This is a genomic window from Paenibacillus whitsoniae, from assembly GCF_003955665.1.
GTDB lineage: Bacteria > Bacillota > Bacilli > Paenibacillales > NBRC-103111 > Paenibacillus_E > Paenibacillus_E whitsoniae.
Genome location: NZ_RXHU01000018.1, coordinates 1 through 57,671, shown reverse-complemented (window position 1 = coordinate 57,671; position 57,671 = coordinate 1). Strand labels below are relative to the sequence as shown.

Sequence of the window (57,671 nt, the reverse complement as noted above, 5' to 3'; positions counted from 1 at the left end):
TTCGGTCTCAGAAAGTGCATAATAGAAGGACGGCTCCCTTTTGCGGGGGGACCCGTCCTTTTTCTATTTATTTCGCGGTTTGAAGGAGTAGTCGGCATGGTATTTAAAAAAATCGGTGTCGTCGGCGGCGGCACCATGGGACAGGGCATTTCGGAAATGCTTGCCGCACAAGGGCTGGACGTTCTTCTTGCAGAGAAGACGCCTGAGAAACTGGATCAAGCGGTTGCGAATATTACGATCTCCCTTGACAAGCAAATTGAGCGCTGGGCACTTACGGAGAGCGAGAAGAAGACCATTTTGTCGAAAATCAAACGCGCCTCCAATCTGAATGAAATGGCGGAGTGCGACCTCGTGATCGAGTCGATCTCGGAAGATTTGAACGCCAAGAAACATATGTTTTTTCAGCTTAATCAATATTGTCCGCCGCACGTGCTGCTGGCAACGAATACATCGACGCTGAGCGTGACGGAAATTGCCGCGGTGACAACGCACCCGGAACGGGTCATCGGGCTGCACTTTCTGCATCCGGTAGCGAAAGTCGGCTTGGTCGAAATTGTCCGCGCGATGCGAACTTCCGACGAAACGTATCGGCTTACGCAGCAGTTTGTGGACGATCATTTGCATAAAAAAGGGATCGCCGTCAATGAGTCGCCGGGGTATATTACGACGCGGCTGATCTGTACGCTGATTAATGAAGCGATGCATACGCTTTCTGAGGGCATCGCAACGGCGGAAGACATCGATCAAGCGATGAAAATCGGCTACGATTTCAAATACGGCCCGCTCGAAATGTGCGATCGCTTCGGGCTGGATGCGGTGCTCGCCGCACTCGAAGGCATGTTCCGCGAGTACGGAGACATTAAATACCGACCTTCCTTCCTGCTCAAGCAGATGGTGCGGGCGGGGCATTTGGGCACGAAGGCCGGCATCGGCTTTTTCCGCTACGATAAGGACGGTGATCGGCTGTGAACGTACTCGTCATTAACGCCGGCAGTTCCTCGCTTAAATATCAGCTGTTTCGCATGGAAGATGCCTCTGTGCTAGCCAAAGGCAAAGTCGAACGCATCGGCATGGACACAGCGATCGTAACACACGAGCCTGCCGGCGGCGCCGAATTTCACGAAGTGAAGGAAATTCTGGAGCATACGAGCGCCATTCGGCGTGTAGTCGAGCTGCTCACGCATCCGCAGCAAGGCGTTGTGTCCGCCATGTCCGACATCGATGCGGTCGGCCACCGGGTCGTACACGGCGGCGAAGCGTTCAAACACTCCGTCCTCGTGAACGACGAAGTGAAGAAAGAGATTCGCCGCCTGTTCGATTTGGCGCCGCTCCATAACCCGGCCGCGATGCTTGGCATTATGGCGGCGGAAGCGGCAATGCCCGGCGTGCCGCAGGCCGTCGTGTTCGACACAGCCTTCCATCAGACGATGCTGGCGCAGGCGTATTTGTATCCGGTGCCAATGGCGCTCTACCGGAGACATAAAGTACGCCGTTACGGGTTTCACGGCACGTCGCACAAATATGTGAGCGAGCGTGCGGCCTTGCTGCTTGGACGCCCGCTGGCAGAGCTGAAGCTCATCACGTGCCATATCGGCAACGGAGCTTCCTGCGCCGCCATTGTCGGCGGCCAGAGCGTGGATACGAGCATGGGGATGACCCCTCTCGAAGGGTTGATGATGGGCACGCGCAGCGGCGATCTGGACCCGGCCATCGTGCCCTACGTGATGGGCAAAGAAGAATTGACCTTAGGTGAGGTCAATTCCATGCTCAACAAGCACAGCGGGCTCGGGGCGGTCTCCGGCATCTCCAGCGATATGCGGGAGATTGTCGAGGCGATGGAAGCGGGCGATAAGAACGCTGCGCTTGCTTTTGACATGTATGCGTACCGGCTGCGCAAATATATCGGGGCTTATGCCGCAGGTATGAACGGCGTGGATGCGATCGTGTTCACCGCGGGCATCGGCGAGAACTCGGCACAGCTGCGGCGAGCAGTGTGCGAGCAGCTTACCTATTTGGGTGTGGCGTTTGATGCGGACGCGAATGCAGTACGCAGTTCGGCGGAGCGCCGGATTTCGACGGCGGCGTCCATGGTAGCTGTGCTTGTGATTCCGACGAATGAGGAATGGGTCATCGCACAGGATACGTATAATCTTGTTCAAGGATTGTCTTAACCGATTGGAAATCGTGTACAATAGAGAGAGGTTAAGTTTGAAGGAGGTAGCACGCGCATGAAATCTACAATCAACGAGGTCAAACATCATGTCGGCGAATCGGTGACAATCGGCTGCTGGCTCAATAAGAAACGGTCGAGCGGTAAAATCCAGTTTTTACAGCTTAGAGACGGTTCCGGATACATACAAGGTGTCGTCGTGAAGAGTGATGTCAGCGAGGAGGCTTGGGAAGCCGCTTCCAAATTGACACAGGAAAGCTCTTTGTACGTGACGGGGACAGTGAAAGAGGACACGCGAAGTAAAGGCGGTTTTGAACTGGATGTCACCGGTGTTGAGATTATTCAGCTTACGGAGGAGTACCCGATTACACCGAAGGAGCATGGGGTTGACTTCCTGATGGATAACCGTCACCTATGGATTCGTTCCCCGCGCCAGCGCGCGGTGCTTGTGATCCGGGCGCAAATTATCCAGGCGGTGCAGCAGTTTTTTAATGAGCGCGGTTTTCAGCTGGTGGATCCGCCAATTCTAACGCCGTCTTCGTGTGAGGGGACGACAAATTTGTTCCACACGAAGTATTTTGATGAGGATGCGTTCCTGACGCAGAGCGGGCAGCTGTACATGGAAGCGGCGGCGATGGCTTTAGGCCGGGTGTATTCCTTCGGTCCGACGTTCCGTGCAGAGAAATCGAAAACGCGCCGCCATTTGATCGAATTCTGGATGATTGAGCCGGAAATGGCGTTCGTGAACCATGAAGAGAACCTGGAGGTTCAGGAGCAGTTTGTCTCGCACATCGTGCAGACGGTGCTGGCGAACTGCAAGGCGGAGTTGGAGACGCTGGAGCGGGATACCTCGAAGCTGGAGAAGATCCAGGGACGCTTTCCTCGGATTACGTATGATGAAGCGGTTGATTTTCTGCAAAAGAACGGGCATGAGTTCGCATGGGGCGAAGATTTCGGCGCTCCGCATGAGACGGCGATTGCCGCCCAATATGAGACGCCGGTGTTCATTACGCATTGGCCGACGGAGATTAAAGCCTTTTACATGAAGCCCGATCCTTCCCGTCCGGAAGTCGTGCTGTGTGCGGATATGATCGCACCGGAGGGGTATGGCGAGATTATCGGCGGCAGCCAGCGGATCGACGATCCGGAGCTGATGGAGCAGCGGTTCCAGGAGCATTCCTTGTCGAAGGAAGCGTATCAGTGGTACCTGGATTTGAGGAAATACGGCACGGTGCCGCATTCCGGCTTCGGGCTTGGCCTGGAGCGCACAGTCGCGTGGATTTGCGGGTTGGATCACGTGCGGGAGACGATCCCGTTCCCTCGCTTGCTGTATCGTTTGTACCCTTAATTGGGCGGGCTCTCTGGATGTTGGCAGGGAGTCCTTGTCTTCTGTGGCGGGTGCCGTGGCGTGATAAGGTGACTGTGAGAGAAGAAAGGGGGAGCAGCGGTTGAGCGGTACTTTAAATTTGCAGCAAAAAGCCGAAGCGATTCTGCTAAGCAGCCTGGAGGAGGGGACGGTGTCCGTTCCCTCGCTGCTGCTCAAACACTATCGCGGGATGCAGCTGAGCGAGATCGACGTGATGACGCTCATCCATTTGATCGGGTTCGTGGATAAAGAGAAGAAGAGCTTCCCGACGATTGAGGAAATTCAAGCGCGCATGTCGGCGGCGCCCGAATTGGTAATCGCCAGCTTGCAAAAGCTGATCCACGAACGCTTCATCGCCATCGACGAAAAGACGGACGAGGCCACGCGGCTGATCAGTGAAGAGTATAACCTGAAGCCGCTCTACCTCAAGCTGGCGAAGCGGGTGGCCGAGCAGCAGCTCAAAGAGCTGGCCGCGATTCGGCCGTCTGCGCCGTTTGAGGACAAGACGGCGCGGAACATTTTTACCGCGTTCGAGAGCGAATTTGCGCGGCCGTTGACACCGATGGAGCTGGAGACCATCTCCAATTGGCTGGACAGGGATCAGTACAAGGAAGAACTTATTCTCTCGGCGCTGAAAGAGGCCGTATTTGCCGGCAAAGTGCATTTCCGGTACATTGACCGGATCTTGCTTGATTGGAGCCGCAATCGCGTTTCTACGCCGGATCAGGCGAAGGAGTATGCGCAGCGGTTCCGGCAGTCGCGGTAGGGGCGTGGAGGACGGCGAGAAGCAGGAGAATAGAGAAGATACCGAGGACGTCGAGGACGCCACCTCCCCGCATGGAGCGGGGGAGTGGCGTTTTTTTGTGGGCTGGGAGCCAAGTGCGAGTCAAGGACAAGCGCAGACCCAGATTCAGACCCCGCAGACCCAGACCCAAATTCAGACGCAGGCCTAGACCCTAGACCGAGACTCAGACTGAGACCCAGGCTCAGGCCGTATACAGATCAGCCGCAGCACCCTCTCCCCCGAATTTCGAGAGTTGGATGGGAAGGGGGAGACTGCTTCAGACCAGTTAAGATGTTGTGCGTGTCCATGAACTGGAAAACCTCCAGCTTATTTCTTTGGGAAACTGCTCACGTGCCAGCTGAACTGGAAAAGCTCCAGTTTATTTCAGTGGTTTTAGAGAGAATCGCTGCCAAGAGGGCTAATATACTGTAGGAATTCCATTTCAACACCCCGATTTGGGTGAAAACATAAAAATATACTGGAGAAATTCCAGTTCGCTTGAGGAGCAGTGTAGGTGTGGGCAGCTAGCACGGCGGCGACTAAGTGGTGATTTCTTTATGCGGTTTGGGCCTAAACTAACGACATCTCGGGGAAGGAGCGGCTAGGGAGGTGAGTAGAAAAGAGTAGCATGTTAGTGGAGAAAGGCAAGCGGAGAAACGGTTAGTCGTGACGGATGGTGAGGTGAGTGGAGTAAAGTAGCATGTTTGTGGAGAAAGGCAAGCGGGGAACGGTTAATCGTGACGGCTGGTGGTTGAGGTGAATTGGAGTAGAGTAGCATGTTTGTGGAGAAAGGCAAGTGGAGAAACGGTTAATCGTGACGACTGGTGGATGAGGTTATCGTGAGGTGAGACGTAAGCTCGATCTGAGCGAAAGGGATACTTCCCAAAAAGCAAAACTTGCCCGACCCGATCAACCGGGTCGAGCGCCTTACACAACCGCTACTTCTTCAACAAATGCAGCCGATACACATACTCAAACAAGAACTCGAACGCCTCCAGGTGGCGTTTCGCTTCGAACGCGTTCGCGCCCCAGGCGTAGATGCCGTGCTTGCGCAGCACGATGCCGGGAATGCGAGGCACAAGCGCGCCCTCGACGAGCTCGGCGATACGCGGGATTTCCGCGTAGTTCGGCAGGATCGGAATCTCGATCTGTGCTTCCTCTTCCCAAATGTTGAAGCCTTTGATAAGCTCCACACCGTCAACCGGGATGGAGCCGCGCTCCGCGTACAGTTCGGACGCCAGGTTGTTGAACACCGTATGTACGTGGAAAATGGCGCCTGCGCCGGTTAAGCGATAGATTTCGCTGTGAATCAGCGTTTCGGCAGACGGCTTGAGGCTTGTCGCTTCGACCGCAACACCTTTTTCGTTCACAAGCAGAAAGTCTTCCGGTGTAGACACGGATTTGTCTTTGCCGCTGGACGTAATTGCAAACGTGAACGCCCCCGGTTCAAAATCACCCACCCGCACGGACAAGTTGCCGCTTGTCGCCGGGAACCAACCTCGTGCCGCGAGGTTCGCTTTAATGTCGCGCAGTTCCGCATACGCACGCTGTTTATCTTCCAATCGAATCGTCATAGGACCGGTTCAGCCTCCAATTGCTTCATAATGTCGAAGAAGGTATCAAAAGCATAGTACGGATACCCCAGTTGTTCACATCGGTCGATTAAATGCGATCGGGCAAAAATCGTATCAACAAGCTTGGCACCTTCAAAATCCGTTATGCTGTCTCCAATAATAATGCGTTCGTAGCGTTCAGCGTCGTACGAGCGGATGATGCTGGTTTTGCACATGCCGCAATCGTTCGTGCATTGGTCGTCGCACGCGTTCGGCCACAAAATTTCAATCGTGTTCCCCTCGAAGGAGGAGGCGTTACAGTAAATATGCTCGCGAGGGATGTCAAACGCCGCCAGCAGCGGATAAATAAAGAAATCGATGCCGCCGGAGGTGATCAGCAGCTTGATGCCCTGTTCGCGGCAGTAGGCCACAAATTCTTTGAAGCCGTCGCGAATGACCGCGTTCCCAATGGCATAATCGACGACTTCCTTCTTCCTGGCTGTAGGCAGCAGAGCGAACATCGCGCCGACACCTTCGCGAATCGAGACGCGCTGCGCGATGACGTCATCTACAATTTTATCCCAGCCTTCAGGCTTAAAATGTTTCATAATCGCCACGATATTATCGTTCACCGTAATGGTGCCGTCAAAATCGCAAAAAATGATGCGTTCCTTGCTCATTCTTTAATCCCCCAAGTATCGATAGCTGCTTTTAATTCTGGATGTGTTTGGGCATAGTCTCGCAAATGAACGCCTTGCAGCGTTGCGTCAATCGCTTGACGGAACGCATGACCGCCGGCGATTGTCCCCATCGGATGACCGTGGATGCCGCCGCCTGCGTTGACGATCACGTCAGTTCCGAAATCGCGCAAAATTAACGGAACAATCCCCGGATGAATGCCTGCGGACGGTACCGGGAAGCTCGTTGCCAGCTTCAAAGAAGCGTCAGCCTCCGCTTGATAACTGTAATCATTACGCAAATCTTGTGTCAAAAGCACCTGCTTAATGGCGAGATTCTCTTCCTTCGGCATGACGACCGACCCGTAAGGGGAAGGGAAGAGCACAAGATCCGCGCCGGCGATACGCATCAATTTGCCCAAAAGCACGGATGCGGCAATGCCGTAATGCGGCGACGGATAGGTGGCGCCAGCCATGGCCGGGTGCGCCATGATCGGCACGTTAATGGCCGGATCGGTGCTGAGCTCGTGCAGCACATCGAAGCCGTAGGCCAGCACGTTAAACAGCAGAGCGTTCGCGCCTTCGCTGATCGCACGTTTCGCACGGGCAGCGAGCTGCGAAGTCGGTCCCGTCAAATTAACTGCGTAGAGCAGCTTCTGGCCGGTTTCTTTCGATGCTTGCTCGGCGGCCTCGAGGCAGACGGCAATGCGTTTTTCCATCGGTGTCAGCGGGTTCTCGAACAAGATCTCGTCATCCTTGATGAGATCAACGCCGCCAGCGGCTTGCAGATAAAACTGCTCACGCAGAGCCGGAAGCTCGTAACCCACGACGGATTTGAAAATGCTCATGAGCAGCGGACGATCATGCACGCCAAGCAGGTCGCGCACGCCCTGAAGGCCAAATTTCGGACCCGGGAAGCCCGCGAGGAAGTCGGTAGAGAATTTGAGATCGATGAGCTTGATTTTGCCGTCCATGGACAGCTTGCCGAACACAGTCACGAGCAGTGCTGGTATGTCACGGCTAAAATTGACGTCAGGATACGCGATCGTAATGTCCGCATACCGACCCGACAGCGATTCGCCCGCAGCGGGCTCGTGTACGTCAACGGAGACCACTTTGCCCAGGTGCTTCTCCATACTTGCTTTTTGCGCTTCCGGAAGCTCTGTCCAGGAACCGACCGTCAGTCCGACGGCGATGCCCTGCGCTTTTTTATGAAAATCGGCCTTCTCGTCGAAGCTCCGATACGTTGCCAAACAATAGGCGCTCATGGTCTATCTTCACCTGCTTTATACGGATTTGCCGGCCGTACTGGCCGCGGCGATTTGCTCGCCCATTTCTTTGGAGCGTTCGGCGGAACGGTTGACCGCCTGGATGATGCCTTCGCGGAACTGGAAACGGTCGAGCGCTTCAATCGCAGCTGCCGTCGCACCGTTCGGCGAAGTGACCTTGCGGCGCAGCTCAGCCGGTTCCTCGTTCGTATGCTGCACCATATGGGCAGCGCCGAGCACCGTTTGCAGTGTGAGCTGCTTCGCATCCTCGAGGGAAAGGCCGCCGTCGATGCCGGCTTGGGTCATCGCTTCCATAAAATAGTACACATAAGCCGGGCCGCTGCCGGAAACGCCGGTAACGATCTCCAGTTTGTCTTCGTCTACGACGCTCACGATGCCGACCGCTTCAAACATTTGAATAGCCAGTCCCCGATACGTCTCATTTACATTGGACGAAAAGCTCATGCCCGTTGCGCCTAAGCCGATTGTGGAAGACGTATTCGGCATCGTACGGACGATACCCATATGGGTATCCAGCAAAGCTTCTGTTTTTGCAATGGACAGGCCAGCGATCACGGAGACGAGAAGCTGATTCTCGCGCAGCTGCGAACGAAGCTCGGCAAAAGAGGATTCCACGTCTTTCGGCTTCATGCACAGCACGACGATGTCGGCGCCGGCGAGGTAGTTTTCTTTCGTTTGCGGATCGGAGGAGGCGTTCAGCCCATATTCCGAACGCAGGTAAGCCAAGCGGTCTTGGTTGGACCGGTTCATCATGTAGATGTTGCCTGGCTGCGCAACTTCGGTCTGAATCAGGCCGCGCACGATCGCTTCGGCCATGGAGCCTGCGCCGACGAAGGCGATTTTGGCTTGAGAGAGTTGTAAAGACATAGGGCTACCTCCTTTAAGTTGTGATTATTATTCGCGAATTTGGCCGCTGCCATAAACGCGGTATTTGGTTGAGGTGAGAGCCGGCAGCCCCATTGGACCGCGAGCGTGCAGTTTCTGAGTGGAAATGCCGATTTCCGCGCCGAAGCCGAATTCAAAACCGTCCGTGAAACGAGTGGAGGCGTTGTGATACACGGCAGCCGCATCGACTTCCTGCAGGAATCTTTCGGCGTTCGCCGCATTTTCGGTGACGATGCATTCGGAATGCATGGTGCCGTACATGCGGATGTGATCTAGCGCTTCATCCAAGCCAGACACGACTTTGACCGCTAAAATGTAGTCGCCGTACTCCGTGCCCCAATCACTATCGACGGCTTCGTTCATGCTTGGCACGAGGGCCAGAGCACCGCTATCGCCTCGCAATTCAACATGGGCCGCCCGGAAAGCCTCGGCAATGGCAGGCAGATGCTTCTCTGCAAAAGCTTCATGCACGAGCAATGTTTCCATGCTGTTGCAGACGGAAGGCCGCTGCGCTTTTGCATTGATCGCAATACGGATGGCCATTTCCAGATCAGCACTTTCATCTATAAAAGTATGACATACCCCTGCGCCCGTTTCAATGACCGGGACGGAAGCGTTATTGACAACATTTTGAATAAGCGAGTGTCCGCCGCGTGGGATCAGCACGTCGATCAGCCCGTTCAGCTTGAGCATTTCATCGACGGAGCTGCGGTCGGCATTCAAAATCAATTGCAGCGCATCCGCAGGAATCGCGGAACGCTCCAGGGCGCCATGCAGCACTTCCACGATTTTCTCGTTGGAGTGCAGGGCAGCGGACCCGCCGCGCAATACGACGGCGTTGCCGGTTTTGAGGCAGAGGCCAGCCGCATCAACCGTTACGTTCGGACGCGCTTCATAAATAATGCCGATGACGCCGAGCGGCACGCGAATTTTGTGGATACGCAGCCCATTTGGACGATCGAACGTTTCGAGGGTGTCACCAACAGGGTCTGGGAGCTCCACGATCTGGCGCAGCCCTTCGGCAATCGCCGCAATGCGGGATTCGTTCAGCATGAGGCGGTCGAGCAGGGAAGCGCTCGTGCCGAGCTCGCGGCCGCGCTGCAAATCTTTGGCGTTCGCGGCAATGATTGCCGCAGATTCTGTGACAAGGGCATCTGCCATTAGCAGCAGCGCCTCGTTTTTTTGCTCGGTTGTCAAGTTGCCCATCGACCCGGCGGCCACTTTGGCGAGTTTGGATTTTTGTACGACTTCACTCATAGGGAGTCCTCCTGATTGAGATGTGATTGGCAATATGCCACGATTTGTTCAAAAGAAAGCTCGATTTGCTCACCGCTGCGCCGGTTTTTGCATTCGACGATGCGGTCTACGGCTTTTTTACCGACGGTTAAGCGAAGCGGCATGCCGAGCAGGTCGGCATCTTTGAATTTGACGCCGGGACGTTCGTCGCGATCGTCCCAAAGGACGGAAATGCCGGCTTGCCTCAGCCGGTTGTACAGCTCTTCCGAGAGCGCCATCGCTTCGGCATTTTGCGTTTGCACCGTGAGCAAATGCACGCCGTATGGCGCGATCGAGGCCGGCCAGACGATGCCGTGCTCGTCGTGGTTTTGCTCGACGACTGCGGCCAGCACGCGGGAGACGCCGATGCCGTAGCAGCCCATGATGAACGGCTGCACATCGCTTTTTTCGTCCGTGAAGGTTGCGCCGAGCTGCGCGCTATATTTGGTGCCGAGCTTGAAAACGTGGCCAAGCTCGATGCCTCTCGCGAAGGCGAGCGTCTCGCCGCAGCGGTGGCAGTTCTCGCCTTCGCTGACGTTGCGAAGGTCGTGGTAAGCGACGTCTGCAAGATCGCGTAAAGCGTCAACCCCGGTGTAATGATAATCGGCGACGTTTGCGCCAATGACCGCGCCGGTCAGGCCTTGAATCGAAGCATCGGCGATGATGCGCACTTGCGCTTGCGCTAGGCCGAGCGGTCCGATAAAGCCGGGTACAGAGCCGATGCGACGAATTTCTTCGTCGGAGAGCATCGCAACGTCAGAAGCGCCTAACGCGTTCTTAACTTTAATTTCATTGAGCTCGAGATCGCCTCGGAGCAGCGCGATGACTGGAGCGCCATCGACGCTGAGCGCGATCGATTTGATGATGCGGCTCGCCGGCATGTTCAAAAATTGGCTGAGCTGCTTGATGGTCGTGATTTGCGGCGTGTTGACGGATATCGGTGCCAACGAATCAGCGCCGTTGTCCGTCACCGTTTCCGCCTGCGGCAGCACACCAACCGCTTTCTCCAAGTTTGCGGCATAGTGGCACGCCGGACAATGGACGATTGTGTCCTCGCCGATGTCGGCGAGCGCCATAAATTCATGCGTATCCGTACCGCCGATGGCGCCGGAATCCGCTTCAACCGCCCGGAACGTCAGTCCGCAGCGGGCAAAAATCCGCGTATACGCGTCATACATCGCCTGATAGCTGCTGTCCAGCCCTTCCGCCGAGCGGTCGAACGAGTACGCGTCTTTCATGAGAAACTCGCGTCCCCGCAAGAGGCCGAAGCGAGGTCTGCGTTCGTCCCGGTACTTCGTCTGGATTTGGTAGAGCGTGACGGGCAGCTTTTTATAGGAAGAAATTTCATCCCGGACAATGGTTGTAATGACTTCTTCATGCGTAGCGCCGAGGGCAAAATCCCGCCCATGTCGGTCGGAGAGCCGCATCAGCTCGGGGCCGTACACGTCCCAACGGCCGGATGCCTGCCAAAGCTCGGCAGGGTGCAGCGCGGGCATCAGCATCTCTTGCGCGCCGGCCCGATCCATTTCTTCGCGGATGATGCGCTCGATATTGTGCAGGGCTTGCAAGCCGAGCGGCAGATAAGAATAGATGCCGCTCGATAGCTGGCGGATCAAACCTGCGCGCAGCATCAGGCGATGGCTCGCCACTTCCGCGTCGCTTGGCACATCCCGCAGTGTTGGATTCAGTAATCGCTGTTGTCTCATGTTAATGGCACCCACTCATCCCGGTGGATCACTTCAATGCGCGTGACCTCGACCCGTTTTTGCACTTCGTCGGTCGAGAGACCGGCTGCCGCTTGCACTTGCCAAGCGGCGTAATTCACAACACCCCGGCCCAGGAGCGACCCTTCGCTCGAGACCACTTCGACGACGTCGCCGGGGTGGAAGTCGCCTGTAGCGCCCGTGATGCCGGCCGGGAGCAGGCTCTTGCCGCCGTGGACCAGCGCCGATTCGGCGCCGGCATCCACGAGGATTTGCCCTTGGGGCAGCGAGTGGAAGCCGACCCATTGCTTCTTGACCGGCAGATTGTTCAGCGCCGTGTCAAAATACGTTCCCTTGCCGGTACCGTCAACGGCATGGGCCAGGTCATCGGGCTCGACAACGCGCCCGATGAAGACCGGCACGCCCCCGCGCATCGCGATGCGGGCGGCCTCGACCTTGGAGCGCATGCCGCCGGTGCCGACCGCGCTCCCGGAGCCCCCAGCGAACGCGAAAAGCTCGTCGCTGATGGCGTCGACGCGCTCGATGCGCTGCGCGTTCGCGTTTTTGCGTGGATCGTCCGTGTACAGGCCGTCCATATCGGTAATGATGATCAATTTGCTCGCTTTGACCAAATTGCCGACCAGCGCCGACAACGTGTCGTTGTCGCCGAATTTGAGCTCATCCACCGAGACCGTGTCGTTCTCGTTGATGATCGGCACGACGCCGCGCTGCAGCAGCTCGTCGATCGTCATCAGCGCGTTCTGCACGCGCTTGCGGTTGGAGAAGTCGTACCGTGTGAGCAGAATTTGCGCCACGGACATGCCGTGGGACGCAAACGCTTCATGGTACGCCTGCATCAGGAGCGCCTGGCCGACCGCTGCTGCGGCCTGCTTCTCGTGCAGCACCTTGGGCCGCGTGCGGTAGCCCAGGGAGGTGAAGCCTGCGGCGACGGCGCCGGAGGTGACGAGCAGCACTTGGTTGCCCGCTTTCTGGAGCTGCGCCAGCTCCGACGCGAAAAACCGTATTTTATCGGGATTCAGGCCACCCGTATCTGAAGTTAAAGAGGAAGAGCCGATTTTGACGACGATTCTGTAGGACACTGTTTCCCATTCCTTTCGTTTGACTATGTAAGTGAATAAAAAAAGACTCCCGTCCTCACACATAAGGACGAAAGTCTGTTGCTTCCGCGGTACCACCTTAATTTGGCACAAAACAAGTCTGTAGACATGGCTGTACCCAACTCAAGCTCCCTTGGTAACAGTAGGGCACTGTTCAACTCTTCGTTGACGGTTCAGGGGCGGGTTCGGAACGGTTCACGGCAAGCTCTCTCAGTCGGTGGAGCTTACTCCCTGGCTACGTGCGGCGCGGTCCTACTATTCCCATCATAACAATGGCGATATGGAAGAATTCGCATTCTTCATTTGGATTCTTATAAGAATAGCACGCGGTTCAAGCCTTTGTAAAGCAGCAAGGGCCTGTATGACGCGCGATCAGCCAAATAAATTCAGCCTGCCGATGCGCTGAACCGCTTCTTCCAGGCGGGCTTCCGGCGATAGCAGGCCGAGGCGCACATAACCTTCGCCGTGTTCCCCGAACCCGACGCCCGGCGCTACGACAACCTTGGCTTCCTGCAGCAGCAGGTCGGCAAGGCTTTGCGAGGTGTGGCCTTTCGGCACCGGCAGCCAAGAGAAGAAGGAGCCTTGGGAGGGCTTCGCCTCCCAGCCGATCGTTTTCAGTGCAGCGTAAAGCGCGTTGCGGCGGCTCTCGTAGACGTCGCGCAGCTCGGTGACGCAGTCCTGCGACGCGGTCAGTGCCGTCGCTGCGGCGACTTGAATGCCGCCGAACAACGAGCAGTAGTAGTGATCCTGAATCAAATTGATCAGGCGGACGACTTCTTTGTTGCCTAGCGCAAAGCCGACGCGCCAGCCGGCCATGTTATACGTTTTGGACAACGTATAGAATTCGACGCAGACTTCCTTCGCGCCAGGGATGGAGAGGAAGGAGATTGGCTTTTGCCCGTCAAAACCAATCGCGCCGTAGGCGAAATCGCTTGCGACCACGACGCCGTTCTTTTGCGCAAACGATACCGTCTCTTCATAAAAAGATGCCGGAGCCGTCGCTCCCGTTGGGTTGTTCGGATAGTTGATAAACATGAGCTTCGCCCGGTCGAGGTCAGACTGCTTGAGCTGGCTGTAGTCCGGCAGGAAGCCGTTCTCTTCGCGAAGCGGCATAAACGCCATCTCGGCACCGCTCAGCGCGACGCCGGACCAGTAATCGGGATAACCGGGATCGGGCACGAGGCACACATCGCCGGGATTGAGCAGGCACTGCGCGATTTCGATGAGCCCTGTTTTGCCCCCGAACAAAATCGCCACTTCCGTATCTGGATCCAGATCGACGTTATGATCTTCCTTATAGCGCTGCGCGACGGCTTGCTTCAGGAATGGAAATCCGGTAAACGGCGGATATTTGTGGTAAAGCGGGTTCGCCGAAGCTTCCTGCATGGCGGATACGATATGGGGAGGCGTCGGACGGTCGGGATTTCCTTGGCCCAGATTGATGACGTCATGGCCTGCGGCAATTTGCTCGTTGGCTTTTTTGACGAGGGTTGCAAAAAATTGAGTCGGCAGCCCCTTCATCCGCTGGGCAGGCTCGATCGCAAAAGCGCTGGGTACGTTGGTTAAGTTAGACACAGTTTAATTCACACTCCGAAGGTCGGGATTTTTTCGATAGTCTAAATGTAACATGATTAAAGTTTTTTTCATAGTAGATGAAAAGATTCGATTTCACATCTTTTTCTTCCAGCGCTACAATAAGGACAATAAGGGAAAAGGGAGAGATGACGGTGCCGAATCAGACGAGCGTTGCCGAAGTGTTTTTGCAGGAATCGATACGTGCTTTTCAGAGTATGAAAAAGCTGGGGGATAAGTCCTTTGCGCAGACGGACGAGGCGTTTTTCGGCCAACCGCTCGACCCGGAGTCGAATTCGCTGGTGGTGCTGATCAAGCATATGCACGGCAATATGCGCTCGCGCTGGACGGACTTCCTGACCTCGGACGGAGAAAAGCCTGACCGGGAGCGGGACGGCGAGTTTGAAGGCGACCAGGCAAGCAAGGCGGCATTGCTGGCGCTGTGGGAGGAAGGATGGAAGATTCTATTCGACACGCTCCATTCCCTAACGGAAGAGGATGTGCTGCGCGAGGTGACGATTCGCGGGGAAAAGCATACCGTCATCCAGGCGATTCAGCGCCAGGTATCGCATTACGGCTACCACGTCGGGCAAATTGTGTTCCTCTGTAAGCATTGGTCGTCTCAAGACTGGCAGACGTTGAGTATTGCGAGAGGGCAGTCGAAGGCGTTCAAGCCGTAAGGCGTAGAGGCGGCTTTGAAGAACGATGCAGCTTTTCAAGTTTGGAATGAGCCCTACCCTTTATTTCAGGTGGGCTCTTTTTTTCGTTCTTGAAGTCCAATTTTCAATATTGGAGGAGCTTTGCCAACACCGGCCGGAGCCTATCAGCCATATGTTTATAGCCCAGATCGGAAGGATGAATCCCGTCCGCGGTACATTCCTGATAGTCTTCACCGAGAAGTTCAGCGCCGTCACAGAAGTGAAGATGGGCATCGCCTTCTTGCCGAAGACACTCCACGATGCCGCGCTGAAGTTCTTTGCGGGCTTCGCGGCGTAAACGGAGCTCCTCGTCAAACGCTTCCCTTGCAAAACGAATTTGCGAAATGACAAGAATGGGCACCTGCGGGTGCACATTACGATAAATGCGGATGAAGGTCGGCAGCGACTCAGCCAAATGCTCAGTACTCGGCGTATTTCCTTCGTAATCGAGCACGAGCAGGGCAGGGTCGCTAATTTGACTGATGAGGTGAGCCAGTTCGGGCTCCCCCTGCGCGTTCCCTGAGAAACCGAGACTGACGAACTCGAGTGGAAACGCCCGGCTTAATTGATTCGGATAGGCCATGCCCGGTCGGGAGGCACAAGCGCCGTGCGTAATGGAGGTGCCATAGAGCAGCACCTTTTTATTCGAGGCGAAGCCGTCGAATGCTGTCACCGCGGCTTCAGGCGCAATTCCGATCCACAGCTCCTTGACACCTTGGTAGAGAGGGAGGTTCAATGTAACTTCCCGCATTTCCTGCGAAAAAGCTTCGAAGAGGACACTCTCATATTCCGTTTGCGTTAGTTCGAAACGCGTGGTGTTCACGTATTTCTGTTTTCCCATGGGGCCGATATAACAATCTACGCCGCATTGAACGGTCGCAGGCATCTGATACATAGTCGCTTTGTCGGCAAGTATGATGCGAACAGCCAGCTTCGTAGAGTCGGTTTTAAATCGAACCTGAACACCCGTTGGAAAGTTGGCAAGACGATCGACTTCCGAACGAATAGGGTGACTGGGACGTAGAGGCAGCCTCCGATAGAGACCATCCTGCGCAAGCCAGGGAAGGCCGGTTATAAGAAAAGGAGAGGTAAGCGGGGAGTACCACTCCCACTGATCATACCGGGGGACTTCGGGTTGCAAATTCTTGTCAATCGGGAGAGTGGCCTTGTCGTTTTTTTCCACAATCGATTCCTCCAGGTCCATGAATAGGTTGCACGCTAATTCCTCTTCATTGTAGGAAATGCGCGCAGGGGAAACAATGAACGCTGGGATGGTTTTTGGAGCTCTGCTACGATTCATGGTGGTTTATTGCCACACCTTCAGCCGCTCCTTGACATAGGCGGAGGGCATAGTGCCGGTTACTTTTTTGAATACTTTATTAAAATAGGACTGCTCGCAAAATCCGAGATAATCCGAAATTTCTCCTACGCTCATCTGAGAGCCGGTTAAGAGATCGCATGCGGCGGCGATTCGAATATGTTGAATATATGTCGTGATCGTCTGACCTGTCGTTTCACGGAAAACGGTGCTGATATAGTTGGGCGTTCGTCCCACATAATCAGCCAGTTGATTCATATCAATCGATTCACGATAGTGATACAAAATGTAATCTTTAATCTGCATAGTAATTCCGTGAGCTTTGGGATGTGTGATGGATCCGGCATGATTGGCTTCCTCACTTAGGATCGCGATAATTTCCAGCAATACACTGTGGCACAAGGTGTGGGTGAATGTGGACTTTTGAAGCCAGTACTGCGTAAGAGAAGAGAAGCGCTGCCGGATGTAATCAAAGTTGTGAGGTCTAGTGAGCAGGCACGCTGGCCGAACAAGAACGGGCAGCCCTTCACCGGTTCCCGCATATTTAAAGTGCGCGACATACATATCGTGTGCTTGCTTCGTGTGGTTGAGTGCGCTGCGAATTTCCCCCTCCGGCACGAATAGAAGATCCCCTTTTTTCAGAATAAAAGATTGATCCCCGACCGCGTAAGTGATTTCGCCACTCGTTATGAGCAGCAGGATATGATTATTGGCTGCCGCACGAGGGACATGCCAGTCCGGCTCGCAGTGTTCAAAATAAATCGCGATTGGCGCTATCATGATGGCGTCCTCCTTCTAGTTACCGTTACAGGAAGTCTAGCTGATTATATCAAAATCGTAGCCTGCCTCCAATAATCGTTGTTGAAATCATAGCCCCGGTTTTCCCGCATTCCTTTATAATAAAAAGAAAAGAAAGATGCGGGTGAATCTGTGCGAAACGGATGGGTCAATCGACGATTCTCGATTCTAAGCAAATTGATTGTAACATTCCTCATCGTCATCTCGCCGATGTATGTTGTCGGTACGCGTATCAACGATTGGGGATCCACGCTAGTACGTAAAGAAATTTTCAAATCGCTCCAGTTCCAGCTCCTCTTCTACCGAACGTCGCTTGAAAACGAAATTGATCGCTTGCAACGCCTACAGCGCGAGTATGTGAACGATGAGGATTTAGAATCGCTCAGCATTACGAGCCAAAGCTTGACCGAGTATCAGAAGCTAACTGCCATCAAGCGGTTTCAAGCCAGGTTGAACGTCATGATGCAATCTAGCCTCTACGTGGCGAAAGCAAGTGCGTATATTCCACCGATTGGCAAAACGATTTCGACGGACGAATTGTCCGGCAATCTGCTTCCGGACAAACTGCAGCAGTTGAAGCAAGACGCAGCGATTCCGCATCGCGGGCTCTTTTATCACGAGGGGGAGAAAGTGCTGCTTCGCGAATATTACCCGAGAACGCAAGTAACCGAGGGACGAGATCCGATGTTTGTGCTGGAGCTTGAGTTGTCTATTCCGAAAATGAAGGAATACTTATCCCAAATGTCCGATAGCAAGCAGGCAGGTGCGGCGATTATTCATCCGGATTGGGCAATCGTGAGCACAAGCAACGAGGAAGCCTATGCTTCCATCAGCGGCCCCTTGCGCGAGCAATCGCTGCGACTGGAGGAAGCGGGAACGATCAGTGCTCCAGCTGAGATGAAAACCGTCTCGATCGACAAGCAGCCCTATTTAACGGTTTCAGCGTATTCGCCTGTGCTTGGGGTTACGCTGCTGGCGTTTGTTCCCGAACATGCGGTAATGGGCGCCCTGGATCGGTATCGGTTATATATGTGGCTGATTACCCTTGTCGCGATCGTAGTCGTCGTCCTCTTCTCGCTCTATATGTACCGCTTAATTCACAGACCGCTTCAAAAACTGATCCGCGCTTTCCGTAAGGTGGAGTCCGGAGATCTGCAAGTGGCACTCGTCTCGAAGAGCAGCGATGAATTCCACGACTTGTATGACCAGTTCAATTATATGGTGACCCATCTCAATAAGCTCGTATTTGAAGTCTATGAACAAAAAATTCGCGTGCAGCAATCGGAGCTGAAGCAGCTTCAATCGCAGATTAATCCGCACTTTTTGTATAACAGCTTCTATCTGATCTATCGAATGACAAAGGCGCATGATTTCGACAATTCCACGCGGTTCTCCAAATACTTAGGCGATTATTTCCAATATGTGACACGAAACGGAGAAAGTGAGGTTCCTTTAGAGGCGGAGGTGAGGCATGTTCGGGCGCTTTGCGAAATTCAAACGATTCGGTTCGCTGGCCATATTACGTTTGCGATCGAAGAGATGGAGGAAGCGCTGAAGACGATCAGCGTGCCTCGGCTCATTCTGCAGCCGCTGGTTGAGAACGCCTACCAACACGGCTTCGAGCGAGGGCATGAGAACCGGCATATGGCTATTCGGTTCACAACCATTGTACAAGATTACGGAAGCCCACTGCTGCTCATTAACGTCGAAGATAATGGCAAGGGAATGACAGCTGAAGACATGGCACGTTGGCAGGACTGGCTGAATGATAAAGGGCAACCGACGGAAATAACGGGGGTACTGAATGTGCACAGAAGGCTCCGGCTTAAATACGGGGATTTGGCGGGCGTTCGCATCGAAGCGAGGCCTGGCGGCGGTCTTATTGTGTCGATCGTGCTTCCGTTACCCGCAGCCGCCGATGAAGAAACAGGGAGGGAACAGAGATGATTCGACTCATGCTGGTGGATGATGAACCGCTTGCCGTCAATTATTTGGCGGATGCTCTGTTGGAGCTGGAAGTCTTTGAAGTTGAAATTGTAAAGGCCTACTCGGCGCTGGAAGCACTTCAAAAACTGGGGGAGGGGAAAGTCGATATCCTCCTCACGGATATTCGGATGCCGGGGATGAGCGGCATGGAGCTTGCGGATCATGTCCGTGGACAATGGCCTCGCTGCCGCATCATCTTCTTGACGGGCTATGATGATTTCGGTTACGCCCAATCGGCCATCCGTAAGGGTGGAATTGACTATATCCTCAAAACAGAAGGCGATGAAGCTATCATCCGTGCGATTCACCTCGCGCTTGACGACATTGCCAAAGAGCTTGACCGTGAAGACATCCTAAAGAAGTCTCGCGAACAGCTTCATGTGGCCGTGCCATCGCTGCAGCGTGATTATTTACTACAGCTCGCACAAGGGGAGGTTGACGCATTCGATGTGCGCATTCGGCGATTTGCGGAGCTAAATATTGGCCTCGACGCGGGACTTCCGGTGCAGATCGCACTGGGGCGTATCGACGAGTGGGGCTCCTTTGTCCTGCCGGGTGACAAGGCACTGCTCTACTATTCCGTTCAAAATATTGCCGAAGAATACTTGCAGATGACGTTGAATTTTACGGCGTTTCCCTATGATCGCGGCAGGTTCGTTTGGTTGGTGCAAAGCCGGGTTGCTGGAGAGGGGGGCCCCGAGGAAGAGCAACTGGGCAAACGGCTTGTGGGTCACTTTGAGTTGATTCAGAACGCGACAAAAAGCTTGCTCAAGGTCCCCATCTCCCTGATCCTCGCCGCTGCGCCATGCAGGTGGGAAGATGTGCCCGCACGCGTGGAAAGTCTCAAGATTCAGCTGGCTGGCGGAGCTAGTAACGGTCAGGAAATATTAATGAGCGAGCTTCCCGAGGCCGGCGGTGAGGAACGAAGATCGAGCCGAGACTTTTTTGCCGAGAACGATCTGAGAGCATATCTTCGCAACCTCGATTTGCTGGAAACGTATCTCGACAACGGCGAGAGGGAAGCGTGTCGCAGCTTGTTTGCCGAACTGGACGCCAAAGCGTCTGCGCTGTCGACCGGTCAGGAAGGAGACTTCCTGCGGCTGGAGCTTGTGTCCAATCTGACCACTTTTTTAATTACCTACGTAAATAAACGGCGATTAGCCTCTCTGGTGAGCACGGCGTTTCGTTTGGAGGCGTTAATTGGGTTGCCGGTTCATGCCGATCTAAGCTCGACGGTACGTCAGCTAGCCGCGCTTGCCGAGTCGCTTGCCGAGTATAACGGACAGAAGCGGGCGGAACGGACGACGGATATGATCGGACGAATCCAACATTATGTAAACAAATTCCTGAACGAGGAGCTGTCCTTGACGAAGTTATCCGAGCTTGTCCACCTCAGTCCTCCGTATTTGTCACGCATGTATAAGCAGGAAACGGGCCAAGGGCTGCTGGAGTACATAACCGAAGTGAGAATGATTAGGAGCAAGCAGCTGCTCAGGACAACCGATCATAAAGTTCAAGAGATTGCTGCACTTGTCGGTATTGATTCCGCTGCCTATTTTACGAGGCTCTTCAAGAAGGAAACGGGGGCGACTCCCCAGGAATACCGGGAGTCTGCTGCAAAGTAGTCGTTCACCTTAAAGTAGTTAAAAAAAGTCAATCGTCGCAAGAATGTCCCGTTTCGAACGCCGCCAGCATGACTCTATAATAAAGACGTACCACACAAGGTTTATTCGCCAAATAGGGGGAAACGGAAATGAATAAGGGAAGTAAAAAAGTTGGGGCGGCATCCGTAGGGGCACTTCTCGCTTTATCGCTCCTCGCAAGCGCCTGTGGGAAATCAGAAGATCAGCCTGCTGCATCAAGCAGTGCACCGTCAAGCCCATCTTCTTCGCCGGCGGCAAGTGTTAAGCCGCTGAGCAAATACAGCCCGCCGATCGAGGTGTCCACCGTCCGAGCTGTCGATGCCACCTTTAAATACGCAGAGGGCGATTCGATTGACAGCAACATTTGGACGAAGATTTTTGAGAACGATTACGGCATCAAAGTTAAAAATGTGTGGTCAGTCGACGCTTCCCAGTATCATCAGAAGCTCAACGTTTCGGTCGCATCCGGAGATATTCCAGATTTTCTTGAAGTCAATAAAGAAGAGATGAAACGGCTTGCAGATGCTGACATGCTGGAAGATCTCACGAAAGTATGGGATCAAACGGCTTCACCTTACTTGAAAAACGTCCTCAACCAGGACGGCAGTGTAGGGTTCAAAGCGGCAACGATCGGCGGCAAGCTGCTCGGCATTCCTAGAACCTATTCGAACGGCGGCATCAGCACAGCACCGATGCTCTATGTGCGAACCGACTGGTTGCAAAAGCTGAACCTGCCAGAGCCGAAAACGATGGACGACGTGTTCAAAATAGCAACGGCATTTGCCAAACAGGATCCGGATGGCAACGGGAAGGCAGACACGATCGGTCTTGCGCTGAACAAGGATTTTATGGATGGGGGGCACGGCTCACTCAACGGATTTTTTAACGGCTATCATGCTTACGTCGATCAGTTCATCAAGGATGCAGGAGGCAAACTCGTCTACAGCTCCGTTCAGAAAGAGATGAAAGAGCCGCTCAAAAAGCTGCAGGAGCTGTATAAGGATGGCGTGCTTGACAAGGAGTTCGGTGTGAAGCCGCAGGCGAAAATTCAGGAAGATGTGGCAGCCGGACGTGTAGGGCTGGCCTTCGGAACCGTTGCTGACGGAGGATATATTCAGAAAGAAAACCATACCAAGGATCCGAAGGCGCAGTGGAAAGCGTATCCACTTCTCTCGATTGATGCGAAGGCAGCCAATCCCCAGCTTGCGGATACAGCCAGCACGTTCTATGTGGTGAAAAAAGGCTCGAAGCATCCCGAAGCCGTCGTCCAGTTGGCTAACATTTATGTAAATCGCTTTTACGAAACATCGTATGCCCCGAATCCGAATCCGTTTATTACGGATAGCAAAACGGGCATTTTCCCGGGCAAATATGCGCCGGTCGTGATCGATCCGCTGAATACCAACCTCGAAGCGTTCCGTAAAGTACAGGAGGCGTTCAAGAAAGGCGATGGAAGCAAGCTAGATTTTCCAGCCAGCATTCATTTTGATCGGATGACGAAATTTAAAGCAGGTGATGATACGATGTGGTTCGCCAATATGGTCATGGGCGCTGATGGTACCTACAGTGTTATTGATAAATACGATCAGGCGAAAACCGGTCAATATAATCTGTTCCTTGGTTCCGCTACCCCGGCGATGTCGGAAAAATTGCCTACCCTTAAGAAGAAAGTATACGAGACGTATACGAAAATTATTATGGGAGATGCTTCCATCGACGAGTTTGACAAATTCGCTGACGAGTTTAAGAAGCTGGGCGGCGATGCAATTGAGAAAGAAGTGAACGACTGGTACAGCAAGAACAAATAGGAAACATTTAAGGGCGGAGCTTAAGCTCTGCCCTTTGTGTCTTAATCATGAAATACGGAGTGGAGGGAAGACAGAATGAAGGGCAGAAACTGGAGAATCCAGCTCCCACTACATATCATGTTGATTCCAGGATTGGCTGCGATCTTGATATTTAGTTACTATCCGATGGCAGGAGCGGTCATCGCATTTCAGAAGTTTATTCCAACGAAAGGCTTGTTTCATTCGAAATGGATTGGCTTGGACAATTTTCGTTATGTTCTTGAGCTTCCAGATTTTTACCAGGTGCTGTGGAATACGATTTATATTGCCGTGATGAAAATTATCGCAGGGCTCCTTGTACCGATTGTTATTGCGCTATTGTTGAACGAGGTTCGCAAGGAAGCGATGAAACGGTTCATACAGACACTCGTGTATTTGCCGCACTTTCTATCCTGGGTCATTTTGAGCGGGATTCTGATCGATGTACTCTCACCGAAAACGGGGATCGTGAACGCCGGACTTCGGGGACTTGGCCTTGAGCCGATTTTTTTCCTGGGCGACAACCGCTGGTTTCCGTTCACGCTGGTCATCTCGAATGAGTGGAAAGAATTTGGGTTCAGCACGATTGTTTATTTAGCGGCCATCCTTGGGATTAATCCAGCTCTGTACGAAGCTGCGAAAGTGGATGGAGCAGGCCGCTGGAAGCAGACGCTTCACATTACGCTGCCTGGCATGGCGCCGATTATTGTGCTGCTAGCTACGCTCAGCATTGGGAACGTACTGAATGCCGGCTTCGAACAGGTATTTAATCTATATAGTCCCGTCGTTTACCAGAGCGGGGACATCATCGATACATTCGTATATCGAATCGGCATGATCGATGCGCAGTATGGGGTTGCCACAGCGGTGGGGCTGTTTAAATCACTGGTGTCGCTCATCCTCATCTCGACTTCGTATTTTCTAGCCTACCGATTTGCCAACTACCGCATCTTTTAAAAGGAGGACGCGTGATGCTCGAATCTGCATCCTGGCCGAGAAAACTATTCGTCATTTCGAACTACACGGTTCTTTTAGGTGTATCCATCCTGTGCATTTTGCCGCTTATCCACCTGTTGTCGCTATCGCTGAGCTCAAACAACGCTGTGGCCGCAGGTGAGGTGAGATTTTGGCCGGTTGAATTCACCTGGAAATCGTATGATTTTATTTTGAGCAGACCGGAATTTATGAAATCTTTCTACGTCACCCTTCAGCGGGTTGCGCTCGGCGTGACGCTGAATATGGTCTTGACAATCATGATTGCGTACCCGCTCTCCAAAGAAGGGCGCTCGCTGAAAGGGCGAACGGTCTATGTGTGGCTATTCGTGTTCACGATGCTGTTTAGCGGTGGCATTATTCCGCTTTACATGACGATCCGCTCACTCGGACTGCTTGATTCGGTCTGGGCACTCGTGCTGCACAATGCAGTGCCGGTATTCAACGTCGTGATCCTGCTTAATTTCTTCCGCGGTTTGCCGAAAGAGCTGGAGGAAGCCGCCCTGATGGACGGCGCCGGCCATTGGCGCATTCTGTGGGGCATTTATGTGCCGTTGTCGACCCCTTCTTTAGCGACACTTACGCTATTTGCGATTGTCTCGCATTGGAACGCCTGGTTTGACGGCATTCTGTTCATGAATTCGCCGGTGCATTATCCGCTGCAAAGTTATTTGTACACGGTCGTGGTCGGTCTCGACACGCTGGTCAAGAGCAATATTGATCTGGAGGTGATTGCGCTTGTGTCGGATAGAACCGCACGCGCAGCGCAAATCTTTCTAGGGGCGTTGCCGATCTTGATTGTGTATCCATTTTTGCAGCGGTATTTTACGAAAGGGATTGTGCTGGGCAGTGTGAAGGAGTAGAAATGACACGGTCAAGAAGGAGGTGATTGTGTTCTCATTTGAGTAGTTGACCTAGCGAGTGCTAGGGGCATCTAACGTCTCACAAACTTATAAAGGAGGAAGAGTGAATGAAGAAAACGGTAATCTGGTTGATAATGTTCTCCTTGATAATCGCGTTATTTCCTACTCTATCAACGCGTGCACAAGCAACAACCATGATTAACATCCCCAATCCTGGTTTTGAAGAAACAACGACAAGTCAATCGAAGCTGCTGCCCGTGAACTGGACTTCTGCGTTATGGTCGAGGACGGTTGCTGTCGATACCAGCGTGACGACTGAGGTATACAATAGCGGGAGCAAATCGCTGTCGATCAGTGCAGCTGATTCCGGTGCTGCCGGTTGGGTTTCAAAGCCCATTGCCATTAACGGCAGTATGGCGACGATCAAGAGCACGGTGAAGGTGAGAAAGTCGAGCGATTATAGCGGAAATACGCCTTGGGTATTCATTAGTTATGGAAATAACGGGACGTTTCTGGGAACAACCAGTGCGCAGGCTGTTAGCATCAGCAGCAGCGCATGGACTGAGATTACATTGACGATCAGTAGTAACCAATTTCCATCCGGCACGAATATGATCTGGTTGAATCTAGCTACGTTAGCAGGCAACTCGCCTTACCAAGGGAAACTTTATTATGACGATGTAACAATGGAAGTGCTGCCGGATATTCAATCGCCGACGGCGCCAAGCAATCTTCACGCTACAGGTCAAACGGCGGAAAGTGTAGATTTGGCCTGGAATGCCGCTACGGATAATATTGGTGTGGCCGGTTACCATATCTACAAAGGATCAACGCTAGCTGGCACTGTGACGGGGCTAGCCTATACGGCGAACGGGTTGGTTCCAGGCAGCAGTGATACGTTTACGGTGAAAGCATTTGATGCTGCGGGGAACGAATCTGCAGCGAGCAATGCCTTTGTCACAAATGATGTGGAAGCGCCTACAACCCCTGCAAACCTATCCGCATCAGCCGTGAAGATGACCAGTGTCACGCTATCTTGGGAAGCGTCCACAGACAATGGGGGCGTGACGGGTTATGATATTTTTCAAGATGAGACCTGGCTCGCAACGGTTACCGGGGTCACATATACCGTGAACGGTCTTGAATCCTACAGCGGATATACGTTTACAGTCAAAGCCAGAGATGGCTCAGGGAATCGTTCCACGGCAAGCAATGAAGTGAATGTGCTTACTTCGCGGTATTACGATGTAGCCAATCCCGGATTTGAAGAAACCAAGCTGAGCGAGTCGAAGCTAGTGCCCCTCAGCTGGAGTTCATCTCTATGGAGCGGCGCCCAGAACGTCGATATGGGGATCACGACCACAACCAAGTTCAGCGGCAACAATGCCCTTTATATTAACGCCACGGGTATGGGGGGAGCAGGTTGGTCTTCCAAGATGATTCCAATAGGCAGCGGGATGCAAACCATCAAAGCGTCCGTGAAAGCGAAAAAATCGGGGGATTACGCTGGCAACGGTCCGTGGGTTTTCATCAGTTATTTCAAAGACGGATCATTTCTGGGAACGGCTGCGGCGAATCCGCCTAATTTGAGTAGCAGTAGTTGGACAGATATTGCATTCACCATCAATAATAGTCAGTTTCCGGCAGGCACGAATCAAATACAGTTTAATTTGGCCACCTCCAAAGTGAGCGGTGTCGCCAATCAAGGAACGATCTACTATGACGACGCTCAACTGGAAGCGGTTGAAACCTTCCCCCTTCAAGCGAATACATTCGCGAACTGGTGGAAGCTCGGGCAATCTGTAGGCTTTAAAGGAGTGAACGGACAGCTCCCGTCTGCCGTACAAACGGTAACCGGAACGGTCTATGATTCCGACAATCAAGTGGTTGCGCAAGCAACGGTGGACCGCCAAACGCTGCTCACATCTGGTTGGGCTTGGACACCGGATCGCGAAGGCTATTACGAAGTCGCTTTCGACTACACCAAGAAAGGCGTTTCAGGCTCGTTGCCGCTTCGGCAATCGTATCGCATCTTGTCTAACCCGAAAAGAACGCCGGCTGAATTTGTGCGTGATCGATACGCGGTAGCTGTCGTGGAAAGTCAGTCCAAAAGCAAGGAGGATCGCAATCCGCTGTTCGGTTTTAGTTACGGTCTGGATGGCGAGCAATCCATACAGCTCGCGGATATGATAGGATTTGATTTTGCGAGAATTCATACCGTTCCTTGGGGGGGACAGTTTGCGGATGCCAGTTCTGCGCTGGAGCCGAGTCGCGGTGTCTTCAACTGGACGGCTTTTGATGCACATATCAATAAACTGCAAAGCTATGGCATGGAGATGATCGGCAACATTGTGTTCACGCCGCAATGGGCTTCTCCGTATCCCGAGGATACGACCATCTATATTGCTGTTCCGGGATATGCTTCTTACGCTCCTGTAGATATGAACGATTGGGCTGATTTTCTGGAAGCCCTCGTGACTCGCTATGGGGATCGCATTAAGAAGTGGGAAATATGGAACGAGCCGCATCTCAAAGGGGGAAGCATTTTCTGGAATGACACCCCGGAGAAATTTGTGGAGTTGTTGCAGTCGGGCTACGAGACGATTAAAAGTATTCAGCCTGACGCGGAAATTTGGATTGGCGGCATGGGCGGCTACCGCTACTTGCCATTTTATAATGAGCTGCTGCGTCTCGGCGGAGACCAATACTTTGATAAGCTGTCGCTGCACGGCAAGTATCCAGACCCAAGGGATTATGCAAAGTATGATCAAAGATATAACGTAGCGTCGAAACCGTGGGTGACTTCAGAAAGCCATGCCGGACTCTTGAATGCTTCCGACCTGAAGGTGCTTCCTTCCGAGCCTGAGATTGCCAGAACGATGCTGCAGGATTATATGTTCCAAATGAAGCATGGCGTGGAGCAGATCGCTTACTTCGATATGATGGATCTAACAGAGCCTGAAGCCATTCCGTTTGCACATGCGGAGGGATGGTTTACGGAATCGGCCGGATTGTTTAGAAAAATGCCGCAAATCGAGCCTCGTCTGGGATCCGTCGTTATGCATCGTTTTATCGAGACGTTAGGGAAGCATGTCGTTTACAAAGGAGAATACACGTTTAGCCCAAACCAGAAAGCCGTCTATTTTGAAAGTGACGGAGCCCCGCTTCTCGTTGTATGGTCGGAGGATACGAATTCAGCGCCGATTGCTGCTGCATTGTCAGGGGCTTTCACCAATGAAACCGTCATTCGCGATTGGACCGGGGGAACGGAGGCTTCCTTAACCAATGTGCAGTTAAAACCTCAGAAAATGTACTTTATTAGCAACGTAAACGCAACTTACCTGGCCGGTTTGACCCCTACAATGGATGTGTTGTTGTCGGATTACGAGAAAGCCAGACAGAACGTGACGGCTGCTGACACAGGCAAAGTCGGGATGCTGTTTGATCGCACGACAGGTGCAATAAGTACAGATATCCATTGGATCGATCAGAATTGGAATTTCAATGCCTTGACGGCTCCGCAACCTTCCGGTTTTTCGGCTCGCGCTGCGGTCGGTGCGGCAAGTGACGGACTCGATCTGGTTATTGATGTGTCGGACCCAACGTTTGTGCAAAATGAGTCGGCAGGGAACTATTGGATGGGGGATAGTGTCCAATTTGCCGTCGATACGTCAGGGATCGGCTTAGCTGGAGCGCAAGTAGAGTTTCAGGCGGCGCTCACGGCGAGCGGTCCTAAGTTATATAAGGGGTCAGCCCCGTATATTGGCGGGGATCTGCCTTCAAACTGGACGCCAGCAGGTCAAATCGTACAAAACGGCAGCCTGGTTGTCGATAGCATGCAGAGCGGGAAGAAAATCTATAAGATTCATGTCGCATGGTCCGAACTATATCCTTATGTTGTCGATGTGACCCAGCCGATGTATCTCTCGCTCCTCGTGAATGATAACGATGGCGGGGGTCGACTCGGTTGGCTGGAGTGGGCTAGCGGGATTGGTAATGCGAAGGATACAAGTCTCTTTGGCAAAATAGAGTGGGAACAGCAAGCGCCCTAGATCACAGTGAGAAGTGAGAAGTGAGAAGCGACCAGTCCAGGAATTGGGCTGGTTGTTTTTTGTCTAAGTAATCGTAGAATTTTACTAATAATAATTGCACCCTTCATTGTTTGATTAGGCGAGATTTACTACTCTAAAGATGTAGTTAATTTCAATTAAAGGGGAATAAAAAATGAGTGTAAATTTCAAACGTGCTGCGGCGCGTGTAGGTGTTATAACGGTAGGGCACGAGCCATATTGGGAGCAATTCCCCGGCCTTCGGGAAGAGCTTGTCGGTTACGGAAAGGAGTTTGAAACGATGTTATCCGCCAATGAGGTGGAGGTCGTTTCGGCTGGTTTCGTGGACAGCGTCGATAAATCCTTTGCGGCGGCTTCATATCTGAAACGTCAGGATGTCGATTTTCTCTTTTGCTTCCTGAGCACATATGTCACGTCGTCATCCGCAGCCACCGCCATCCTGAATGTCGGTGTGCCGACCGTTCTGGTCGCGCTTCAACCGAGAAAACGGCTTGACTACCGCAATACGACCACCTATATGCAGCTCGCGAATGATAATATTTGTTCGCTTCCGGAAATCGGTGGTGTCCTGATCCGCGCCGGCAAGCCCGCCGCAGGCATGATTGTAGGCACCCTCCATGACGACCCCCGCGCTGTGAACGAGCTGAGGTCATGGTGTCAGGTTGCGAATGCGCGCCGCGCTTTCAAGCATGCGCGAATCGGTTATTTGGGTCACACGTATGAGGGGATGTATGACATGAACACGGATCCGACGGCGTTTACCGCTGCCTTCGGCTCCCATGTGCAGATGCTGGAAATGTGCGATTTGGCCAAGCTGGTGAACGGCGTAACCGCCGCTGAAATCGCGAACAAGATCGATGAGATCAAGAGCATATTTACGATCGCCGATCCGTTCATCGATCCCGTGACGCGGCCGATCAAGCCGGAAGACTTGGACTGGTCGGCGAAGGTGGCCGTCGGGCTCGACAAGCTTGTGGAGGAGAACGGCTTAACCGGTCTTGCTTATTATTACCGGGGACTCGATGGTAACGAATACGAGCGCATCGGCTCGAATATGGTGCTCGGCAACTCCCTGCTTACCGGCAAGGGGATTCCGCTTGCAGGCGAAGCGGATCTCAAAACATGCGCAGCGATGCTGATCATGGACAGGCTCGACGCAGGCGGTTCATTCGCGGAGCTGCATCCGTGCGATTTTGTGGACGACATCGTACTTGTAGGCCACGACGGACCGCATAACATTAAAATTAGCGACGGCCGTCCGATAATACGCGGGCTGGACTTGTTCCACGGCAAGCGCGGCTCAGGTATTGGCGTCGAGTTCAGCATTAAATCCGGTCCGGTCACGTTGTTGGGGATTTCACAGACGGCGGACGGCAAGTTTAAGATGATCGCCACGGAAGGCGAATCGATCAAAGGAGAGATTCCGCAAACCGGCAACACAAATACACGCTGCAGTTTCAACTGTTCTGTTGCTGAATTTGTAGAGAAATGGTGTTCTGCCGGGCCGACTCACCATTTCGCGCTGGGTGTTGGACATGTCGCACCGAAAATCCGCAACGTTGCCAAGGTGCTTGGGATAGAGCTGCAAATCGTCTAGGGAGGCGTAAAGCGAATGAATGAATGGAAGCAAACGGGAAGTGGCGGAAGTGGCAGCACAAGGCCGCTGAAGCGAGCGACGCTGGAAATGAGTCTTAAACCGTTCAAGAGTCTGGAGCAAGCTGCCATTGAAGAGGTGTGTACGGAAGCACTGCGGCAGTGGCAGCCGCTCATCGGCATGGCAGAATCGGCATCAATGCTGTTGTGGGTTTCGGATGGCAGTGAGATATTAACTTGGAACGGCCAGCAGGAAGACGAATTCGAGTGGGCGCGGTATATCGGCTTTGCCAACGAAGAAATGTTCAGCCATGTCAAGGATAAGAGCGATCCGCATATCGCTCGCCTGTATGTGGATCAGCCCGTTCGTTTCACATACGGTGATTTACGCAGGGTCGTAGAAACCTTCAAGCGCATTGCGGCGGAGAAGTTCCATATCCGTCTCGAGGTCGGGGTTCCTTTTGACGCGGGGCCGGAGTTTGCTTACTCGGATTTTAAATACAAGGATCATCCGGAAATCAATCGTGCGGAGCTCGGCGGGTCATTTGTCTCGTTGAAGGCTGATTATACTGTCGTCTGCTCCTGGTCCAAACTGAAGGGGGACGGAATAGCGTATGCGGCCTATCCAGAGGGCATTCCGGAGGGAACGCCGTTCGGGGAGTTTCTCGGACGCCAATGCGCCAGCTTCTTGCCGGCACTCGGCTTCGACTATATTTGGTTTTCCAATGGGTTTGCCTTGTCTTATTTCCCATGGACGTATCTGGGAGCGAACTATAACGGAGAGGATCTTCCGCTGGCTGACTACAAGGAGCTCTCTTCCAAAGTCATGTCGTTCTGGGACTTGTTTAAGCAGGCGTGTCCTGGTGTGCGGACGGAAGTGCGGGGGACGAACTATGGAACCGGTATGGATTTGGCGAAAGATTACATTCCACTGCTTGACCTGTATGACAAGAAATACCTGGAGTTCCCGCCGCCAAATTCGCCTTGGGGCGCGCTGAACTACGATTTTGGACTGGAACTGACCGGTTATATGTCCAGGATTGCGGAGCTGCCTGGGGACACGTATCCATACCGATTTTATGTGAACGATCCTTGGTTCTGGCAAAATCCGTGGTGGGATTATTACGACCACGAGCCGCACGACATTTATGGGCCGTTAGCGGTCGGACGCATCAATGTCGATGGCGCGATCGACATGCCAGGGATCGTAGAAATTTTGACGATTGACACAGAGAAAGGCGAGTTGTGGGGAGACGGCCCGGCAGAGGTTATTCCTCACATCCAAAAAGCGTTCCGCGAAGCGCCCGATGAACCGGGGCTCGTCACTTGGCTGTACCCGTTCCGCGAGCTGCATGAAGCGGTCCGTGGGGACAACGAAGCATCAGGTCGTGTGTTTTTTCACGACTGGTTCATACGCTGCGCCATCAATCATGGTTTTCCGCTCAACACGGTGCTCGGCACCGATACGTTCCGCGCGATGTCAGCCGAAGCTCGGCGCAAGCTCAGCGATACGATCCTCTGTGTATCGACGCTGTGGTTGGACGACGAAAGCATCGCGGAACTGACAGAGTTGGTCCGCGGTGGCGGCAAGGTGCTGCTCTACGGCGACGTGCGTCAGCCGGCACTGCTCGAGCTGTTGAATTTGCAAACAGCCGCTGGCGCAGGGCTTGAAGGGGATTTTGCCCTGCAGCTTACGTTCGCGGAGGACGACGTTTACGGCGATCCCGGCGAACGTAAGCTGCGGCATCGCGCGGACATCGGCGACGGTTCGCTGGGAGTTGCGCTGCGTCGCCAAGACGATGCCGCGACGCGGGTTGGCGCCGTCGCCGTGCAGAACGGCGATGAGCGGGTCTTCGCCCTTTCGCGTTCGCTGCCGGAATGGCAGGGCGGCCGCATCGGCTGGGTGCGAGGCTCCTTGCCATTCGTTAAGGCAGGCGTCACGCATTTGCCGGTTCGCCAAGACCACGAATGGATGGACACGTCGCTGTTGCTTCGGTATATGCTGCAGGACTTTGGCATCCTGCTGGGGCAAGCGAAGCAAGATCCCGATGCCCAATCCGCACTTACTTTCGTTTCCCGGCATCGGAACGGCTTCGTGCTGACAGGCTGCAAGCAGGATTCCTCGGTGCAATTGAAGCTCCGATTCCCGGAAGGCGTGCCGTTATTTCCGGGTCAAACGATTGTGCTTGGCGAGGGCCAAGCGGAGATTTATGCACTAGATCGTACGTTCAGGGAGGAGTGCCGGATTTTCGTAAACCAGCGGGAGCGGAGCCGGGTATCGTGCCGCGAGAATCAACCGACGCCATCGAAAATGAAGTCCATGGTTCGCACGCTGAGCATCAGCAATCTGCTGAATGCTGAGGTGACCGTGTATCCGCCGCTTGAGATGCTGGCGTCGGGAGCCGTTGAAATCAAACAGGGTGATGGTCGTTTGCTGGAGTGGCGATGTGCACAGGAGGGCAACCGGCTGCAACTTACCGGAATAACAGGAACGATTCACGTTTCATGGTAGGACGTCGATGAAATCGAAGAGAGGGCCGACACTTCTGCAGCTAGGGGGTCGGCTTTTTCATGTTTTGAAATTAAATTTCATAGAGACGTTTACATCATGAAATTAAATTTAATATAATAGGTATTCTAAGTACAAACCAGACTCATAGGACAATTCACACAACGAAAAAGGAGGTTGCTCATGCTTCAACGTGAAGAAATGAACAGCCGAGTGGATCGCTTGGTGCAGGGGTGGGTGGAACAGGGATTGCTTCCGGGCGCCGTGCTGGACATTACCTTGCCTGGCGGCGTACGCTTCCAAAAAGCGTACGGTTCTTATTCGGATGAAACGAAGAAGTGTTCAATTCACTTGGATACCTTATTCGATCTTGCATCCTTAACGAAGGTGACCGCGACACTTCCGGCGATTCTCCTCTTGGCGGCTCAAGGAAGCATCTCGTTGGATGATCCCGTGCACAATTATTTACCTGCATTCCGCCACGCGCAAGTGAAGGTGCGCCACTTATTGCAGCACGCATCTGGGTTGCCGCCCGATCTGCCTTACCGAACCAGATTTGAAAAGCGTCCGACGATTCTCACCGAAATTTTTGAAAAAGAGCTGATATTTCAGCCAGGGGAAGAGATGCGATACAGCGATCTTGGCATGATTCTGCTCGGGACTATGGTTGAACGAACGGCAGGAAAGCCGTTGGATGAATTCGTGAAGAAGCATATTTTCAATCCGCTTGGCATGCAGGATACGGTCTTCAATCCCGGCCCCGAACTCACAGCGCGCGTGGCGGCTACGGAGGCGGTCAACGACACATTTATTCGCGGGGAAGTTCATGATGAGAAAAGCTTCCAGCTGGGCGGCGTATCCGGAAGCGCGGGCTTGTTCGCGACAGCCGATGATTTGACGCGCTATGCCAGATGGTGGTTATCGCCTGAAAGTCCAGCGATCATTCCTTCGTGGCTGATGCAAGAAGCGAAAGCGTATCCGGTTCGCGGACGCGGGCTTGGTTGGGAAGTCATTCATGATCCTAAGTTTGTACCCAGCTGCGGGATGAGTTGGCCGGCGGGCAGCTTCGGTCATACAGGCTTCACCGGAACGAGTCTATGGATCGAGCCTCAACGCGGATTAAGCGTCGTGTTTCTGACGAATGCCATTCATTACGGCAGAAATACGAAGATTCGTGAGCTGCGGTCTATTTTGCATGAAACGGTTCTGTCCACTGTCGGGCCAGCGTAAGGATTGTGTTCTTCTTCTTTTTCGAATAAAATACAACATATATTTCTCGTCATAGAAGGAGCTCATCTTTATGCCTGAAAATCAACTTTTACACCTCGCACTCCTCCAAATGAACATTGCCATCGGCGAGCCTGACGCGAATTTCGCGCACCTCGAAAAGCTGCTGAACGATGCAGTGGCGGGATCGCCGAAGCCGGACGTCATAATTTTTCCGGAAATGTGGAACACCGGCTACGCGCTGGATCGCATCCAAGAGCTGTCAGATCCGGACGGGGAGCGCACGAAGGCGCTGCTCAGCGGGTTTGCCCGCACGCACGGCGTGAATATCATCGGCGGCTCGATTGCAGCGAAGCGAGGGGATCGCGTGCTGAACACGATTTTTGCTTGGGATCGCGAGGGTAATGAGATTGCTGAATACTCCAAAATCCACTTATTCCGCTTGATGGATGAAGAAAAATTCCTGCACAGCGGCGATCAGCTTGGACGTTTTGAACTAGAAGGCGTGCCTGCTGGCGCCATGATCTGCTACGATATTCGGTTCCCGGAGCTGTCGCGGAAATTGGCGCTGGACGGTGCCCGAATTTTGTTCGTACCGGCTGAATGGCCGCATCCAAGATTGCATCATTGGCGAACGCTGTTAATGGCGAGAGCGATCGAAAACCAGATGTACGTGGTGTCCTGCAATCGTGTAGGCACAAGCGGGACGACGAATTTCTTCGGCCATTCCATGGTGATCGACCCTTGGGGCGAGATCGTGGTGGAAGGTGACGAAAGCGAAGCGATTTTGCGTGCGACGATTGATTTGGAAGAAGTGGTCCGTGTTCGGGGCAAAATTCCAGTATTCGAAGACCGGCGCCCGCATTTGTACTAGGATTGATTTTTCACTCGGATTTTGGTAAATTAAGACCAATGCGCGATCAATCGCGCCCAATTGCATGAAGGTTATGGCTGTGAAGGATAAAAAGTACTTGAATCTCTTCATATTCAGCGATCCGGGGACGGTGAGAGCCCGGAATGATGATCAAGGAAAAGGCGATCCGGAGCCAATTCGATAAAGGGGATATGCGCTTACTCAGGTGTATCAACTAGGGTGGAACCGCGGGTGCGCAAGCTCTCGTCCCTAGGCATGTTTCTGTGCCTTTGGATGCGGAGCTTTTTTTGTTGCTTGCATCGCTTAGGCGGCGGGACACCAACCTATTTTTGAAGGAGAGAATGAAGCAATGAGCGTTACTATGGATCAAGTCGTGGCATTAGCGAAACACAGAGGATTCGTATTTCCAGGTTCTGAAATTTATGGCGGTCTGGCGAATACATGGGACTACGGCCCATTAGGGGTCGAGCTGAAAAACAACATTAAACGCGCTTGGTGGAAAAAATTTATCCAGGAGTCCCCGTACAACGTTGGGTTGGACGCGGCGATTCTGATGAACCCGCAAGCATGGGTCGCATCCGGTCACGTGGGCAACTTCAACGATCCGATGATCGATTGCAAAAGCTGTAAAGCCCGCCACCGCGCTGATAAGCTGATCGAGAATAAGCTGGCTGAAAAGGATATCGAGATCGTCGTAGACGGCATGAGCTTTGACGACATGATGAAGCTGATCGTAGAGCATAACATCGTGTGCCCGGATTGCGGAAGCAAGGATTTTACGGACATTCGTCAGTTCAACCTGATGTTCAAAACGTTCCAAGGCGTTACAGAAGCAAGCTCCAACGTCGTGTATCTGCGTCCTGAAACAGCGCAGGGGATTTTCGTCAACTTTAAAAATGCACAGCGCACGATGCGCAAAAAGCTGCCATTCGGTATCGGCCAAATCGGTAAAAGCTTCCGCAACGAAATCACGCCGGGGAACTTCACGTTCCGTACACGCGAGTTCGAGCAAATGGAGCTTGAGTTTTTCTGCAAGCCGGGCGAAGACTTGAAATGGTTCGAGTACTGGCGGAACTTCTGCCACAACTGGCTACTGACCTTGGGCGCGAAGCCGGATAACCTCCGTCTGCGCGACCACAATGAGGATGAGTTATCTCACTACAGCAACGCGACGACAGATATTGAATATAAATTCCCGTTCGGTTGGGGCGAGCTTTGGGGCATTGCAGACCGTACGGATTACGATCTGAAGCAGCACATGGAGCACTCCGGCGAGGACTTTAACTACATCGATCAAGAGACGAACGAGCGCTATGTGCCTTACTGCATCGAGCCTTCGCTTGGCGCAGACCGCGTAACGTTGGCGCTGCTGATCGATGCGTTCGAAGAACAGCAGTTGGAAGGCGACGACAGCCGTACAGTGCTGCATTTCCACCCGGCGCTGGCGCCATTCAAAGCCGCAATCTTCCCGTTGTCCAAGAAGTTGAACGATGGTGCGCAAGCGGTATTCACGGATCTCGCGAAACACTTTATGGTCGATTACGATGATACCGGCTCCATTGGCAAACGCTACCGCCGTCACGATGAAATCGGTACGCCGTTCTGCATCACGTACGACTTTGAATCTGAAACAGACGGTCAAGTAACGGTTCGTAACCGCGATACGATGGAGCAAACGCGTATGCCGATCTCCGAATTGAAAGCTTATATCGAGGCTGCTCTGCAATTTTAAGCAGCAAGAAACCCTCTGTTCGTTCCCCGTTCTTACGGCGGGAGCGGGCAGAGGGTATTCTTTTTAGATCACATAGTCGAGGACTTCGGTGTAAGGGAGATAGCGCGTGACGCTCGACAGCGGCGGACTGTAGACATGCAGCGACACCGCGGAGGTGTGGAACGGGTTGGTCATCTGATGAATTTGACCCCGAGGTGCGATAAAATAGTCGCCTTCTTGGAGCACATCGTCACTCTCCAGCGTTGGGTAGCCATAGGCATCAAGCTGGAACTTGGAGTTGATGATCGTGCCAGCGGCAACGTAGGCGGCGCCTACAGATGTGCCGTGGTTATGGATCGCCGTTGCACTTGCTGATGGGATATGGATGACGATCACTTCCAGTTCCGGTGTCTGGTAAATGACATTACGGCCGTAAGGAAACTGGGTCGGTTCGGTTTTGTAGTCGGATGCAGCAGACAATTGGTGCTCGATGGCTTGCAGGGCTTGCTTCAACTCTTCTTGTGTCGGGCTTTTCAGGGAGCAGAAGGTCTGCTCTATCGCGCGAAGTAGCGTCATGGATTCCGCCTCCTGGGCTAGTATACTTGGTTTATCAAAAATTATTTGAAAACCAATAAGTTTATCTTATACAGTATGCAGGAGGTGGAATTTGGTTAGGGTGAATTGGTAAAAATTTAGAAATGGCGGTGTAAGCATGCTGACTAGCCGATCGTGCGCATGACATCTTTCATTGTGGAAACGAAAGCCTCCGCTGCTTTGGAGATATATCGGCCTTTCCGGTAGGCGATGACCAGTTCGCGGATCGGGTGGCCTTCGAGCGGAATGTGAACCGGCGACAGTTCGCTGAACGTCCGTTTGGAAATGAGATACGGGACGAAGGCAATGCCCATGCCTGCGGCGACGAGGGACTGCACCGTCTCCATGTTGCTGGACTCGAACACGATGTTCGGCGTGAACCCGGCTTTCTGGCACAGGTCGAGCGTCAGCTTGCGGAAGCCCTGGCCTTTCTTTAGCGCGATAAAAGATTCCTTCTCCAACTGTTCGATGGCAATCGGCGTTTGAGCGGAAGCCAACGCATGCTTGGGCGGCACGGCTAGAACGATTTCCTCCTCTAACAACGTTTCATAGATGAGCGCCTCTTCGCGAAGGGGCAAGGAGAGCAGGGAGATGTCTGTCTGGCCGTTCACGGTCAGCGTTTCCAGGTTGGTGGACGTTTCCTCAACAAGCGAAATTTCAATTTCCGGGTAAGCGGCTTGAAAAGCGGGCACGACAAATGGAAGAATGGTGGAGCCGGTAATTGGCATGGAACCGATGACGAGCCTTCCTTTTTTCATTTGGGAGATGTCTTCCATCTCTTTTTTGAGCTGCTCGAGCATGTCCAATATTTTCTGTGATTTTTCCACGAAAAGGGCGCCTGCATGCGTAAGCTCCACGGAATTCGTACTGCGCTGAAAAAGCAGCACACCGATTTCTTTCTCCAGCTTGGACAGCTGTTGGCTGAGCGAAGGCTGTGCGATGTGCAGCTTTTCCGCTGCGCGGGAGAAGTTGCGTTCATTCGCAATTTGAATGGCATACTGCAGTTGGCGTAATTCCATAGACGATGCGGCTCCTTTGCGGCGGAAAACAATTCCTTCTTATGTCCGTATCATATCAAGGTTTTGGGGTTGAGACAAGGTGAAGGGCTTGATGTGCGGGAGACTAGCAGATTCAACCCTATTGACAGCTCAGGAAGCCTTAGGGCATAGAATAAGCCGGAGCCTCCCCCGCTGTCCAAGGACAAAGGAGGAGGCTCCGGCTATCTTGTGTTGACAACCCTGTTATCTCCTGACGGTGCTGCGATACATCAGGAACAATAGATATGGCGCACCGATCATCGCCACGACGATCCCAGAAGGGATTTCCTTCGGGATGGCGATCAGCTTGCCGATAATGTCGGCCGCGATCAGCAGAATCGCGCCCAGCATCGCCGCCAGCACGACGGATTTGCGATGGTGCTGGCCAAGGAAAAGTCGGACGGCGTGCGGCGCGAGCAAGCCGATAAAGCTCACCGTGCCGACGGCGGCAACGGCCATCGCGGCAATGCCGACCCCGATCGCGGCGGTGACGAGCCGCGTCCGCTGCAGGCGCAGGCCAAGTCCCAGGGAGACTTGGTCGCCGAAGGCGAGCAGATCGACGCGGCGGCCTAACAGCCACGCAGTTGGCATCAGCAAGGCCAGCGTGATCGCGAGCTGGATGCACTCTTTCCAGCCTCGGGCGTACGTTGAACCCGCAAGCCAAGTCAGCGCCGGAGCGGCGGCCAGCTTCGACTGAATGACCAGGAACTGGATGCCGGCGGAGCCCAGTGCGGAAACGGCGATCCCGACGAGGATCAGGACGACGGGGCTTAGCCCTTTGCGCCAGGCGAGCGCGTACACGCTGCCGGCGGAGACGAGTGCGCCGATGATCGCCCCGATCGGCGCCCAGCCGCTAGGCGCGGTCGGCCAGATCGCGAGCACGAGCAAGGCGCCGACGCCGGCGCCGGACGTGACCCCGACCACGGAGGGGTCGGCGAGCGGGTTGCGCACCGCGCCCTGCATCATCGAGCCGGCGATGGCCAGGGACGCGCCGGCCAGCGCGGCGACGAGCAGCCGCGGCATGCGCAGTTGGAAGATGACATTGCTCGCCATGTCATCTCCGCGCCCTGACAGCGCGCTCAGCACGTCACGCAGCGGGATGTGCAGCGCTCCGGCGGTGAGGCCGAAGACGAAGAGGCCGAAGAGCAAGGCGGCGGAAGCGATGACGAGAACCGGGTAGGGGACTTTGGTCCCCGTGTACCCGACGCTCATCGAGCTTCCTTCGGCGCCCGTGCGGAGCTTCGAACTGCGCACCGCGAGCCAGATCAGCCACGGCGCGCCGAGCAGCGCTGTTACGGAGCCGGCCGGCAGCTCACCGAGGGAGCTGCGGAACATTTTGGCGATCGTGTCCGCGCTGACGAGGACGACGGCGCCCCAGAGCGCGCTGCCCGGCAGGAGCAGCCGGTGGCGGTGCAGCCCGATAAGCCGGATCAGATGCGGCGCGATGAGGCCGACGAAGCCGATCGGGCCGACAACGCTGACGGTGACGCCCGCCAGCAGGATGGCTGCACCGAGGGCGAACAAGCGGACGAGGTTAATGTTCTCGCCGAGGGAGACGGCGGTTTCTTCACTCAGCGCGAGCATATCCAGCTTTTGGCTGAATAGAAACGCAGCGACAATGCCGAGGATCACCCAAGGAAGCGAGAAGCGGACGCCCAGCCAGTCGTTTTGCGTGAGCGCGCCGGATCCCCACATGAAGAGGCCGTTCGTTTCGGTTTCAAAGAGCAGTTGCAGACCGCTTGTAAAAGCGGAAAGTACCAGCGTGATAATCATCCCTGACAAGGCCATGCGCAGCGGCGTGCTTTTGCGGCCGCCCGCCATGAAATACGCCATCAGTGCGGCGCCGCAGGCGCCCAACAGCGCTAGCACGAGCGGATTGCTCGATTTTAGTGCCGGGAAGAAGACGGCGGCCAGCACGATAATGAAATACGCGCCTGCGTTCAGCCCTAGCGTCGAGGCCGAGGCGAGCGGATTGCGCGTCACGGTTTGCAGCAGGGCGCCTGCAACGGCGAGCGCTGCGCCGGCCAGCATGCCCATGACGGCGCGCGGCATGCGAAGCCCACGAACCATCTGATGTTCGGGGGTGTCCTGCGGCGAAAAGAGAGCCTGCACGACAGAATGTATCGTAATGTGTGCCTCGCCTTGGGTGAGATTAATGAACAGCATCGCCAACAGGGCGGCGAATCCCCCTCCAAACACAAGCAGCGGTTTCCATGGGAGAGCGGCAGGAGACTTGGTTTGCATCCTTATCACCGTATCCGTCATTTCGCAAAGGCATTAGCTGTTAACTCGGCAAATACTTTGGCGGATAAAGGTCCGCCGAACGGCCATGTATTCCCTGGAAGCTTGATCATGTTATTGGTTTTCACAAACTGGAGGCCTTTCCAGACAGCATTGTCCTTGAGCTGCTTCTCAAAAACGTTGTCGGTGTCCTGCACGATGTAGATAAACGTTGCATCCTGTACAGCAGGCAGCGCCTCGACAGACGCAGTCGAATACCCATATAGCTCAAACTTGTTGGATTTAAACGCGTTCTTGAGTCCGATGCGCTCCAAAATTTGCACAGCCATCGAGTTATCGACGAACATGCGCAGATCAGCGTTATTTTGGTTGCTGAATGCTTGTGTCAAAGCGAAGGCAGCGCCTTCCTTCTTCACGGCGGCAAGCTTCGCTTTGGAATCGCTGTACGATTTGTTAAGATCCGCCAGCACCTTCTCAGCTTCCGCTTGCTTGCCTACAATGTCAGCGATTGTCTTGAACGTCGTTTCCATTTCCTCATACTGGTTGCCCTTGCCTTCCGCCGGGTAGGAATTGAACACAATGGTAGGGGCGATCTTGGAAAGCGCATCGTAGTTTTTGCTCGAACGAAGCGTGCTGGTAATGATGAGATCCGGTTTGAGGCCTGTAATCGTCTCGAGATTCGGCTCCTGGCGCGTTCCGACGTCGACGACGGAAGCATCAAGCGCGGGTTTCACATTGACCCAGCTCTGGTAGCCTTTATTATCCGCTGAGCCGACCGGCTGAAGGCCAAGGGCCAAAACATCCTCGGTATACGTCCATTCTAATGTAACGATGCGTTTGGGCGTGCCTTTAATTTGGGTCGTGCCGAGGGCGTGGGTAATCGTTTTGAGGGCATCGGCAGACGGTATGGCGGATGCTGCGGACGCTGTGGTCGCTGCACTTGGCGAAGCGGATGAAGTCGATGGCGTGGAAGCGGAGCCGCAGGCGGCGGTTATCGTAAGCAGCCCCAGAGAGAGCAGGAAAGTCAGTGGTTTGGTGAACCGTTTCAAAGCATATTCCCCCTATGAAATATAATGATAATCGTCTAGCAAAAAGTAGAAGAAGAAGCACTCCAAGAGAATGATAATCATTATCAAATTGGATGTCAACAATTTCCGTGTTTTATAGGGAAATTCTATCAAGCTTATAGTTATTATATCTTGGAACTATGAGAGAAATCGTGTTAAAGTACGTTATGAGGGTAAGACATTAGCAATTCATAGCGGATAATGACAAGAGGTGACTGGTATGAGTAAAAAAACGATGTTCGAGAAGATTTGGGATAATCACGTAATTAACCAGGAAGAAGGCAAACCTAGCGTTATTTATATCGATCTGCATCTGGTTCATGAGGTAACTTCTCCGCAGGCTTTTGAAGGTCTTCGCATGTCCGGACGCAAAGTTCGCAGACCTGACCTGACTTTCGCAACGATGGATCACAACGTACCGACGAAAGATCGTTTCAATATTACAGACCCGATTTCCAAGCAGCAAATCGACACCCTGTCGCAAAACTGCCGCGATTTCGGCGTTACACTTTTTGATCTCGACAGTATAGATCAAGGTGTCGTTCACGTTATGGGCCCTGAGCTTGGCCTGACGCACCCTGGCAAAACAATTGTGTGCGGCGACAGCCACACGTCTACACACGGCGCATTCGGCGCATTGGCGTTCGGGATCGGTACGAGCGAAGTTGAGCACGTACTGGCTACACAAACGCTGCAGCAATCCAGAGCGAAATCCCTGGAAGTTCGCATCAACGGCAGCTTGAAGCCGGGCGTAACGGCTAAGGACTTGATCCTGGGCGTTATCGCCAAATACGGCACAGACTTTGCAACTGGCTATGTTATTGAATACACAGGCGAAGCGATTCGCAACCTGTCCATGGAAGAGCGCATGACCGTGTGCAACATGTCCATTGAGGGCGGTGCGCGCGCAGGTCTAATCGCACCTGACGCAACGACGTTCGAATACCTGCGCGGCCGTGAATACGTACCGCAAGGCGCTGATTTCGATGCAGCGGTAGCCGAATGGTCCAAGTTGGTTACGGACGAAGGCGCAACGTATGACTGGGTTGTAGAATTCGACGCAGATTCCTTGATCCCGCAAGTAACCTGGGGCACGAGCCCTGGCATGGGCACGAACGTGAACGCGCTGGTTCCGGATCCGCAAAGCTTTGAAACGGAAAATGAACGCAAAGCGGCTGAAAAGGCGCTTGAATATATGGATCTGACACCAGGCACGCCCATGACAGATCTGAAAGTCGACTATGTTTTCATCGGCTCCTGCACAAACGGTCGTATCGAAGACTTGCGTGCTGCGGCAAAAATCGCTCAAGGCTACTCGGTCGATCCATCGGTTACAGCGATTGTCGTACCAGGTTCCGGCCGCGTGAAAATTCAAGCGGAAAAAGAAGGCTTGGACAAAATCTTTACGGCTGCAGGTTTTGAATGGCGCGATGCAGGCTGCTCGATGTGTCTTGCGATGAACCCTGACGTGCTGAAACCGGGCCAACGCTGCGCATCCACATCCAACCGTAACTTCGAAGGCCGTCAAGGCCGCGGCGGACGTACGCATCTTGTTTCTCCGGCGATGGCAGCGGCAGCTGCAATCAAAGGTCACTTCTACGATGTTCGCGATTGGGAAATCAAAGAGTATCAACAAGCCTAAAGGAGAATGTGAATATGGAAGCTTTTAAACAACACACAGGCCTTGTCGGCCCTGTAGACCGTGTTAACGTAGATACAGACGCAATCATTCCTAAACAATTTTTGAAACGCATTGAGCGTTCCGGTTTCGGCCAATTCTTGTTCTTCGAGTGGAGATGGGACGAAGCGGGCAACGTGATCGAGAGCTTCCCGCTCAACCAAGACCGTTATCAAGGCGCTTCCGTCTTGATCTCCCGAGCGAACTTCGGCTGCGGATCTTCCCGTGAGCATGCGCCTTGGGCGATTCAAGACTTCGGTTTCCGCGTCATAATCGCACCTTCCTATGCGGACATTTTCTACAACAACTGTTTCAAAAACGGCATCCTGCCGATCAAGCTTTCCGAAGAGCAAGTGGAAGAATTGTTCCAACGTACGGCGAAGCACGAAGGCTACAAGCTGCATGTTGATTTGGAAAAGAACAAATTAACGGACGATTTCGGCTTGGAAATCGACTTCACTTTGGATGAGCATCGCCGTCAATTCCTGCTGCAAGGCTTGGACGACATCGGCTTGACGCTGCAGCACGAAGAAAAAATCACTGCGTATGAGCAAGCGCATGCCAAACGTTTGGCTTATAAATAAGCCATACTTCAGCGAAGGGCTTGAACGAATTGAAAAGGATACACCCCCATGAATTTGGCGGGCGTATCCTTTTTTTGTTGTATTTTAAGCAATGGGATCGCTTGGGATGAGAAGAGGAAGAGAAGTATCTAAGATGGCCTGCCCACACCCTTCATGGTGGTCTCATGCGGGGTGTTTTTTGCATGCATTTCCTCGAAATCTTGCAACTTTTGCCAGCTTTGCTCGTCTAATAGGTTACGAGATTGTCGACGGGGAGGGGGATGTGCTGTCGGAAGCGTGCATTTTTTGCTATAATGAAAGGAAACTTGCTAGATTTCCCGTAGAGTCGCCTGTAGCCCAGTACTCATACATAGGTTGAAAATTCGACAAAAACACAAGAGGTGAACGATGAAATTTCCTGCGTTATGTTTGGCGCTGCTGGTCGCGCTGATGCTGCTCCCCACAACGGTGTTTGGTGCTGAAGCATCGAAGCCGAAACCTGTACAGTTGTACATGAACGAGAAAAAGCTGGATGTCGGAGAGGTGATTCCCCGTATCGTGGAAGGCAATACGCTCGTGCCGGTGCGCGTGATCGTAGAAGAGATCGGCGCGAAAGTCGGGTGGGAGGAAGCCGCGAGAAAGGTCACGATTAAGCAAGATAGCAATACGATGGAGCTGCTCATTGACAACAAAACGGTGCAGTTCAACGGCAAGAAGGAGCAACTTGAAGTAGCTCCGTTCATTGAGAATAACATTACGATGCTTCCGCTTCGTTATATCGTTGAAAAGCTGGGCGTCGAAATCAAGTGGGATGAGCCTTCCTACTCCGTTCACATGTATAAAGCGAACGAAGTAGATGCCAAGCCGGTGACGGGACCGGTCGATCTAGAAAATGGCAGTGTGGAAGTCAAGCCTCCTCTGACGGGAACCGGGAATGGAACCGTGGAGACGCCGTCAGGAACAGGCAGCAGCAATACCTCCGGTACTGGAAAGGGAACGAATCCAGGCGACACCAAGGGCAGTGAAGGGACCGCTACAGTAGCTGGCATTCGCACGATCAGTGCGATTACACTGTCCGAAACGGACCTGACAGTAACGGCCAAAGAGGGCAAGTTGGTACCGAGCGTGCTGAAACTTTCCAATCCGGACCGAATTGTGTTTGATTTTCCGAATACTGTATTGAATGATACGCTGCAGAAGGCACTTGTCAAAAACACCGGCGAGCTCCCCTCCAAGCATCCGCTTGTTGAGAAGATCCGCTATTCCAACTTCAGCAGCAACCCGGCGACGGTTCGGATCATTCTGGATTTGAAAAGCACGGCTTACTACCAAACGCAGCCTGTTGCGACGGCTGGAACGTGGCGTGCGCTGATCGGCGACAAGCCGTTTCAAAATGTGCCTGCAGTGCCTGGCGACCATTTGCTGACCGTTGTGATCGATGCCGGCCATGGCGATACGGATCCTGGCGCGCTTTCGCTTACCGGCAGGCATGAAAAGGATTTTACCTTGTCGACAGCGAAGAAAGTAGCCGAGGAGCTGGCGAAGGACAAGCGGGTCCAGGTACTCATGACTCGTTCGGACGACACGTTCATCCCGCTGGACGACCGGGTTTCCTTTGCCAATGAGGCGCCGGCCGACCTGTTCTTGTCCATTCACGGCAATAGCGCGAAAGCGACCGTTTCCGGAACGGAGACGTATTACAACCGGCCTGAAAGTATTCCGTTTGCCAACGTCATCCATCAATATGCGGTTGCTGCGACGGGCTTCCCCGATCGTCGCGTCCGCGAAGCCGATTATCGCGTCATTACCAAGACGACGATGCCTGCCGTTTTATTGGAAGTCGGTTACTTGTCCAATAAAAACGATGAAACCGCCATGTATACGGAAGCTTTTCAAGATAAGTTGGCTCTTGCGCTTGTGAACGCCATCAAAGACTATTTGAAACTAAAATAAGTGCTGACTTGCAGCACATGCACCACGCGAAGGAGTGAGCTAGAGATGACCAAGACAAGTCGCCTTTTTCAAGGGACGCTTCTGGTAAGTGCCATCGCGCTGACGTTAACTGCTTGCGGTCAGAAGCCTCAATTATCCGGCGGCTCTGCAGCCGCGCCAACCGCAACACCTGTTGCGACGGCACCTGCTGTCAGCATTCAGCCGACCGTTACACCGCAAACAACGCCGGAAACGTTGAAGAAGCAGATCAAGACCTATTACAGTGACACCGATGAAATGAAGCTGATTGAGAAGTCCGTTACCGTTTCCTATGCCAAGGAGACCGATGTGTACGGAGCCGCGCTGAAGGCGCTGGAAAAAAGCGACGATCCGAAGGCTGTTCCGCTTTTCGAAGATGTGAAATGGACCAGCATCGCATTCGATAAAGCGAAAGGCGAGTTGAAGCTCGATGTCGCATTCGGACCCAAAACGCAGCTTGGGGCACCCGGCGAAGATTTGTTTTTGCAAGCATTGAAGAAGACGTTATTCCAGTTCCCCGAAGTAAACGCCATTTATATCCTGAAGGATGGCAAACAGGTGGATAGCCTGATGGGGCATTTGGAACTTCCTTACCCGATGAAGAGACCTAAATAAAATGGACGAGCAGAGGAGCTATGCGATTCATGAATACGAAAAAACTGGCGAGCGTTATTGTGAGCTCACTTATCATGTCCAGTCTGGCGGCGACACCGGTTCTGGGGGCATCAATTGTCACGACGTCGGCAGCTACAACAACTTCTAATGTCAAACTGTCTTTCCCCGACGTAGCCCAAGACTATTGGGGGATTCGTCATATTTCCAAACTTGCGTTGGAAGGCATCATCGACGGCTTTGAAGACGGCACGTATCGTTCCGAGAACTCCGTTACCCAGCAGGATGTTTTGATTATGGCGGTGCGGATGATGGGGCTCCAAAGCGAAGTGGATAGCACTGCTACAACGGTGTTCCCCGAATTTCTGCAAGTTAGCGATTATGCTCGAAAATACGTTGAAGTTGCTAGACAAAAAGGTCTCATTTCGTACGAAGAAGAAAAAGCCAGAACCAACGGTGTCAAGCAAACCGAAATTTGGGGCCAGCAAAAGGCGACGCGCGAATGGGTGGCCGAGGTGGTCATCCGGGCGATCGGCAAAGCGTCGATGGCGGAAGGTCTGTCTGGCACATCTTCGGCCTTCAAGGATAACAACGAAATCAGTCCTTCTACGCTTGGTTACGTCAACGCAGCAGTCGCGCTCAAAATCGTTGATGGCTTTGAAGACGGTTCGTTCCAGCCGAAGGGCGCAGTAACCCGCGCACAGATGGCGACGTTCCTCAGTCGTTCCCAGAAGGAACTGGCAACGCTGCCTGGCCATGCGGTCAAAGGCTATTTGACGAACCTGACAAGCGGCACCATCTCCATCATGGACGACCTTGGCAATACGAGCACGTACAAGCTATCATCGAATACTACTTTTTACGGTAACAAAAATGATAAGGCCATTCAGCCGAAAGAACTCCAAGAAACGTACCAGGTGACCTTAGTTCCAGTCAACGGAACTGCTTATTATGTGGAAATTAACAGCGACGAACTGCATATGGACATTCATGAAGGCCAGCTATTGAACCTGAATATGTCAACGTTCAAAGCAACGTTGGATGACTATAACGCCTATGACTTGGCTCAGGATGTCACTGTTACGGATTCTGAAGGGCGCGGTCTCAGTCTTGCTGATGTTGTGGCAGGCAGCACGGTGCAATTGCGCAAGAGCCAATTGGTGGACAGTGACAAATACACATCCATCGTCGTGAAACAAATTCCAATCAACAAGACGTCGACAGGCGACATTCAAATGATTGACGCGGCGTCCCGTCAAGTGACATTGGTGGACGCTTCGACAGGCGAAGCGGAATCGTTCACGCTGTCGAGCACGCTCGTTGCTACTTTGGCCGATAACAGTCTCGTAGATCTGACGGCGCTGCATGTAGGCGATACGGTGGAGTACACCGTAAAGAACAGCGTTGTCGTGAAGGTAACGGTGAAAAAGCAAGCGGACGTTGGGATTACGGTTGAGGGCACATTTAAACAGCTTAGCGATGATAAGTCCGCCATAATTATTAATAAAACATCAGGGAAGCCTGTAGATATCTATGAGTTAAATACGAATGCACAAGTGGCAATCAACGGGTTGACTAATGCAGGCATCTACGATTTGGCGTCAGGTGATACTGTCAAGCTTGATGTTCTGAACAATAAAGTAACAAAAATTACAGTAACAAGCCGTTCAATTGACAACTTGTATTTTGCGAAAATTGCAACTAATTATGATGCTAATTCCAAATTATTGGTTGTAGTAGATAACAATGGAAAGCCGCATGCGTACACGTTAACTGACAGTGTATCTGTTTCGTATGGAGGCACGACACTTCCGTTTTCTAACTTTGCCTCAATGTTTACGGCAGGTAAATATGTGGATGTTATTGTTTCTCAAGATAAAGTGATGAAAATCACGATGTCCACGCAAGTGACAGGTACGCTGACCCAGCTCAATCTGACGACGAACGATATCACGTTGAAAACGGATAGCGGTCAAAATCTGTCCTTTAAGCTGGCTTATACACCTGTCGTTGAATTGGCCAACAAAGCGAACAGTACGTTATCTGATTTGAAAATCGGCGACATCGTTTCATTGCAGCTCAGTTACGATCAAAGCATTGTACAAAAAATCGTAACTAGCAAAACAGCGCTGTATAAGACGGCTGTCGTCAATGGAAGCGCCAAAACGATTACAGTCACGGATGCGGCGAACACCGCGTCTACTGTATCCCTTGACGGTGTGCCTATTGTAAAGGCGGACCAAACGGCAGGAGCGATCTCCGATCTGCTGCCGGACGATTATGTGAAGTTGTCCTTTGAAGGGCTTAGTTTGAAAAAAGCGGAAATCGTTACGCCGATTCGCGGAAAAGTGACCGCTGTTAATGCAGCGACTGGCAGTCTGACTATTCAGGACTTCTCGGGCAAAACACAGGTCGTCAGCGTCGGCACGAACTATGAAGTGAAGCTTAATAACGGTACACCGTGGAGCCTGACTTCCATGAAAGTTGATGACCGCGTGCAAGTGATGAAGGATGCCAGCGACAAGTTCCTCGTGCAAGTAGCGACAGCTGCCAGCCGAGAAGTCGATAACTACAACAGCATTGTGAATCAGTTGTACTTCAAAGCGACAAGCGCCGGCGACCGTACGTCGTACAGCCTGTTCCCGAGAGCGTACTATCACCAAGGCAGCACGTTGCTGACGCCGGCATCTTTTACCACCGGCAATGTGGTCAAAATTTACGTGCTCGATGATAAAATTGTAGAAATTGAAAAATAAAATGATGAACCGGTTTTGACTTCCATCCGTCTGTTTGATGAGCGATATTCGCTCGTCTTTCAGGCGGATTTCATTTTTTTTATGAAAAAGTGGCCATTTTTTAGAAAATGTTCGCATTTTGACGCTTTCAAGGATTGATTCTAGCGGTACATTTCGCTAAACTGAATGATATTAAGATCGTAAGGAAGATGCACCATGACACAGAAAGCAGTTAGGCATATTTTGGATACGATCGGCGAACTTTTTCCGGATGCGCATTGTGAGCTCCACCACAGCAACCCGTTCGAACTGACGATCGCGGTTTTGCTTTCCGCGCAATGCACGGATGAAACCGTGAATAAAGTGACCAAAGACCTATTTCAGAAATACACCAAGCCTGAAGACTATTTGGCCGTTCCCCCCGAGGAGCTGGAGCAGGATATTCGCAGAATTGGCCTTTTTCGAAATAAGGCTAGTCACATTCGTAAGCTGTGTCAGATGCTGTTGGACAAGTATGATGGTCAAATTCCTGAGAAACACGAGCAATTGGTTGAATTGCCCGGTGTAGGCCGGAAAACAGCCAACGTCGTCGTGTCTAACGCTTTCGGCGTGCCTGCGATCGCCGTCGATACTCACGTAGAGCGCGTGTCCAAGCGACTCGGGCTTGCGGCGGAAGAGGATTCTGTTCTGGAAGTTGAAAAGAAGCTGATGAAGAAAGTACCGCGGGAGGAATGGACCCAAACGCATCACCGATTGATCTTTTTTGGGCGGTACCACTGTAAGGCGCAGAATCCGAATTGCGAACTATGTCCGTTGTTGGATCGTTGCCGTGAAGGCAAAAAACGTATGAAACCAAAGACAACTAGGAAAACTATTACAAACCAATGATATGCAAAAAAGGATGGGATTGAAATGAAATGCATCGCCGTATACACCAATAGCTTCGAATTATTCTCCGATATTTATGAACAAGTGATTAATACGCCGCTCGCCGAAAATGAGGAAAGAGTCATTGAAGGAGTAACTGTCAGTGAGTCGGGTGAAGTTCCTCAGAATTACATAGACAAAATGAAAACGAAATCCGAGGTTGTCGTGATGAAGGTGAAAGATTCCGATATTACGATTCTTCAGCATCGGGACGTTTTTGAGATTTTCTTGCCGGAAAAAGAAAAAATTGCGCTTTCTTAGTTGCAAGGCGCTGACGAAATCTCCCTTTGGGAGATTTTTTTCTAGTTCCAGGGCGAACGTAGACAAGTAGAGGACAGGGAGAAAGGACGAAAGAGGAACCATGACACAAATGGTAGAGGGAAACATTGCCGTCATGCCGGAGGCAATGAAGAACATGCAAGGAACACTGCAGCGAGCAGGCGATCGGGAAAACGCCGCCAAGCTTGGGCAGCTATTGGATAAAATCGGCAGCGGCCGGGTGAATATCGCGTTTTGCGGGCATTTTTCCGCGGGGAAATCGACGCTGATCAATCAGCTTTGCGGTCATGTGCTGCTGCCGTCGAGTCCGATTCCAACAAGTGCGAATATCGTTTCGATTCGTAACGGCGTGGCGGGCGCCCATGTGACACATCACGCCACTGAGCGTGTGGCGGGCACAACAACATCGATTCCTTTAGAAGAGCTGGAAGCGTATTGCGTGAACGGGACGGACATCGAGACGGTAGAGATTTCGTATCCCATTTCGTTCTTGGGTACGCATGCCGCATTGCTGGATACGCCGGGGATTGACTCGACGGACGATGCGCATCATCAGTCGACGGAGTCGGCGCTGCACTTGGCGGACGTTGTGTTCTATGTGATGGACTACAACCACGTGCAATCGGAAGTCAACTTGGCCTTTACGAAAAAAATGAAGGAATGGGGCAAGCCGCTTTATCTCGTCGTCAATATGATCGACAAGCATAAAGATTGGGAGCTGCCGTTCACTACATATCAGGAGGGAACGAAGCAGGCGTTCCTGAACTGGGGCATTGAGCCGGACGACATTTTGTATGTCACCATGAAAGAGCCTCAACATCCGCACAATGAGTATGGGAAGCTGAGATGGCTGCTCAACCGACTGATCGAGCGCGGCGATGATCTGCGCGTGTATAGTCTGGACGCGTCTGCACGCTTTCTGGCGGCGGAACACCGCAAATGGCTGGAGGAGCAGCATGAGCCGCAGCGTGAGGCGCTGCTGGAGCAGCTTACCGAGGAGGAAGATACAGAAGCGGCGGAACGCGCGGCAGCGGCCGCAGAAGCGGAACTCCAGCGGCTTAAGGCGCTGCCGGAGACGCTGACGGCGAAGCTGCGCAAGGACGTTACGTCCATCATCGAAAATGCCAACATTACACCGGCGCCGACGCGCGACCTGGCGCACAGCTATCTGGAAAGCCGCAAGCCCGGCTTTAAGGTGGGGTTTTTCGCGGGCGCGGCAAAGACCGCGGCGGAAGTGGAGAGACGCCTGACGGCGTTTCAGGCGGATTTTGCGGAGCAGGTCGAAGCCCAGCTCGACTGGCATTTACGCGACGCGCTGAAGAAGGCAGCCCGCGAGCAGGAGCAGCATGATCCTGCGCTGATCGCCGAGATCGAGGCGCTTCGCGTCGAGGTGACCGGCGACTGGCTCGCGGCGCAGGTCAGCGCAGGGGCGTCGTTCAGCGGGGAATACACGCTGAACTACATGAAGCAAGCTGCTGGCGAGCTGAAGCAGCTGTACCGCAAAGCGGCGTTCGCGATCATCGACGTGATCGTGAACGCCGTGGGCGCGCGCGCGCTGGTCGACGCCGCAGGCGTCAGCGCGCAGCTGAGCGAGCTGGGCGGCCGTCTCGCCGCCAGCCGCGAACTGCAGCGCCTCGCGGACAGCGAGGCGGCGGCGGAAGCCCAGCTGCTGCGCGAAGCGAGCTGGGCACGGCCATCCGCGCCGGCGCTGCCGGACGCGCGGCTGTACACCCCCATGGAGGAGGCAGAGGCCGCTCCGCAAGGCGGAGCGAAGCTGCACGTGACCTCCATGGAGACGATCCTGCAAGCCGCACACACGGCGTCTGCGGCTGCAGAAGCGCCTGCCGCGCCGAGCGCAGCGGCGGCACGGCCCGCGTTCACCGCGAGCTCGGGTGAACACGGCTCGCGCATGGAGCGCAAGGCTGCGGATCTGACCGCAGCCTCCCAAATCATCGACGGGCTTCCGTCGATGCGGTCGATCGCGCGCGCCATGCGCGAGAAGTCGGAACGTCTGCGCGAGCGGACGTTCACGATTGCGCTGTTCGGCGCTTTCAGCGCCGGCAAGTCCTCGTTCACCAACGCACTGCTCGGTGAACGGGTCCTGCCGGTGTCGCCGAACCCGACGACGGCGGCGATCAACAAAATTATGCCGCCGAAGGAAGGATGGCCGCACGGTACGGCCAAGGTGCGCATGAAAAAGGCGGACGCCATTCTGCAGGACGTTATCTACTCGTTGGATGTACTCGGTTTAGCCGCGACAGATATGGCATCCGCCTTGACGAAGATCGGAGGGCTGCAGCCAGCGAACGTGACGCCGAAGGGGAAACCGCACTATTCGTTCCTTAAGGCCGTCGAGAAGGGCTGGCAGGCGGCGGAGCCGCATCTCGGCACGGATCTGCGCATTACGAAAGAGGCGTTCTCCGGCTACGTCGCGGAGGAATCCAAATCATGCTTCGTCGAGTGGATCGAGCTGTACTATGCCAATCCGCTCACAGATCAAGGTATTATTTTCGTCGATACGCCCGGGGCGGATTCGATCAATGCTCGCCATACGGGTGTAGCGTTCAATTATATTAAAAATGCAGACGCCATTTTATTTGTTACGTACTACAATCATGCCTTCTCGCAAGCGGATCGTGAGTTCCTCCTGCAGCTTGGCCGGGTGAAGGACAGCTTTGAGATGGATAAAATGTTCTTCATCGTGAACGCTGCGGATCTTGCGGCGAATCCCGCGGAGCTGACCGGTGTCGTGAAGCACGTAGAGAACAATCTGTTAAAGCACGGCATCCGTAACCCGCGGATTTACCCGGTTTCCAGTTATTTGGCCGCAGAAGGCAAAATCAATGGAAAAGAGAGCCTGGTGGAGCAGTCCGGCATCGTGCCGTTTGAACAGGATTTTGTGACGTTTACGCTCAACGAACTGAGCGACGTGGCGATCCATGCGGCGAATCTGGAGCTGAACCGCGCGATCTCGACGATGGGGCAGTGGATTCTAAGCGCCCAGGCGGGCGAGGAAGAGCGAATGGCGCAGCTGGCGAAGCTGAACCAGGCGGAACAGGCCGGTCTCACGCTGCTTAGGGAATCCAGCTATGAAGCGGAGCGCAAAGAGCTGGTCAAAGAAATTCAGGAATTGCTGTACTATGTGAAACAGCGGACGATGTTCCGTTACGGAGAACTGTTCAATATTGCGTTCAATCCGTCAACGTTCCGCGACGAAGCGAAGGATCCGAAGTCGGCGCTGGGCATCGCCTGGCAGGAGCTTCAGCGCATGATCGGGTACGATTTGTCGCAGGAGGTACTGGCGACGACGCTGCGCGTCGAGAACCGTATGAATGCGATCGGAGCCGCGCGCATTCAACGTTGGACGGCCCAGCTGCGCGACTATCTGGACAGCTTCGAAGGCGCCCCCTATGAGCCGGGCACGTTCCGCACACCGGAAGTAACAGGCAAGCTGGAGGCCGGCGACGTGACGATGAAGCTGCTGCAGAGTTATTTCAAGAGCGCGAAGCAGTTCTTCGAAGGCGATGGCAAAAGCAAGCTGAAAGCAGAGCTGGAGCAGCGATTGAATACCCCGGTCGTAGCGTTCATCGACGGGCAGACGGCTGAATTGGAAAAGGCATATGACGGCCAACTGGCGGAGTGGCTGCTTTCCCTTCAGGACATGATGGCGCAGCAGGTCGCCGAACATGCGGAAGGGCTGCGCGATGCACTTGAAATGAAGATTGATCTGGAGGAACTGATCGCGAAACAGCATCAGTTACAGGCTTTTATCTCATAGTTTGCCGAGCGGGCGAGTCTTGTTCTTAGGAACTTGACCCGCCTTTTTTTGCAACCGTCGTGTAAGGGCTTTCATTGGTAAGGATTCAGATGATTTAAAAGAACAGGGTGGATTCTATGTCTTTTTTGTGAATTTATGCGATTTTAAGCGTTTTTTCAGGAATATCCCCTGATTGCCCCTCCCTGGTGATGGTGTTAAGATTCACTAAGAAAAACGCTTTCTAAGCTTTGCCAATTCAGCTTCTAAGGAGGGCCCAAAGTGGATGTATTCAGGCAACTGAAGCCATATTTTTGGCCGGAGAAAAAACTGTTTTTCGGAGCTATTGCCTGCTTGGCGATCGCTACCGCGCTTGGCCTGGTTTACCCGAATTTATTACGTTACCTGATTGACAATGTCATTACAAAGAAACAATTCGACCTGGTGCCGCGTCTTGCGCTGCTGGTCGTTTGCGTCGTGTCCTTAAAGGGGATGTTTCAATTTCTGCACGGCTTTTGCGGGGGGAGACTGGGCAATCGGGTTGCCTATCATTTACGGAATGAGTTATATCAGAAATTGCAGTACTTATCCTTTCAGTACTATGACGGAGCGAGAACAGGGGATCTCATGTCTCGTTTGACGGCGGATTTGGAAGCGATTCGCCAATTTATCGGGTTCGGCTTTGCACAGCTGCTCAACGTAGGGCTCATGTTCGTCTTCGGAATGGCGATGATGTTCTCGATCAATTGGAAGCTTGCGCTGCTCACCATGATTACAATGCCGTTTCTCGCTTTTACGGCGATTCGTTTCGAAGGCAAAATCCATCCGGCTTTCCGCATGGTGCGCCAATCGCTCAGTACGATGACGACGGCCGTCCAAGAGAATATTACAGGGGTACGGACAGTCAAATCGTTTGCGCGCGAGCCGCATGAAATTGATAAATTTTCGGCCCGCAATGAAGATTACAAATCGATGAACTTGGGATCTGCAAGCATTTGGGCGAAATATTTCCCGGTAATGGAAATTTTGGCGAACCTCAGTGTTGTCATCTTGCTCGGCGTAGGCGGATTCATGGTCATTCAAGATACGATTTCACTTGGGGAATTGGTTGCCTGCTTCAGCTTGATCTGGTACATTATCGGTCCGATGTGGGGCCTCGGCTTCCAAATCAATAACTTTACAAATACGAAAGCGTCGGGCGAAAAAATTCTCGACATCCTTCATCACTATGTGCATGTGAAAGACGCGGAGAATGCGAAGGTGCTGGGGCCATCTGACGTTAAAGGACATGTTAAGTTCGATCACGTGACGTTTGCCTATCCGGAAAAGCAGCCTGCGCTTTACGATTTCACGCTGGATGCGCCGCCGGGATCAGTCATCGGTTTGCTGGGCAGCACAGGTTCAGGCAAGACGACGGTCATTTCCTTGCTGATGCGGGCTTATGGAGTCAAGGAAGGTAAAGTCATGCTCGACGGACAGGACATCCGCTCCTTGCAGATTGAGAGCTACCGCAGCCAAATCGCGACGGTGTTCCAGGAAACGTTCCTGTTCTCCTCCTCGATTCGGAACAACATTGCGTATGGGGTTAAGGATGCGACGATGGACGACATTATCAGAGCGGCGAAGCTGGCGAAAGCGCATGATTTTATCAGCGAGCTGCCAGAAGGCTACGATACGGTTGTCGGCGAGCGCGGACTCGGGCTGTCCGGCGGTCAGAAGCAGCGGATTGCCATTGCGCGCGCACTGCTTAAAGATCCGAAAATCCTTGTGCTTGACGATGCGACCAGCGCCGTCGATATGGAGACTGAACATGAGATTCAGGCCGGTTTCGCCGAGGTGATGAAGGGGCGGACGACGTTCATTATCGCGCATCGGATTTCTTCCTTGAAGCATGCGGATGAAATTATCGTGCTGAACAAAGGGCGTATTGTGCAGCGCGGGACGCATCAGGAATTGCTTGAGCAGCCAGGGCTGTATCGCCAAACGTATGATATACAATACGCCGACAAACAGCAGGATGCTGTCGCAGAGGCCGCAGCGGCTGCGGAAACGGAAGAAGAACGCATCCTGCCATCTTCTCTGCAAGAAAGAAGGTTAGCCCATTGAGTACAAAGTCGAAGCAAAGAGCAGCCGAAGCACTGAAACAAGATTCGCAGACCGGTCAGCGTTTCGTCTATCAAGACGACGAATTGATCGAAAAACCGTTCGATTGGGGACAATTAAGACGGCTGTTCAGCTACATGAAGCCTTATCGCAAGCAAATGCTGCCGATCATTATCGTTATGATGTTTGTCGGCGCCATTACGAAATTGACCGTGCCGATTCTGATCCGGGAAGCGATTGACAATGCCATTACGCCGAAGGATAAGCAGTTGTTGTTCATCCTTGTGGGCATCATGCTGGGTGTGTATGTCATTCAATGGCTAGCCAATACGTTTCGGATCAAATATACGAATATGATTGGTCAGCGTATTATTTACGATTTGCGCCACGATCTCTTTAGTCATATTCAAAAGCTGTCATTCCGGTTCTTCGACACCAGGCCCGCGGGCTCCGTGCTCGTTCGGGTCACAAACTATGTTAACTCCTTGCAGGATTTGTTTACGAACGGTGTCGTCAACCTGCTGATCGACCTTATTCAGCTTACAGGTATCATTGTCATTTTGCTCACCTTTAATTTTAAACTCGGTTTAGCCATCATCATCACGGTTCCGATTATGTTCTTCGTATCAACGAAAGTACGGGTACTAATCCGCCGTGCGTGGCAGGACGTTACGATGAAGCAGTCGCGGCTTAACGCCCACTTGAACGAATGTATTCAAGGGATTCGCGTTACGCAAGCTTACACCCAAGAGAAAGAAAACATTTCATTCTTCACCAAAATGAACATGACGAACCGGCTGTCGTGGAACCGCGCCTCGATGCTGAATCAGACGTTTGGGCCGATGATCGAAATTACCGGTGCAATCGGCTATTGCATCCTGTTCTGGTATGGCGCCCATCTGATTCAATCCGAGGAAATTACGGTCGGGTTGCTCGTAGCTTTTGCCACGTATATCGGGTACTTCTGGGAGCCTATCAACCGTCTGGGACAAATGTATTCCCAATTGCTGATCGCCATGGCGTCGGCGGAGCGGATCTTCGAGTTTCTGGATGAGAAGCCGACTGTTGCTGAGATCGAGGGTGCGAAGGATCTGCAGCCGGTGAAAGGGAACGTGAAGTTCGAGAAACTGGTGTTCGAGTACGAAAAAGGCCGCCCTGCGCTGAACAACATCTCGCTGGACGTTACCGCGGGACAGTCCATCGCCTTGGTTGGGCATACCGGCTCCGGTAAAAGTACAATCATGAACCTGCTCTGCCGGTTCTATGATCCGGTGGAGGGGCGCATCTTGATCGACGGTGAGGACATCCGGAATGTCACGATTCAAAGCTTGCGCTCGCAAATCGGGGTCGTGATGCAGGATACGTTCATCTTCTCCGGCACGATTCGCGACAACATCCGCTTCGGGCGACTCGACGCCACGAATGAAGAGATCGAGGACGTGGCGAAAGCGGTTCACGCGCACGAGTTTATTTCCTCGCTGCCGAACGGCTATGAGACTGAAGTGCAGGAGCGCGGCAATGTGCTGTCCATGGGGCAGCGGCAGTTGATCTCGTTCGCAAGGGCGTTGCTGGCCAATCCGCGCGTTCTGATTCTGGACGAAGCTACGGC

At 53.2% G+C, this 57,671-nt stretch carries 42 protein-coding genes (1 of these 42 running past the window's edge); 28 read left to right on the top strand and 14 right to left on the bottom strand.

Annotated elements, in window-relative coordinates; all coding sequences use genetic code 11:
• From EJQ19_RS07040 to EJQ19_RS07015, 6 genes are all read left to right on the top strand, one after another.
• On the top strand, positions 1-22 hold the 3' portion of the coding sequence (locus EJQ19_RS07040; RefSeq protein ID WP_126140496.1) for an AAA family ATPase. The gene continues 1,484 nt to the left of window position 1, outside the view; the window shows 22 of its 1,506 coding nt (coding positions 1,485-1,506); its start codon lies beyond the left edge, outside the window; it ends in the stop codon at positions 20-22.
• Between the two features lie 74 nt (positions 23-96).
• Entirely contained in the window at positions 97-969 is an 873-nt protein-coding gene (locus tag EJQ19_RS07035; protein ID WP_126140495.1) for a 3-hydroxyacyl-CoA dehydrogenase family protein, read from the top strand.
• On the top strand, positions 966-2,171 hold the full coding sequence (locus tag EJQ19_RS07030; RefSeq protein ID WP_126140494.1) for an acetate/propionate family kinase: 1,206 nt from the start codon (positions 966-968) through the stop codon (positions 2,169-2,171). The genes EJQ19_RS07035 and EJQ19_RS07030 overlap by 4 nt, the downstream gene beginning before the upstream one ends.
• 57 nt (positions 2,172-2,228) lie before the next feature.
• Complete coding sequence (gene asnS / locus EJQ19_RS07025) at positions 2,229-3,518, top strand: asparagine--tRNA ligase (protein WP_126140493.1); 1,290 nt, start codon at positions 2,229-2,231, stop codon at positions 3,516-3,518.
• A 100-nt stretch (positions 3,519-3,618) separates the two neighbouring features.
• Positions 3,619-4,302 carry a DnaD domain-containing protein gene (locus EJQ19_RS07020; protein ID WP_241242782.1) on the top strand — a complete coding sequence of 228 codons (684 nt, stop codon included), beginning with the start codon at positions 3,619-3,621 and terminating at the stop codon, positions 4,300-4,302.
• A complete protein-coding gene (locus EJQ19_RS07015) occupies positions 4,274-4,489 on the top strand; it encodes a hypothetical protein (protein WP_126140492.1) in 216 nt (71 codons plus the stop codon). Before EJQ19_RS07020 ends, EJQ19_RS07015 begins: the two co-directional genes overlap by 29 nt.
• A 769-nt stretch (positions 4,490-5,258) precedes the next feature.
• Here the strand turns inward: EJQ19_RS07015 and mtnB are convergent.
• The 8 genes from mtnB to EJQ19_RS06975 all read right to left on the bottom strand — a co-directional run bounded on the left by mtnB (position 5,259) and on the right by EJQ19_RS06975 (position 14,395).
• Positions 5,259-5,894, bottom strand: a complete 636-nt coding sequence (gene mtnB / locus EJQ19_RS07010) for a methylthioribulose 1-phosphate dehydratase (RefSeq protein WP_126140491.1) — start codon at positions 5,892-5,894, stop codon at positions 5,259-5,261.
• Entirely contained in the window at positions 5,891-6,553 is a 663-nt protein-coding gene (locus EJQ19_RS07005) for a 2-hydroxy-3-keto-5-methylthiopentenyl-1-phosphate phosphatase (protein WP_126140490.1), read from the bottom strand. Before EJQ19_RS07005 ends, mtnB begins: the two co-directional genes overlap by 4 nt.
• A complete protein-coding gene (locus EJQ19_RS07000) occupies positions 6,550-7,818 on the bottom strand; it encodes a 2,3-diketo-5-methylthiopentyl-1-phosphate enolase (protein ID WP_126140489.1) in 1,269 nt (422 codons plus the stop codon). The genes EJQ19_RS07005 and EJQ19_RS07000 overlap by 4 nt, the downstream gene beginning before the upstream one ends.
• A gap of 18 nt (positions 7,819-7,836) precedes the next feature.
• Entirely contained in the window at positions 7,837-8,706 is an 870-nt protein-coding gene (gene proC / locus EJQ19_RS06995) for a pyrroline-5-carboxylate reductase (protein ID WP_126140488.1), read from the bottom strand.
• A gap of 27 nt (positions 8,707-8,733) precedes the next feature.
• On the bottom strand, positions 8,734-9,981 hold the full coding sequence (locus EJQ19_RS06990) for a glutamate-5-semialdehyde dehydrogenase (RefSeq protein ID WP_126140487.1): 1,248 nt from the start codon (positions 9,979-9,981) through the stop codon (positions 8,734-8,736).
• A complete protein-coding gene (locus EJQ19_RS06985) occupies positions 9,978-11,705 on the bottom strand; it encodes a proline--tRNA ligase (protein ID WP_126140486.1) in 1,728 nt (575 codons plus the stop codon). The genes EJQ19_RS06990 and EJQ19_RS06985 overlap by 4 nt, the downstream gene beginning before the upstream one ends.
• Complete coding sequence (gene proB, locus EJQ19_RS06980; protein ID WP_126140485.1) at positions 11,702-12,802, bottom strand: glutamate 5-kinase; 1,101 nt, start codon at positions 12,800-12,802, stop codon at positions 11,702-11,704. The genes EJQ19_RS06985 and proB overlap by 4 nt, the downstream gene beginning before the upstream one ends.
• Before the next feature lie 390 nt (positions 12,803-13,192).
• Positions 13,193-14,395 (bottom strand): pyridoxal phosphate-dependent aminotransferase, encoded by a 1,203-nt coding sequence (locus EJQ19_RS06975; RefSeq protein WP_277600928.1) that lies wholly within the window; start codon positions 14,393-14,395, stop codon positions 13,193-13,195.
• 152 nt (positions 14,396-14,547) lie between these two features.
• Between EJQ19_RS06975 and EJQ19_RS06970 the strand changes: the two genes are divergently transcribed.
• Positions 14,548-15,072, top strand: a complete 525-nt coding sequence (locus tag EJQ19_RS06970; protein ID WP_420901663.1) for a DUF1572 family protein — start codon at positions 14,548-14,550, stop codon at positions 15,070-15,072.
• A 103-nt stretch (positions 15,073-15,175) separates the two neighbouring features.
• Here EJQ19_RS06970 and EJQ19_RS06965 read toward each other — a convergent pair whose 3' ends face one another.
• Positions 15,176-16,273, bottom strand: a complete 1,098-nt coding sequence (locus EJQ19_RS06965) for an SGNH/GDSL hydrolase family protein (RefSeq protein ID WP_241242781.1) — start codon at positions 16,271-16,273, stop codon at positions 15,176-15,178.
• A 123-nt stretch (positions 16,274-16,396) separates the two neighbouring features.
• On the bottom strand, positions 16,397-17,188 hold the full coding sequence (locus EJQ19_RS06960) for an AraC family transcriptional regulator (protein WP_126140483.1): 792 nt from the start codon (positions 17,186-17,188) through the stop codon (positions 16,397-16,399).
• 150 nt (positions 17,189-17,338) lie between these two features.
• Between EJQ19_RS06960 and EJQ19_RS06955 the strand changes: the two genes are divergently transcribed.
• The 11 genes from EJQ19_RS06955 (at position 17,339) to EJQ19_RS06905 (ending at position 36,522) form a co-directional block, all read left to right on the top strand.
• Positions 17,339-19,153 (top strand): sensor histidine kinase, encoded by a 1,815-nt coding sequence (locus EJQ19_RS06955; RefSeq protein ID WP_126140482.1) that lies wholly within the window; start codon positions 17,339-17,341, stop codon positions 19,151-19,153.
• On the top strand, positions 19,150-20,817 hold the full coding sequence (locus tag EJQ19_RS06950; RefSeq protein WP_126140481.1) for a response regulator transcription factor: 1,668 nt from the start codon (positions 19,150-19,152) through the stop codon (positions 20,815-20,817). The genes EJQ19_RS06955 and EJQ19_RS06950 overlap by 4 nt, the downstream gene beginning before the upstream one ends.
• A 128-nt stretch (positions 20,818-20,945) precedes the next feature.
• Positions 20,946-22,643: a type 2 periplasmic-binding domain-containing protein gene (locus tag EJQ19_RS06945; RefSeq protein ID WP_126140480.1), complete on the top strand. Its 1,698-nt coding sequence runs from the start codon at positions 20,946-20,948 to the stop codon at positions 22,641-22,643.
• Between the two features lie 75 nt (positions 22,644-22,718).
• Entirely contained in the window at positions 22,719-23,618 is a 900-nt protein-coding gene (locus EJQ19_RS06940; protein ID WP_126140479.1) for an ABC transporter permease, read from the top strand.
• Positions 23,619-23,632: 14 nt separating this feature from the next.
• A complete protein-coding gene (locus tag EJQ19_RS06935; protein ID WP_126140478.1) occupies positions 23,633-24,517 on the top strand; it encodes a carbohydrate ABC transporter permease in 885 nt (294 codons plus the stop codon).
• A 107-nt stretch (positions 24,518-24,624) separates the two neighbouring features.
• The gene (locus EJQ19_RS06930; RefSeq protein ID WP_126140477.1) at positions 24,625-28,569 is read left to right on the top strand and encodes a fibronectin type III domain-containing protein; all 3,945 of its coding nucleotides are present in this window, start codon (positions 24,625-24,627) and stop codon (positions 28,567-28,569) included.
• Positions 28,570-28,741: 172 nt separating this feature from the next.
• A complete protein-coding gene (locus EJQ19_RS06925) occupies positions 28,742-30,184 on the top strand; it encodes an L-fucose/L-arabinose isomerase family protein (protein WP_126140476.1) in 1,443 nt (480 codons plus the stop codon).
• A gap of 15 nt (positions 30,185-30,199) precedes the next feature.
• Positions 30,200-32,692 carry a hypothetical protein gene (locus EJQ19_RS06920; protein WP_126140475.1) on the top strand — a complete coding sequence of 831 codons (2,493 nt, stop codon included), beginning with the start codon at positions 30,200-30,202 and terminating at the stop codon, positions 32,690-32,692.
• Positions 32,693-32,872: 180 nt separating this feature from the next.
• On the top strand, positions 32,873-33,919 hold the full coding sequence (locus EJQ19_RS06915; protein WP_241242780.1) for a serine hydrolase domain-containing protein: 1,047 nt from the start codon (positions 32,873-32,875) through the stop codon (positions 33,917-33,919).
• 70 nt (positions 33,920-33,989) lie between these two features.
• On the top strand, positions 33,990-34,790 hold the full coding sequence (locus tag EJQ19_RS06910) for a carbon-nitrogen family hydrolase (protein ID WP_241242779.1): 801 nt from the start codon (positions 33,990-33,992) through the stop codon (positions 34,788-34,790).
• A gap of 349 nt (positions 34,791-35,139) precedes the next feature.
• Entirely contained in the window at positions 35,140-36,522 is a 1,383-nt protein-coding gene (locus EJQ19_RS06905; RefSeq protein WP_126140474.1) for a glycine--tRNA ligase, read from the top strand.
• Between the two features lie 63 nt (positions 36,523-36,585).
• Here the strand turns inward: EJQ19_RS06905 and EJQ19_RS06900 are convergent, their stop codons facing one another.
• From EJQ19_RS06900 to EJQ19_RS06885, 4 genes are all read right to left on the bottom strand, one after another.
• Positions 36,586-37,077: a cysteine dioxygenase gene (locus tag EJQ19_RS06900; protein WP_126140473.1), complete on the bottom strand. Its 492-nt coding sequence runs from the start codon at positions 37,075-37,077 to the stop codon at positions 36,586-36,588.
• A 143-nt stretch (positions 37,078-37,220) separates the two neighbouring features.
• Positions 37,221-38,114 (bottom strand): LysR family transcriptional regulator, encoded by an 894-nt coding sequence (locus EJQ19_RS06895; RefSeq protein ID WP_126140472.1) that lies wholly within the window; start codon positions 38,112-38,114, stop codon positions 37,221-37,223.
• Positions 38,115-38,336: 222 nt separating this feature from the next.
• A complete protein-coding gene (fhuB, locus tag EJQ19_RS06890) occupies positions 38,337-40,376 on the bottom strand; it encodes a Fe(3+)-hydroxamate ABC transporter permease FhuB (RefSeq protein ID WP_126140471.1) in 2,040 nt (679 codons plus the stop codon).
• A 17-nt stretch (positions 40,377-40,393) separates the two neighbouring features.
• Complete coding sequence (locus tag EJQ19_RS06885; RefSeq protein ID WP_241242778.1) at positions 40,394-41,422, bottom strand: ABC transporter substrate-binding protein; 1,029 nt, start codon at positions 41,420-41,422, stop codon at positions 40,394-40,396.
• A 238-nt stretch (positions 41,423-41,660) separates the two neighbouring features.
• Between EJQ19_RS06885 and leuC the strand changes: the two genes are divergently transcribed.
• The 10 genes from leuC to EJQ19_RS06835 all read left to right on the top strand — a co-directional run.
• Positions 41,661-43,082, top strand: coding sequence for a 3-isopropylmalate dehydratase large subunit (leuC, locus tag EJQ19_RS06880; RefSeq protein WP_126140470.1), 1,422 nt, complete (start codon positions 41,661-41,663; stop codon positions 43,080-43,082).
• A 14-nt stretch (positions 43,083-43,096) separates the two neighbouring features.
• Positions 43,097-43,702: a 3-isopropylmalate dehydratase small subunit gene (gene leuD, locus EJQ19_RS06875; RefSeq protein WP_126140469.1), complete on the top strand. Its 606-nt coding sequence runs from the start codon at positions 43,097-43,099 to the stop codon at positions 43,700-43,702.
• 387 nt (positions 43,703-44,089) lie between these two features.
• Positions 44,090-45,634: an N-acetylmuramoyl-L-alanine amidase family protein gene (locus EJQ19_RS06870; RefSeq protein WP_126140468.1), complete on the top strand. Its 1,545-nt coding sequence runs from the start codon at positions 44,090-44,092 to the stop codon at positions 45,632-45,634.
• A 45-nt stretch (positions 45,635-45,679) separates the two neighbouring features.
• Positions 45,680-46,267: a GerMN domain-containing protein gene (locus EJQ19_RS06865; RefSeq protein ID WP_126140467.1), complete on the top strand. Its 588-nt coding sequence runs from the start codon at positions 45,680-45,682 to the stop codon at positions 46,265-46,267.
• A gap of 29 nt (positions 46,268-46,296) precedes the next feature.
• On the top strand, positions 46,297-49,020 hold the full coding sequence (locus tag EJQ19_RS06860) for an S-layer homology domain-containing protein (RefSeq protein ID WP_164716361.1): 2,724 nt from the start codon (positions 46,297-46,299) through the stop codon (positions 49,018-49,020).
• Between the two features lie 195 nt (positions 49,021-49,215).
• On the top strand, positions 49,216-49,887 hold the full coding sequence (gene nth, locus EJQ19_RS06855) for an endonuclease III (RefSeq protein WP_126140465.1): 672 nt from the start codon (positions 49,216-49,218) through the stop codon (positions 49,885-49,887).
• A gap of 24 nt (positions 49,888-49,911) precedes the next feature.
• On the top strand, positions 49,912-50,187 hold the full coding sequence (locus EJQ19_RS06850) for an NAD/NADP transhydrogenase alpha subunit (RefSeq protein ID WP_126140464.1): 276 nt from the start codon (positions 49,912-49,914) through the stop codon (positions 50,185-50,187).
• 100 nt (positions 50,188-50,287) lie between these two features.
• The gene (locus EJQ19_RS06845) at positions 50,288-53,983 is read left to right on the top strand and encodes a dynamin family protein (RefSeq protein WP_126140463.1); all 3,696 of its coding nucleotides are present in this window, start codon (positions 50,288-50,290) and stop codon (positions 53,981-53,983) included.
• Between the two features lie 258 nt (positions 53,984-54,241).
• Positions 54,242-56,065 carry an ABC transporter ATP-binding protein gene (locus tag EJQ19_RS06840; RefSeq protein ID WP_126140462.1) on the top strand — a complete coding sequence of 608 codons (1,824 nt, stop codon included), beginning with the start codon at positions 54,242-54,244 and terminating at the stop codon, positions 56,063-56,065.
• The coding region (locus EJQ19_RS06835) for an ABC transporter ATP-binding protein (RefSeq protein ID WP_241242777.1) at positions 56,062-57,671 on the top strand (1,610 nt) is incomplete at its 3' end. The genes EJQ19_RS06840 and EJQ19_RS06835, both read left to right, overlap by 4 nt.

What these genes read in the sequence shown, in the direction of transcription:
- EJQ19_RS06910 (WP_241242779.1), top strand. Translation starts at nt 33,990, where the DNA reads ATGCCTGAAAATCAACTTTTACACCTCGCACTCCTCCAAATGAACATT.
- EJQ19_RS06950 (WP_126140481.1), top strand. Translation starts at nt 19,150, where the DNA reads ATGATTCGACTCATGCTGGTGGATGATGAACCGCTTGCCGTCAATTAT.
- EJQ19_RS06960 (WP_126140483.1), bottom strand. Translation starts at nt 17,188, where the DNA reads ATGATAGCGCCAATCGCGATTTATTTTGAACACTGCGAGCCGGACTGG.
- EJQ19_RS06990 (WP_126140487.1), bottom strand. Translation starts at nt 9,981, where the DNA reads ATGAGTGAAGTCGTACAAAAATCCAAACTCGCCAAAGTGGCCGCCGGG.
- EJQ19_RS06870 (WP_126140468.1), top strand. Translation starts at nt 44,090, where the DNA reads ATGAAATTTCCTGCGTTATGTTTGGCGCTGCTGGTCGCGCTGATGCTG.
- EJQ19_RS06900 (WP_126140473.1), bottom strand. Translation starts at nt 37,077, where the DNA reads ATGACGCTACTTCGCGCGATAGAGCAGACCTTCTGCTCCCTGAAAAGC.
- EJQ19_RS06985 (WP_126140486.1), bottom strand. Translation starts at nt 11,705, where the DNA reads ATGAGACAACAGCGATTACTGAATCCAACACTGCGGGATGTGCCAAGC.
- proC (WP_126140488.1), bottom strand. Translation starts at nt 8,706, where the DNA reads ATGTCTTTACAACTCTCTCAAGCCAAAATCGCCTTCGTCGGCGCAGGC.
- EJQ19_RS07015 (WP_126140492.1), top strand. Translation starts at nt 4,274, where the DNA reads ATGCGCAGCGGTTCCGGCAGTCGCGGTAGGGGCGTGGAGGACGGCGAG.
- nth (WP_126140465.1), top strand. Translation starts at nt 49,216, where the DNA reads ATGACACAGAAAGCAGTTAGGCATATTTTGGATACGATCGGCGAACTT.
- EJQ19_RS06895 (WP_126140472.1), bottom strand. Translation starts at nt 38,114, where the DNA reads ATGGAATTACGCCAACTGCAGTATGCCATTCAAATTGCGAATGAACGC.
- EJQ19_RS06930 (WP_126140477.1), top strand. Translation starts at nt 24,625, where the DNA reads ATGAAGAAAACGGTAATCTGGTTGATAATGTTCTCCTTGATAATCGCG.
- EJQ19_RS06925 (WP_126140476.1), top strand. Translation starts at nt 28,742, where the DNA reads ATGAGTGTAAATTTCAAACGTGCTGCGGCGCGTGTAGGTGTTATAACG.
- fhuB (WP_126140471.1), bottom strand. Translation starts at nt 40,376, where the DNA reads ATGCAAACCAAGTCTCCTGCCGCTCTCCCATGGAAACCGCTGCTTGTG.
- EJQ19_RS06850 (WP_126140464.1), top strand. Translation starts at nt 49,912, where the DNA reads ATGAAATGCATCGCCGTATACACCAATAGCTTCGAATTATTCTCCGAT.
- EJQ19_RS07035 (WP_126140495.1), top strand. Translation starts at nt 97, where the DNA reads ATGGTATTTAAAAAAATCGGTGTCGTCGGCGGCGGCACCATGGGACAG.
- asnS (WP_126140493.1), top strand. Translation starts at nt 2,229, where the DNA reads ATGAAATCTACAATCAACGAGGTCAAACATCATGTCGGCGAATCGGTG.
- mtnB (WP_126140491.1), bottom strand. Translation starts at nt 5,894, where the DNA reads ATGACGATTCGATTGGAAGATAAACAGCGTGCGTATGCGGAACTGCGC.
- EJQ19_RS06865 (WP_126140467.1), top strand. Translation starts at nt 45,680, where the DNA reads ATGACCAAGACAAGTCGCCTTTTTCAAGGGACGCTTCTGGTAAGTGCC.
- EJQ19_RS06935 (WP_126140478.1), top strand. Translation starts at nt 23,633, where the DNA reads ATGCTCGAATCTGCATCCTGGCCGAGAAAACTATTCGTCATTTCGAAC.
- EJQ19_RS06845 (WP_126140463.1), top strand. Translation starts at nt 50,288, where the DNA reads ATGACACAAATGGTAGAGGGAAACATTGCCGTCATGCCGGAGGCAATG.
- leuC (WP_126140470.1), top strand. Translation starts at nt 41,661, where the DNA reads ATGAGTAAAAAAACGATGTTCGAGAAGATTTGGGATAATCACGTAATT.
- EJQ19_RS06945 (WP_126140480.1), top strand. Translation starts at nt 20,946, where the DNA reads ATGAATAAGGGAAGTAAAAAAGTTGGGGCGGCATCCGTAGGGGCACTT.
- EJQ19_RS06905 (WP_126140474.1), top strand. Translation starts at nt 35,140, where the DNA reads ATGAGCGTTACTATGGATCAAGTCGTGGCATTAGCGAAACACAGAGGA.
- leuD (WP_126140469.1), top strand. Translation starts at nt 43,097, where the DNA reads ATGGAAGCTTTTAAACAACACACAGGCCTTGTCGGCCCTGTAGACCGT.
- EJQ19_RS06940 (WP_126140479.1), top strand. Translation starts at nt 22,719, where the DNA reads ATGAAGGGCAGAAACTGGAGAATCCAGCTCCCACTACATATCATGTTG.
- EJQ19_RS06920 (WP_126140475.1), top strand. Translation starts at nt 30,200, where the DNA reads ATGAATGAATGGAAGCAAACGGGAAGTGGCGGAAGTGGCAGCACAAGG.
- EJQ19_RS06860 (WP_164716361.1), top strand. Translation starts at nt 46,297, where the DNA reads ATGAATACGAAAAAACTGGCGAGCGTTATTGTGAGCTCACTTATCATG.
- EJQ19_RS06915 (WP_241242780.1), top strand. Translation starts at nt 32,873, where the DNA reads ATGCTTCAACGTGAAGAAATGAACAGCCGAGTGGATCGCTTGGTGCAG.
- EJQ19_RS07000 (WP_126140489.1), bottom strand. Translation starts at nt 7,818, where the DNA reads ATGAGCGCCTATTGTTTGGCAACGTATCGGAGCTTCGACGAGAAGGCC.
- EJQ19_RS07005 (WP_126140490.1), bottom strand. Translation starts at nt 6,553, where the DNA reads ATGAGCAAGGAACGCATCATTTTTTGCGATTTTGACGGCACCATTACG.